Annotated in this window: 53 protein-coding genes, 2 tRNA genes and 1 pseudogene; 34 read left to right on the top strand and 22 right to left on the bottom strand. The window is 73.1% G+C overall.

Features of this window, described 5'->3' with window-relative positions; translation table 11 throughout:
• The 3 genes from D7044_RS30960 to D7044_RS30950 all read right to left on the bottom strand — a co-directional run bounded on the left by D7044_RS30960 (position 1) and on the right by D7044_RS30950 (position 2,077).
• Complete coding sequence (locus D7044_RS30960; RefSeq protein WP_120691000.1) at positions 1-576, bottom strand: flagellar biosynthesis protein FlgA; 576 nt, start codon at positions 574-576, stop codon at positions 1-3.
• Between the two features lie 360 nt (positions 577-936).
• Positions 937-1,380 (bottom strand): FmdB family zinc ribbon protein, encoded by a 444-nt coding sequence (locus D7044_RS30955; protein ID WP_233562868.1) that lies wholly within the window; start codon positions 1,378-1,380, stop codon positions 937-939.
• Positions 1,381-1,387: 7 nt separating this feature from the next.
• On the bottom strand, positions 1,388-2,077 hold the full coding sequence (locus D7044_RS30950; RefSeq protein WP_120690999.1) for a 5-formyltetrahydrofolate cyclo-ligase: 690 nt from the start codon (positions 2,075-2,077) through the stop codon (positions 1,388-1,390).
• A gap of 85 nt (positions 2,078-2,162) precedes the next feature.
• Here D7044_RS30950 and D7044_RS30945 point away from each other — a divergent pair, with 85 nt between their 5' ends.
• The 7 genes from D7044_RS30945 to D7044_RS30915 all read left to right on the top strand — a co-directional run bounded on the left by D7044_RS30945 (position 2,163) and on the right by D7044_RS30915 (position 9,888).
• The gene (locus tag D7044_RS30945; protein ID WP_199716839.1) at positions 2,163-4,586 is read left to right on the top strand and encodes a diguanylate cyclase; all 2,424 of its coding nucleotides are present in this window, start codon (positions 2,163-2,165) and stop codon (positions 4,584-4,586) included.
• Positions 4,587-4,595: 9 nt separating this feature from the next.
• Positions 4,596-5,549, top strand: a complete 954-nt coding sequence (locus D7044_RS30940) for a UTP--glucose-1-phosphate uridylyltransferase (RefSeq protein WP_120673459.1) — start codon at positions 4,596-4,598, stop codon at positions 5,547-5,549.
• Complete coding sequence (locus tag D7044_RS30935) at positions 5,546-6,829, top strand: molybdopterin molybdotransferase MoeA (RefSeq protein ID WP_120673458.1); 1,284 nt, start codon at positions 5,546-5,548, stop codon at positions 6,827-6,829. The genes D7044_RS30940 and D7044_RS30935 overlap by 4 nt, the downstream gene beginning before the upstream one ends.
• Before the next feature lie 211 nt (positions 6,830-7,040).
• Positions 7,041-7,691 (top strand): GNAT family N-acetyltransferase, encoded by a 651-nt coding sequence (locus tag D7044_RS30930; protein ID WP_120673457.1) that lies wholly within the window; start codon positions 7,041-7,043, stop codon positions 7,689-7,691.
• A gap of 175 nt (positions 7,692-7,866) precedes the next feature.
• Positions 7,867-8,655 carry a divisome protein SepX/GlpR gene (sepX, locus tag D7044_RS30925; RefSeq protein ID WP_199716838.1) on the top strand — a complete coding sequence of 263 codons (789 nt, stop codon included), beginning with the start codon at positions 7,867-7,869 and terminating at the stop codon, positions 8,653-8,655.
• 432 nt (positions 8,656-9,087) lie between these two features.
• A tRNA-Ala gene (locus D7044_RS30920) sits at positions 9,088-9,161 on the top strand.
• A 151-nt stretch (positions 9,162-9,312) separates the two neighbouring features.
• A complete protein-coding gene (locus tag D7044_RS30915; protein WP_158610048.1) occupies positions 9,313-9,888 on the top strand; it encodes a DUF4304 domain-containing protein in 576 nt (191 codons plus the stop codon).
• 51 nt (positions 9,889-9,939) lie between these two features.
• Here D7044_RS30915 and D7044_RS30910 read toward each other — a convergent pair whose 3' ends face one another.
• From D7044_RS30910 to D7044_RS30900, 3 genes are all read right to left on the bottom strand, one after another.
• On the bottom strand, positions 9,940-10,131 hold the full coding sequence (locus D7044_RS30910; protein ID WP_120673454.1) for a general stress protein CsbD: 192 nt from the start codon (positions 10,129-10,131) through the stop codon (positions 9,940-9,942).
• A gap of 180 nt (positions 10,132-10,311) precedes the next feature.
• On the bottom strand, positions 10,312-11,718 hold the full coding sequence (locus D7044_RS30905; RefSeq protein WP_120690996.1) for an FAD-dependent oxidoreductase: 1,407 nt from the start codon (positions 11,716-11,718) through the stop codon (positions 10,312-10,314).
• Between the two features lie 49 nt (positions 11,719-11,767).
• Positions 11,768-14,065, bottom strand: coding sequence for a serine/threonine protein kinase (locus D7044_RS30900; RefSeq protein ID WP_120690995.1), 2,298 nt, complete (start codon positions 14,063-14,065; stop codon positions 11,768-11,770).
• A 258-nt stretch (positions 14,066-14,323) separates the two neighbouring features.
• Between D7044_RS30900 and D7044_RS30895 the strand changes: the two genes are divergently transcribed.
• On the top strand, positions 14,324-14,866 hold the full coding sequence (locus D7044_RS30895) for an NUDIX domain-containing protein (RefSeq protein ID WP_120691019.1): 543 nt from the start codon (positions 14,324-14,326) through the stop codon (positions 14,864-14,866).
• Positions 14,863-15,327 (top strand): VOC family protein, encoded by a 465-nt coding sequence (locus D7044_RS30890; protein ID WP_199716837.1) that lies wholly within the window; start codon positions 14,863-14,865, stop codon positions 15,325-15,327. Before D7044_RS30895 ends, D7044_RS30890 begins: the two co-directional genes overlap by 4 nt.
• 41 nt (positions 15,328-15,368) lie before the next feature.
• On the opposite strand, the gene D7044_RS33350 is transcribed toward D7044_RS30890, so the two are convergent.
• Complete coding sequence (locus tag D7044_RS33350; protein WP_267901619.1) at positions 15,369-16,739, bottom strand: DUF4352 domain-containing protein; 1,371 nt, start codon at positions 16,737-16,739, stop codon at positions 15,369-15,371.
• Between the two features lie 96 nt (positions 16,740-16,835).
• A complete protein-coding gene (locus D7044_RS30880) occupies positions 16,836-17,489 on the bottom strand; it encodes a 4'-phosphopantetheinyl transferase family protein (RefSeq protein WP_120673452.1) in 654 nt (217 codons plus the stop codon).
• A 262-nt stretch (positions 17,490-17,751) separates the two neighbouring features.
• On the opposite strand from D7044_RS30880, the gene D7044_RS30875 reads away from it, so the two are divergent.
• Positions 17,752-17,988, top strand: a complete 237-nt coding sequence (locus D7044_RS30875) for a hypothetical protein (protein ID WP_233562864.1) — start codon at positions 17,752-17,754, stop codon at positions 17,986-17,988.
• 74 nt (positions 17,989-18,062) lie between these two features.
• On the opposite strand, the gene D7044_RS30870 is transcribed toward D7044_RS30875, so the two are convergent.
• The 3 genes from D7044_RS30870 to D7044_RS30860 all read right to left on the bottom strand — a co-directional run bounded on the left by D7044_RS30870 (position 18,063) and on the right by D7044_RS30860 (position 22,301).
• Complete coding sequence (locus D7044_RS30870; RefSeq protein ID WP_120691016.1) at positions 18,063-18,857, bottom strand: peptidase; 795 nt, start codon at positions 18,855-18,857, stop codon at positions 18,063-18,065.
• Between the two features lie 2 nt (positions 18,858-18,859).
• A complete protein-coding gene (locus D7044_RS30865) occupies positions 18,860-20,164 on the bottom strand; it encodes a VWA domain-containing protein (protein WP_148481505.1) in 1,305 nt (434 codons plus the stop codon).
• A 454-nt stretch (positions 20,165-20,618) separates the two neighbouring features.
• The gene (locus D7044_RS30860; RefSeq protein ID WP_120690994.1) at positions 20,619-22,301 is read right to left on the bottom strand and encodes a dolichyl-phosphate-mannose--protein mannosyltransferase; all 1,683 of its coding nucleotides are present in this window, start codon (positions 22,299-22,301) and stop codon (positions 20,619-20,621) included.
• Positions 22,302-22,388: 87 nt separating this feature from the next.
• On the opposite strand from D7044_RS30860, the gene rsmI reads away from it, so the two are divergent.
• Positions 22,389-23,237, top strand: a complete 849-nt coding sequence (rsmI, locus tag D7044_RS30855) for a 16S rRNA (cytidine(1402)-2'-O)-methyltransferase (RefSeq protein WP_120673449.1) — start codon at positions 22,389-22,391, stop codon at positions 23,235-23,237.
• Between the two features lie 66 nt (positions 23,238-23,303).
• On the opposite strand, the gene D7044_RS33160 is transcribed toward rsmI, so the two are convergent.
• The gene (locus tag D7044_RS33160; RefSeq protein ID WP_233565184.1) at positions 23,304-24,545 is read right to left on the bottom strand and encodes a hypothetical protein; all 1,242 of its coding nucleotides are present in this window, start codon (positions 24,543-24,545) and stop codon (positions 23,304-23,306) included.
• A 170-nt stretch (positions 24,546-24,715) separates the two neighbouring features.
• Between D7044_RS33160 and metG the strand changes: the two genes are divergently transcribed.
• Positions 24,716-26,518 (top strand): methionine--tRNA ligase, encoded by a 1,803-nt coding sequence (gene metG / locus D7044_RS30845; RefSeq protein ID WP_120673448.1) that lies wholly within the window; start codon positions 24,716-24,718, stop codon positions 26,516-26,518.
• A gap of 147 nt (positions 26,519-26,665) precedes the next feature.
• Here the strand turns inward: metG and D7044_RS30840 are convergent, their stop codons facing one another.
• Positions 26,666-27,517, bottom strand: coding sequence for an alpha/beta fold hydrolase (locus D7044_RS30840; protein ID WP_120673447.1), 852 nt, complete (start codon positions 27,515-27,517; stop codon positions 26,666-26,668).
• Positions 27,518-27,643: 126 nt separating this feature from the next.
• The gene (locus D7044_RS30835; RefSeq protein WP_120690993.1) at positions 27,644-28,891 is read right to left on the bottom strand and encodes a hypothetical protein; all 1,248 of its coding nucleotides are present in this window, start codon (positions 28,889-28,891) and stop codon (positions 27,644-27,646) included.
• Between the two features lie 194 nt (positions 28,892-29,085).
• On the opposite strand from D7044_RS30835, the gene D7044_RS30830 reads away from it, so the two are divergent.
• The 7 genes from D7044_RS30830 to D7044_RS30800 all read left to right on the top strand — a co-directional run bounded on the left by D7044_RS30830 (position 29,086) and on the right by D7044_RS30800 (position 35,327).
• Positions 29,086-29,997 carry a TatD family hydrolase gene (locus D7044_RS30830; protein WP_120673445.1) on the top strand — a complete coding sequence of 304 codons (912 nt, stop codon included), beginning with the start codon at positions 29,086-29,088 and terminating at the stop codon, positions 29,995-29,997.
• A 73-nt stretch (positions 29,998-30,070) separates the two neighbouring features.
• Entirely contained in the window at positions 30,071-30,940 is an 870-nt protein-coding gene (rsmA, locus tag D7044_RS30825; protein WP_120673444.1) for a 16S rRNA (adenine(1518)-N(6)/adenine(1519)-N(6))-dimethyltransferase RsmA, read from the top strand.
• A 10-nt stretch (positions 30,941-30,950) separates the two neighbouring features.
• Entirely contained in the window at positions 30,951-31,118 is a 168-nt protein-coding gene (locus tag D7044_RS30820) for a Uma2 family endonuclease (protein ID WP_233562862.1), read from the top strand.
• Positions 31,115-32,065: a 4-(cytidine 5'-diphospho)-2-C-methyl-D-erythritol kinase gene (locus tag D7044_RS30815; RefSeq protein WP_120673442.1), complete on the top strand. Its 951-nt coding sequence runs from the start codon at positions 31,115-31,117 to the stop codon at positions 32,063-32,065. Before D7044_RS30820 ends, D7044_RS30815 begins: the two co-directional genes overlap by 4 nt.
• 128 nt (positions 32,066-32,193) lie before the next feature.
• Complete coding sequence (locus tag D7044_RS30810) at positions 32,194-33,999, top strand: ABC-F family ATP-binding cassette domain-containing protein (RefSeq protein ID WP_120690992.1); 1,806 nt, start codon at positions 32,194-32,196, stop codon at positions 33,997-33,999.
• Between the two features lie 137 nt (positions 34,000-34,136).
• The gene (locus tag D7044_RS30805; RefSeq protein WP_120673440.1) at positions 34,137-34,592 is read left to right on the top strand and encodes a DUF4383 domain-containing protein; all 456 of its coding nucleotides are present in this window, start codon (positions 34,137-34,139) and stop codon (positions 34,590-34,592) included.
• 258 nt (positions 34,593-34,850) lie between these two features.
• A complete protein-coding gene (locus D7044_RS30800; protein WP_120673439.1) occupies positions 34,851-35,327 on the top strand; it encodes a DUF4383 domain-containing protein in 477 nt (158 codons plus the stop codon).
• Positions 35,328-35,360: 33 nt separating this feature from the next.
• On the opposite strand, the gene D7044_RS30795 is transcribed toward D7044_RS30800, so the two are convergent.
• Together D7044_RS30795 and D7044_RS30790 are read right to left on the bottom strand one after the other, a co-directional pair.
• A complete protein-coding gene (locus D7044_RS30795; RefSeq protein WP_120673935.1) occupies positions 35,361-36,050 on the bottom strand; it encodes a TetR/AcrR family transcriptional regulator in 690 nt (229 codons plus the stop codon).
• Positions 36,051-36,276: 226 nt separating this feature from the next.
• Complete coding sequence (locus D7044_RS30790; RefSeq protein ID WP_120690991.1) at positions 36,277-37,233, bottom strand: acyl-CoA desaturase; 957 nt, start codon at positions 37,231-37,233, stop codon at positions 36,277-36,279.
• A 133-nt stretch (positions 37,234-37,366) separates the two neighbouring features.
• Here D7044_RS30790 and D7044_RS30785 point away from each other — a divergent pair, with 133 nt between their 5' ends.
• The 9 genes from D7044_RS30785 to D7044_RS30745 all read left to right on the top strand — a co-directional run bounded on the left by D7044_RS30785 (position 37,367) and on the right by D7044_RS30745 (position 45,780).
• Positions 37,367-38,077 (top strand): helix-turn-helix domain-containing protein, encoded by a 711-nt coding sequence (locus D7044_RS30785; protein ID WP_120690990.1) that lies wholly within the window; start codon positions 37,367-37,369, stop codon positions 38,075-38,077.
• Positions 38,078-38,119: 42 nt separating this feature from the next.
• A tRNA-Gln gene (locus D7044_RS30780) sits at positions 38,120-38,190 on the top strand.
• A gap of 73 nt (positions 38,191-38,263) precedes the next feature.
• Positions 38,264-39,799 (top strand): bifunctional UDP-N-acetylglucosamine diphosphorylase/glucosamine-1-phosphate N-acetyltransferase GlmU, encoded by a 1,536-nt coding sequence (glmU, locus tag D7044_RS30775; RefSeq protein ID WP_120690989.1) that lies wholly within the window; start codon positions 38,264-38,266, stop codon positions 39,797-39,799.
• Between the two features lie 59 nt (positions 39,800-39,858).
• Complete coding sequence (locus tag D7044_RS30770) at positions 39,859-40,839, top strand: ribose-phosphate diphosphokinase (protein WP_120673435.1); 981 nt, start codon at positions 39,859-39,861, stop codon at positions 40,837-40,839.
• A gap of 297 nt (positions 40,840-41,136) precedes the next feature.
• Positions 41,137-41,835, top strand: a complete 699-nt coding sequence (locus tag D7044_RS30765; RefSeq protein ID WP_120673434.1) for a 50S ribosomal protein L25/general stress protein Ctc — start codon at positions 41,137-41,139, stop codon at positions 41,833-41,835.
• A 95-nt stretch (positions 41,836-41,930) separates the two neighbouring features.
• Positions 41,931-42,521 (top strand): aminoacyl-tRNA hydrolase, encoded by a 591-nt coding sequence (pth, locus tag D7044_RS30760; RefSeq protein ID WP_120690988.1) that lies wholly within the window; start codon positions 41,931-41,933, stop codon positions 42,519-42,521.
• 123 nt (positions 42,522-42,644) lie between these two features.
• A complete protein-coding gene (locus D7044_RS30755; protein WP_120690987.1) occupies positions 42,645-43,475 on the top strand; it encodes an inositol monophosphatase family protein in 831 nt (276 codons plus the stop codon).
• 74 nt (positions 43,476-43,549) lie between these two features.
• The gene (gene cysD / locus D7044_RS30750) at positions 43,550-44,458 is read left to right on the top strand and encodes a sulfate adenylyltransferase subunit CysD (protein ID WP_120690986.1); all 909 of its coding nucleotides are present in this window, start codon (positions 43,550-43,552) and stop codon (positions 44,456-44,458) included.
• A complete protein-coding gene (locus D7044_RS30745) occupies positions 44,458-45,780 on the top strand; it encodes a sulfate adenylyltransferase subunit 1 (RefSeq protein WP_120690985.1) in 1,323 nt (440 codons plus the stop codon). The genes cysD and D7044_RS30745 overlap by 1 nt, the downstream gene beginning before the upstream one ends.
• Before the next feature lie 24 nt (positions 45,781-45,804).
• Here the strand turns inward: D7044_RS30745 and D7044_RS30740 are convergent, their stop codons facing one another.
• The 3 genes from D7044_RS30740 to galE all read right to left on the bottom strand — a co-directional run bounded on the left by D7044_RS30740 (position 45,805) and on the right by galE (position 49,228).
• The gene (locus D7044_RS30740; protein ID WP_158610047.1) at positions 45,805-46,938 is read right to left on the bottom strand and encodes a tetratricopeptide repeat protein; all 1,134 of its coding nucleotides are present in this window, start codon (positions 46,936-46,938) and stop codon (positions 45,805-45,807) included.
• 152 nt (positions 46,939-47,090) lie between these two features.
• Entirely contained in the window at positions 47,091-48,248 is a 1,158-nt protein-coding gene (galK, locus tag D7044_RS30735; protein WP_120690983.1) for a galactokinase, read from the bottom strand.
• On the bottom strand, positions 48,245-49,228 hold the full coding sequence (gene galE, locus D7044_RS30730; protein ID WP_120673427.1) for a UDP-glucose 4-epimerase GalE: 984 nt from the start codon (positions 49,226-49,228) through the stop codon (positions 48,245-48,247). Before galE ends, galK begins: the two co-directional genes overlap by 4 nt.
• A 235-nt stretch (positions 49,229-49,463) precedes the next feature.
• Here galE and D7044_RS30725 point away from each other — a divergent pair, with 235 nt between their 5' ends.
• The 6 genes from D7044_RS30725 to D7044_RS30700 all read left to right on the top strand — a co-directional run bounded on the left by D7044_RS30725 (position 49,464) and on the right by D7044_RS30700 (position 54,084).
• Complete coding sequence (locus D7044_RS30725) at positions 49,464-50,489, top strand: hemolysin family protein (protein ID WP_120690982.1); 1,026 nt, start codon at positions 49,464-49,466, stop codon at positions 50,487-50,489.
• Between the two features lie 33 nt (positions 50,490-50,522).
• Complete coding sequence (gene trpS, locus D7044_RS30720) at positions 50,523-51,548, top strand: tryptophan--tRNA ligase (RefSeq protein WP_120690981.1); 1,026 nt, start codon at positions 50,523-50,525, stop codon at positions 51,546-51,548.
• A 37-nt stretch (positions 51,549-51,585) separates the two neighbouring features.
• Positions 51,586-52,161, top strand: a complete 576-nt coding sequence (locus tag D7044_RS30715) for a 2'-5' RNA ligase family protein (RefSeq protein ID WP_120673424.1) — start codon at positions 51,586-51,588, stop codon at positions 52,159-52,161.
• Positions 52,162-52,230: 69 nt separating this feature from the next.
• Positions 52,231-53,154: a YihY/virulence factor BrkB family protein gene (locus tag D7044_RS30710; RefSeq protein ID WP_120673423.1), complete on the top strand. Its 924-nt coding sequence runs from the start codon at positions 52,231-52,233 to the stop codon at positions 53,152-53,154.
• A 16-nt stretch (positions 53,155-53,170) separates the two neighbouring features.
• Positions 53,171-53,539, top strand: a complete 369-nt coding sequence (locus D7044_RS30705; RefSeq protein ID WP_120673422.1) for a GntR family transcriptional regulator — start codon at positions 53,171-53,173, stop codon at positions 53,537-53,539.
• A gap of 101 nt (positions 53,540-53,640) precedes the next feature.
• Entirely contained in the window at positions 53,641-54,084 is a 444-nt protein-coding gene (locus D7044_RS30700) for a hypothetical protein (protein WP_120673421.1), read from the top strand.
• A gap of 10 nt (positions 54,085-54,094) precedes the next feature.
• Here the strand turns inward: D7044_RS30700 and D7044_RS30695 are convergent, their stop codons facing one another.
• From D7044_RS30695 to D7044_RS30685, 3 genes and pseudogenes are all read right to left on the bottom strand, one after another.
• Positions 54,095-54,463, bottom strand: coding sequence for a VOC family protein (locus D7044_RS30695; protein ID WP_120690980.1), 369 nt, complete (start codon positions 54,461-54,463; stop codon positions 54,095-54,097).
• 258 nt (positions 54,464-54,721) lie between these two features.
• Positions 54,722-56,353, bottom strand: a complete 1,632-nt coding sequence (locus D7044_RS30690) for a glycoside hydrolase family 13 protein (protein ID WP_120690979.1) — start codon at positions 56,351-56,353, stop codon at positions 54,722-54,724.
• 148 nt (positions 56,354-56,501) lie between these two features.
• Positions 56,502-57,127 (bottom strand): annotated as a pseudogene (locus D7044_RS30685) (substrate-binding domain-containing protein); the annotation flags it as partial.

The raw sequence follows: 57,127 nt of genomic DNA, 5'->3' as shown, positions 1-57,127 counted from the left end.
TCATCCGCGTACCACGACCGCGAACCGGCTCCCCTCCGGCTGTCCGACGGTCCGCCGTGCCTGGTCCGGGTCGAGGGCGAGGTAGAGCGCGGCCGAGCCGTCCGTCTCGCCGGCGCCCACGACGTCGAGCACGAGCGCGCCGCTCGCGAGCAGGCTGGGCGCGGCGCCTCGGCCATCCGCCGGCGCGGCGAGCAGGTCCACGTGGGCGCCGGGGCGTACCACGGCGAGCGCGGCCGGCTCGGCCAACCGGACCGGCACGCCCACGCTGCCGGCGGGGATGGGCAACCTCCCCTCGGCCCGGTGCGGGTCGCTGGTCGCCGGGATCGTGTCCCGCTCGGTGGGGAGGTCCGGCACCGCCGCCGCCGAGGGGGCGGGGCTGTCACCCGGACCGGGGCGCGGAGTCGACGGGGCCGGGGCGGACGCCGGCGGGGGTGAACAGCCGGGCGGGGTGTGCAGGACGGCCGCCGCCAGGCCGAGCAGCCCGGCGACGAGCGCGGCACGGAGCAGGGTGCCGCGGCGCGGCAGGCGTGGTCGGCGCAGCGGACGCAGTGCCGTCGCCGTGCCCGTCTCCGCCATCACGCCTCCGCCCCTCGCCGGTGGGCGCCGACGTGGCCCCCTCGGCTGCGAGCTTAGGAGTGCTGCGGCGCGCATCGCGGGCCGTTGTCCACAGCCTGTGGACAACGAGGCAGCCTGTGGACAACCGCCGTCGGCGGCGTGGATCTGCTAGCAGCCAGGGCCACGGCGGTGCCGTGCTGGCGAGGAGTAGCCGGGGGCATGGCGGAGAAGTGCGGGTGAGGAGCAGCCGGGGCCACGGCGGTGCGGCGCCGGCGAGGAGCAGCCGGCCTGAGCAGGCGGTGTGCCCCGACGAGAACGCGCCGGTACGCCCCGACGAGGGGCGTACCGGCGCGCAGGGTCAGGGGACGCCGACGAGGGCGGTCAGGAAGAGCTGCTGGTGTTGCTGCTGCTGGCGGCCGGCGTCTTGCTCGACGAGGAACCGTTCGACGACGAGCCGCTCGAACCGGACGAGCCGTTCGAACCGGACGAGCCGCTCGAACCGGACGACTTGGTCGAGCTGGACGCGCTGCTGGACGAGTCGGACTTCGTCGACTTGCCGCCGTCGGACGAGGCGGAGACGGTGTCGGAGCCGGACGAGCGCGAGTCGGTGCGGTAGAAGCCCGAGCCCTTGAACACGATGCCCACCGAGTTGAAGACCTTGCGCAGCCGTCCCGCGCACTCCGGGCACTCGGTCAGCGGGGCGTCGGAGAAGGACTGCACCGCCTCGAGCTGGCGACCGCACGAGGTGCAGGCGTACTGGTACGTGGGCACTTTCTCCTCCGGATCGGGTTCGGCCGGTTGGCACTCGACGTCTTCGAGTGCCAATGTTGCGTCATTCCCCCCGGGTTCGTCCAGCGGACGTGTGGGGCGCGACACCCGGCGGCGTACCCCGACCGGACGGCGGGGCGGCATCAAGCGTACGCAGCCCCTCGGCGGGGGTGACCACGGCGCGGACCGGACGGTCGTGCGGCTCGGCGGGAAGCACGCTGACCAGCTCGCCGTCGTGCAGCGGAACCACGGTCAGGGCCGCCTCGGGGAGCCGGGCCAGCGCCCGGTCGTACGAGCCGCCGCCGCGGCCGAGTCGCACTCCGGCCAGGTCGACGGCGACCGCCGGCAGCACCACCAGCCCGGCGTCCACGATCGCGTCCGGGCCGAGCCGCCGCCCGGTGGGCTCGCGCATCCCCCGCCCGGCCGCGACGAGGGCCTCGGGGCCGTCGTAGGCGGCCCAGTCCAGGTCGAGGTCGGGCAGCAGCACCGGCAGCAGCAGCTCGCCGTCGGCCGGCAGCGCCGCCCGCAGCACCTCCGGCAGCTCCGGGCCGCCGGGCTCCGAGCCGACCGGCACGTAGGCCGTCACCCGGATCGGCCGCAGTCGGCGTACCAACGAGACGAGTTCGGCCTGCACGCGGGCCGCGGCCACCGACCGGGCGTCGGCGGTCAGCTCCCGGCGGCGGGCGAGCAACCTCGCCCGCATGTCCCGTTTCGCCACATGAGTCACTTCAGCTCCATAAGAAAATTCCGGCACGCAACACTCCTGACGCAACGCCACTCCCACGGTTGCTCTGTGTCAGCATCGCAACAAGGGAGGCGGAACTTTCGGGGGGAACCGAGTGACGCTACGCGGACGGTTGACGGCGGCCTTCCTCACGGTGGTCCTCGGCCCGGTCCTGCTCGGCGCTCTCTTCGTGGCCTCGACCCTGAACACCGTCGACCGCGGGCGCTCGGCCGAGCGGCTCGCCGTGGCCGCCGCCGCCGTGCGTACCTCCGTCGACGCCCTCTGCCAGCAGCTACGGGCCGCGGCCGACGCGGTCGCGCTGACCCGTGGCGACCCGGCGAGCGCCGCGGGCCAGGTGGTGAGGCGCGGCCTGGCCGCCGCGGTGATGCTGAGCGACGTCGCGGGACGGGTCACCTACACCACCCCCGGCGCGCCGTCGACCCCCTGGCAGGAGTGCGCCGGCACGGTGGCAAGCGGGCCGGTCACCGCGCTGACCGCCCGGGTCGACCTGCGCGACCAGGCCGGGACGACGCTCGGCACGGTCGCCGCGGCCCAGCCGGTCGACCCGGCGTTCGTGACCCGGCTCGCCGCGGTGACCGGCGTCGCGGTCACCCTGCTCGACGATGGCGCCGCCCCCGCGCGGGTCACCCACACGACCGAGACGCGCGAGGTACGCGACGCCGTGCTCGCGGCCGCCGGCACGCTCGACGACGAGCAGGTCACCGAGACGGCCGACGGGCGGTACGTCCGCCGCATCGGTCCCTCGTCCGGGCAGCCGCTGCCCCTGGTGCTCTCGGTGCCCAGCGAGCAACCTCCCGGGCTGAACACGGCGCTGATCGGGGCGGTGGTGCTGGCCGGGCTGCTCGCCGTGCTCGCCGCCTGGCGCCTGGCCCGGGTCACGACCCGCCCGCTGGTCGAGCTGGCCACCGCCGTCGACCGGGTGGCGGACGGTGACCTGACCGCCCGGGTTCCGGTACGCACCCGCGACGAGCTGGGCCGCCTGGCCGGCGCGTTCAACCGGATGACCCGGGAGACCGGCTCATACGTGGCCGCGCTGACCAGCAGCCGCGATCAGCTGCGTGGGCACCTCGCCGTCCTCGGGGACACCCTGGCGAGCACACACGACCTGCAGCGCATCCTGCGGGTGATCCTGAACAGCGCGATCGCGGCGACCGGTGCGCGGGCCGGCGCCGTACTCCTGGTCGAGTCGGGTGGGGCGCTCGTCGCCCAGTGCACCGACGGTCTGGACGGGCGCTGGCCGGAGGGGGACGCGCCGACGACGCTGCGGGTGCCCGTCGGCAGCGGGGTGGTGGGTGCCGTCGCGGCGACCGGGATGCCACAGCGGGGCCGGATGGACCCGGCCGACGTACCGCCGGGGGAGCCGCGGTGCCGGACGTACATCGCGGTCCCGTTCGCCGCCCCCACCGGCCCGGCGTCCGCCACCGGCCCCGCGCGACCCGGCGGCCCGGCGGTCGCCGAGGCGACCTCGCCGGAGGGGGACCGGGCCCCGGCGGGTGGTTCGTCCGACGACTTCCCGACCGTCGAGCTGCCCGGCGGCGCCGTTACCGGGTCCGGTGGTCGGGCCACGAGTGGCGCCGAGCCGGCGGCGGCGCTCGGGGTGCTCGCCCTCTACGACCGGCTCGGCACGGACGAGTTCGACGACGACGACCTGGTCACCCTGCGTACGTTCGCGAGCCACGCGGCCGTGGCGGTGGAGAACGTACGTGGGCACGAGGAGGCGCAGCGGCTGTCGCTCACCGACCCGCTGACCGGGCTGTGGAACTACCGCTACCTGCGCGAGTCGATCCGGCGGGAGGTCGAGCGGGCCAGCCGCTTCGGCCGGATGCTGAGCGTCCTCGCCCTGGACCTCGACCGGTTCAAGGACGTCAACGACACCTACGGGCACTTGGCCGGTGACACGGTACTGGCCGAGTTCGCCCGCCGGCTGCGCGACGAGATCCGCGAGGTCGACCTGGCGTTCCGGCAGGGTGGCGAGGAGTTCGTCCTGCTGCTGCCGGAGACCGACGCCCGGGGCGCGGCGATCGTCGCGGAGCGGCTCGGCGCGGCGATCCGGGACACGTCGATGCCGGTCGAGGCGCACGCCGGCTCACCTGTCCCGGTACGGGTGACCGTCTCCATCGGCATCGCCGTCTACCCCGACCACGCGGACACCGGGCAGCAGGTGCTGGAGGCGGCCGACGACGCGCTCTACGCCGCGAAGGCGGCCGGCCGGGACACCTACCGGGTCAGCGCCCCGCGGCAGTCGGCCGCACGCGAGCTGCCGGTGCCGGCGGCGGCGGTCACCCCGACCGACGGAATGCCGCGCGCGGGCCGCGCGGCCGTGCCCGTACGCACCGAGCCGGCCGCCGCGACCTGCACCGACGAGACGACCCCGGTTCCCGGAGGCGCCACCGAGCCGACGGCCCCGGCAACCACCGGCCCGGACATCGCCCGAGCCGGGCCCGGCTCCCCGCGCACCGCCGCCGGGGGCGGCGCGTCTTCCGGGCCACACCCGCCGCGGCAGAGCCGTGGCCGATAGTCTCGCGACATGTCGGTGCACTCAGCGAACTCCTCAACGACGGCCGCCACGGGCCGCCCCCGCGCGGTGAAGGCCGTCATCCCGGCCGCCGGTCTCGCCACCCGCTTCCTTCCCGCCACGAAGGCGGTGCCCAAGGAGCTGCTGCCGGTGGTCGACCGGCCGGTGTTGCAGTACATCGTCGAAGAGGCCACCCAGGCCGGCATCAGCGACGTGCTGCTGATCACCGGACGGGGTAAGACCTCGATGGTGGACCACTTCGACCGCCGCCCCGACCTGGAGGCCCGGCTGGAGAAGAAGCCGGAGATCCTGGCCGCGGTGCAGCGCCCCAGCGAACTGGCCGAGATCTACACAGTCCGGCAGCCCGAACAGCTGGGCCTCGGCCACGCCGTCGGGTACGCCGAGTCGCACGTCGGCGACCAGCCCTTCGCCGTGCTGCTGGGCGACGAGTTCGTCAAGATGGACGAGCCGCTGCTGCCGGCGATGCTGGAACTCCAGGCCCGAACCGGTGGGGTGGTCCTCGCGTTCTTCGAGGTCGACCCGGCCGAGACGAAGCGGTACGGCATCGCCTCGGTCGAGCCGGCCGAGTCCGAGCTGACCGACATCGGCGAGGTCGTCCGGGTCACCGGCATGGTCGAGAAGCCCGACCCGGAGGAGGCGCCGAGCAACCTGGCGGTCCTCGGCCGGTACGTGCTGCCGGGAAAGATCTTCGACGCGATCCGGCGTACGAAGCCGGGCAGCGGCGGTGAGATCCAGCTGACCGACGCGATGGAGCTGCTGCGTACGGAGGGGACACCGGTGCACGCGATCGTCTACCGGGGCACCCGCTACGACACCGGCATGCCGCTCGGTTACCTGCAGACGGTGGTGCAGATCGCCGTCGAGCGGGAGGACTTCGGCGCCGAGTTCCGCAAGTGGCTCACCGACTTCGTGAACTCCAACGTGTCGGGTGGTCCCAATACATGACCGCTACGGCCGACGCCGAGGCGGCCGCGAACGAGTTGACGCCGCTCGCCGACTACCTGGGCAGTGTGCTGCGCAGGTTACGCGCGCTGCCTCCGCTCGACCTCGACCTCACCCAGGCGTACGGCAACGTCCTCGCCGAGGACGTCGTCGCGCCGCACGCGTTCCCGGCCTTCGACCAGTCGGCCGTTGACGGGTACGCCGCGCGTTGGGAGGACATCTCCGGCGCGGGCCGGGCCGCCGGTGGGCGGGCGGTCCGGCTCAACGTCGTCGGTGACCTCGGCGCGGCCAGCTGGCGACCGGTCCGGCTCACGCCCGGCTCCTGCTTCTCGGTGGCCGCCGGGGCGCCCCTGCCGGTCGCCGCCGACGTGGTGGTGCCCGTGGAGTGGACCGACCAGGGCATGGCCGCCGTGGAGATCTACCGCACCCCCAAGCGGGGGTACGGGGTACGCCGGGCCGGGGACGAGCTGCCGGCCGGAACGCTGCTCGCCCGGGCCGGCACGTACGTCACGCCTGCCCTGGTCGCGGTCTTCGCCGCCACCGGCATCGGGCATGTGGTGGTCCGGCCCAGCCCGCGGGTGGTCGTCGTGGCCACCGGCGACGAACTGGTCGACGTGGGCCGGGGCAGCCAGCCCGGTCAGGTGGTGGACGCGAACTCGCACGCGTTGACCGCCGCGGCCGCCGAGGCGGGCGCGTTGGCGTACCGGGTCGGGATCTGCGACGACGACCCGGAGGGGCTGCGCGGGCTGTTGGAGGACCAGACCCTGCGGGCCGACCTGATCATCACCACCGGCGGCACCGGCACCGGTCCGGGTGACATGGTCCGCCGGATCCTCTCCCGCCGCGAGGGGGGCCGAGCCGGGCCGGTCACCTTCACCGAGGTGGCGCTCTACCCCGGCACGGCGCTCGGCTTCGGCACGGTCGGCGCCGAGGAGGTGCCGGTGGTCTGCCTGCCGGGCGATCCTGGGGCGGCCCTGATCGGCTTCGAGGTGCTCGCCCGCCCGGCGATCCAGCTGCTCGCCGGGGCCGAGCCGGTCTTCCGGCCCAGCGTCCGGGCGCACCTGCTGGAGACCGTCTCCTCACCGGGCGGGCTGCGCGAGTTCCGCCCCGCGCACGTCGCCGAGCGGCGCGGCGGCGGCTACACGGTCCAGCCGCTCAGCGGTGGGCCGTTCACCCTCTCCGGTCTCGCCGAGGCAAACGGCCTCCTGGTGCTCGGTGAGCGGGTCACCACGGCCGCCGCCGGCTCCACGGTGGACGTCCTCCTGCTGGACCGCCGCCGGTGACGAGCACGCCCGCCGGCCCCACCCGCGTGCGTGGGCCGCGCCCGGCGGGCTGCGCGCCGACTCCCTCCGCGGTGCCCGCGACGACCTCCGGCCGGTGCGTCCTTCCCGTCCGGAGTGGCCTCGCGGCCGGTGCGGCGGGCTCTGGCCGGTGCGGCCGTCCCGTCCGGAGTGGCCTCGCGGCCGGTGCGCCGACGGGCGTAGGGTCCGCCCCGTGAGCCTCTTCGGAGCCGGTCGCGCGCCCGGCTGGCCGGTGGTCCTTGTGGACGGCCCCGTCGTGCTGCGCCCGTACCGGCGATCGGACGCCGCCGCCTGGTCCGAGGTGCGGCGGGCCAACCAGAGTTGGCTGGCGCCCTGGGAGTCGTCGCTGCCCGGCGGGTGGGACGAACTGAACTCGCCGTCCGCCTTCCGCTGGGTCTACCGGGACCAGCAGCGCTCGGCGCGCTCCGGGGACGGCATGCCGTTCGCCGTCTGCCTGCGGGAGGACGGGCGGGAGCGGCTGGTCGGGCACCTGAACGTGGGCAGCATCGTCCGGCGGGCGCTCTGCTCCGGGTACGCGGGCTACTGGGTCGACCACCGGGTCGCCGGTCGAGGAGTGATCCCCACCGCGGTGGCGCTCGCCGTCGACCACGCGTTCGGCCCGGGTGGGCTGCACCGGATCGAGGTCAACATCCGGCCGGAGAACCGGCCGTCCCGCCGGGTGGTGGAGAAGCTCGGCTTCCGCGAGGAGTCGTACCACGTGCGCTACATGCACATCGACGGTGCCTGGCGCGACCACATCGGATACGCGATGACCAGCGAGGAGATCGCCGCCGAGGGCGGGTTGCTGGCCCGCTGGCACCGGGTGCGCGCCGCGACCAGGTGACCGTCCCACCCACGGGATCGGCGCGGCGCGTCGGCATCACGCTCCGTCGCCCGTAACCTCAAGTAATCGCAAGCTGTGGCAAACGCTGCTCGCCGTACGATCGACGCTCTCGGCGCTGATCGATGGAAGATCCTACGGTTCAGTAGCGGTTGCTCCGAATTCGGTGACGGGAGGGGTGAGGGTGCCGACCTCGGTGCTCCTCGCCGTCCTCGCCGCCGCCGGCCTGCTCGCACTCGCTCCGGCGCTGGTCCGCCGGTACGACGCCACCGAGCGGCTGGTGGCGGAGCGGGCGCAGTCGACGGCGCGGGTGCTCCAGCGCCGACGCCGCCGTCGCACTGTGCCGGGACGGCAGCCGTTACGCGCGCCCCGTCACCTCGTCGTGACTCTCAGTGAAGACGCGACTACCGGTGGTCTGCAGCGGCCGGTCTCCGCGCCGCCCGCGGCGGGGCGCCGCTCGGGCCGGCTGAGCGCCGTACCCCCCGCCCCGAAGAAGGCCCGCCGCCGTCCGCCGCGCCGCCACACCCCGGCCGTCTACCGACGGCGTCGGGTCCTCGCCGCGCTGCTGCTGCTCAACGGCGTCGAGCTGATCGGCGTCCTGGTGGTCGGCCCCGGGTTCTGGATCAGCTTCTCGGTCACCGGCGCCCTGCTCGTGGCGTACGTCGCGCACCTGCGGCAGCGGGCCATCGCCGACCAGCGTCGGCGACGGGCCCGGGCCCGGGAGGCGGCGTGGCTCGCCGCCCGCCAGGCGGAGGTGCGGCGCGAGCAGGCCCGCCGCGCGGCCGCCCGCCGCGAGGCGCAACGGCGGCTCGCGGCGCAGCGCGAGGTGGTACGCCGAGCGGCCATGGGCCTGGACCGGCCAGCCGACCTGCCGCCCGCCGCGAGTGGTGGTTCGGTCTCCTACCGGCGCGCCGGTGGCCTCCGTGGCCGCGCCTACGAGGCCGGCCGGGGCTCGCACACCGCCTGACCACCGGCCCGTGCCCGCGCCCGGCCGCCCGTGCCCGGTCCCCGCCCGCGCCCGGCCGCCCGTGCCCGGTCCCCGCCCGCGCCCGGCCGCCCGTGCCCGGTCCCCGCCCGCGCCCGGCCGCCCGTGCCCGGTCCCCGCCCGCGCCCGGCCGCGCCCGACCGCATGATCAACTCGGGGTCATTGATGTCGGGGTGTCCGAGGCGTCGGGACGCCCCGACATCATGGAAGTCGAGTCGATCATGCTGGGGCGCCGACCACGTCGCGTACGGTTGATGCGGGTATGGTGCTTTTGCCGGTGACGGCGGCCGGATGATCGTCCGAGTGGGCGTGACGGGGTGGGGTGGATTCGCCCCCGGGGTGGTGAACCTGTTAGCCTTGGCGCCGGCCCGCCCGGTGTAAGCCGGGTGGGACCGACGCCGGTCAGCCGGCGGAGGGGCTGTGGCGCAGACCGGTAGCGCACCTCGTTCGCATCGAGGGGGTCAGGGGTTCAAATCCCCTCAGCTCCACCCAGTTCAAAGGCCGTTTCCGCTAGTCGGGGACGGCCTTTTCGACTCCGGGGCGGCAGGGGTCAGCAGCCGGTCACGGTTCGTCTGTCTTGCCGTACCCCCCAATACGCTTCCTTGAATGAAGCGTCCAGTGCGGCAGGCGTACCTTGACATGATCGCCAAGCAGGTCGGGCCGGTGCTGCGAGGGCACGGCTTCAGGCGGTCGCACGGCACCTTCCGCCGGATCTCCGATGCCGGCCACGCGGCGGTCATCGAGTTCCAGGGTTCCACGAGCAGTTGGGACAGCACCTCGCTCTTCTACGTCAACCTCGGTGTCGCCACCGCCTCCTGGCTCGACTGGAAACAGGAGCGGTTGGGCGGGAACCGCCGCGACCGGCCCACGGCGTCGGTGGCTCAATGGTGGGCGCGGCTCACCGCAGACGCCCGTCACTCCGACGATTACGACCGGTGGGCGATCCGGTCGGTCGAGGAGGCCGAGGCGTGCGGGGCTGTGGTCGGTCAGGAATTGTCGGATCAGGCGGTGCCGACGTTCGATGCCTTCCTCGCGTACTACCTGCGACTCGACGAAGCCCTCGCCGAGGGACGAGAGGGCGATCTGATTCCGCTCTTCGACGCCCGACCCTCGGGTCCGCTCAGAGGCATTGACCATTTCCGTCGGCTTGGCCACCCGTACGCGGTATGGACGTTGTCCAGGCGGAACGACCCGCAAACCTCAGGCGTCGGCTAACCCGGACGGCGGCGCCCCGGCCTCCGGACCGGGCCGCCGCCGTCCGAGCGGTCAGCGGGTGAAATCGTCCTTCGCGTCTCGCGCGTCCTCTTGGACATGTTCGCCAGGCTGTCTGCCCCGGATTTCGTCCCGCTGCGCCACCTGTTCCGCCCGTGCCCGCTCCTCCTGGGCCATGTCGCCCAGCCGCGCGCGGGCCGGGCCGGCCAGCTTCTCGACGTTCCCGGTCGCCCTCTCGAAGCTCATGTCGCCTCCCTGTGGTCATGGCGAGAGCCAGGTTCCACTTCCTGTCTCGCGTCCCCGCCCGCCAGTGGTGGAAACCCGCCAGTGTCGGCCGGATCCCGACAGCCGGTGCGGAAGGTCAGCGACAGGGCCGTGTGGTGTGCGCAGTCCGTCGACGTGCCGGAGGCGGCGATCGTCGGCCGGTCAGCGACGGTGCCGCAGGCCGATCCGGAGTGCGCGGAGCAGCGTGCCGGGCCGGCTCAGGGCGGCCGGGTGCTCGAGCATGGTGGTGACCCGGCTCAGTCGGGCGCTCAGCACCGGATCGATCTGCGAACCCCGGAAGACCAGGTTGCCGAACCACTTGGCGAGCTTGTACCCGCGCGGGTACGGCCCGTCGACGTGTGGCAGTTCGATGTCGGCCGAGGTCGAGATCTGCCAAGCGGCGTCGACGATCACCCGGACCTGGTCGAAGTAGGCGTGCGCCGGCTCCTCGTGGGGTCTCGGGCCGGAGCGCAGGTACGCCGATAGGCAGGAGGCGTGCAGCATCGCGGAGGTCATGCCCTGGCCGTACACCGGGTTGAACGAGGCGACCGCGTCGCCGACGGCGACCAGGCCCGCGGGCAACCGGTCGAGCTTGTGGAAGTCCCGACGCCGGCTGTCGGCCTGGTGGTACGTGATCACCTCGCCCAGCATCTCCCCACGCTCGGCGATGTCGCCGAACATCTCCGGATAGTGCTTGCGGCAGCGGGCGGTGAAGTCGGCGACGTCGCGGCTGGGACGGTCGTCGTCGTAGCCGGCGACCAGCATCATCCAGCGGTCGTTCTCGACCGAGTTGATCCCGCCGATGCGGGCGGTGCGGCCGTTGCCGGCCATGGTCTGGTAGACCACCACCCAGGTGTCGCTGACCTTCTCGTCCCGCTTGAAGAGCGCGGTCGCGTAGTTCAACTTGATCGGGATCCGCTGCATCGGGGGGCGCGGCCACCCGTCGCCGGCCAGCCAGTCGCTCAGTCTGCTGGACCGTCCCATCGCGTCGACCACCAGATCCGCCGGTTCGACGACCGGCTCGGCGCCGTCCTGCGGCACGTATCGCGCGCCGGTGACCCGCCCGTCGGCGTAAACCAGGCCGTCCGCCCGGCCGTACGCCATCCGGACGTTCTTCACGGCGAGCGTGTGCCGCCGGACCAGCGCCTCCAGGAACGGTCGGGTGGTGATCAGCATCGGCCCGGTGGCCGTCGCCGGTGGCGGTACGCCCAGCACCCCGTTCACGAAGGTCTTCGCGGTGGCGTCCGGGGCCGGTGGCAAGGGCGCGCCGAGCGCGAGCGCCTCCTCGGCGATGCCGGGGAACCAGCGCTCCAACTGCACCTGACCGGCGGGCAGCAGCGCGTGCACCTGGCTGCCCTGCGGTACGCCGGGCCGGGGCCCGTGGTCCGCCTCGGAGGGATCCCGCTCGACGATCAGCACCTCCTCGGCGTGGTCGCTGAGCACCCGGGCGGCCATCAGCCCAGCGATGCTGCCGCCGAGCACGACCGCACGTCGCATGACGACGCTGGTGTCGGTCGGCTGGTCGGCCGTCGCTATCGCCGCGAACGTCCGGGACGGTGAGGGGCGCATGCGATCACTCCTTGGCTGGTCGGAGAGGTCGGCACCGCGGCCGGGTGGGTCAGCCGCGCCGCCACTTCTGGTGCGCTCCGCCGTTGCAGTCCCAGAGCTGCAACCGGGCGCCGTTGTTCGGGTTGGCGTCGATTACGTCGACGCACTTGTCCGCTCGTACGTACACCAGGTCGTGGGCGTTGTTCAGGTTGAACCGTTGCGAACTCGCGCCGGTGCAGTCGGCCAACTGGATCGCGGCGCCGTTCTCCGTCGAGTGTCCGGCAACGTCCAGGCACTTGCCCATAGAGCGGACCGTGCCGTCGCCGGGGAAGGTCCACAACTGTCCGGCCGTACGGCGACAATCCCAGATCCGCAGCCGGGCGCCGGCGGTGGCGTTGCCGCCCGGAATGTCGATGCAGCGGTTACTGGCGAAGCTGACGATCTGGTCACCGGCGGGCGGAGCGGCCGGAGCCGAGGGCGGCGGGGCGGCCGCCGAGGCGGGCGGTCGCACCGGCTCCGTCGAGCCGGTGGTCGGGCTGCCGCCCGTGCTGGGCGAGGCCTGCCCGTGCCCGGGACCGGCCGGCGTGGACCTCGACGGTTCGCCGGTGACCGGCGGAAGGCCCTGGAATCCATCGGTGACCAGCGAGAAGGTGCTCCGGCTGGCCGACCATTCGGCGTCCGCGGTGGTCCAGCCGATGGTGTACGCGTGCCGGTTGTGGCCGACGAAGGCGCGGCTCACGGCGTGCAGCCGCGTGCCGTCTCCGGCGGTGTACGTCCACTCCCACTCGGCGGCCTGCGCCTGGTACTTCACCGGGGCGAGGCGGATCTTCCGGTAGTCGTCGTACCGCTCGCGTTCCGCCCGCTCCCGTGCTCGCAGCTCGGCGACCACGCTGCTGGGGACCGAGTCGAGTTCACCGACGACGAGCAGGCGGGCGCCGTCCGGCTCGCGGAACTCGAGCCGCTCGCCGTCGCGTCGCAGCTGCCAGCCGTCCGGCACCGGGATGAGGAAGCGGGGGTCGTCGCGGTGGTAGTGCCAGCCCACGGGGGGCGGGGAGAGCTCCCGGGAAACCGGCGTGTCGGCGAGTGCGGAGGGGCTGGCGTTCGCCGCCGTGGCCCCGTCGTCGCCCGGCGTGCCGGAGAGCGCGCCGTTCACCAGCGGCACGCCCAGCAGCAGTACGAGCAGCAGCGCCACGGCGAGCGACCCGACCAGCAGACCGCGCCGCCGTCTCTTCGGTGAGCCGGTGGGTGCGGCGACGGGAGCGTCGGCGCCACCGGCGACGCTCGCCGTGGCCGGGCGGGGCCCGTCGGCTCCGACCGCGCCAGCCGCCGCAGCGGACGGCGACGCACCCGAGGGCGCCGTGGCGGACGGCGGTGTGGCTGACGGTGGTGCGGCCGAGGGCGGCGCGGCTACCTCCGCCGGGGAGTCGGGGGCGGCGGCGATGAACTCGGGCACGATCCGCGGGCGGGGCCGGACGTCGGAGTTGACCCGGGTGATCGGCCCGTCCGGCTCCGCCGGAGCGACCCGGCCGGCGTCGGCGGTGGGGTCGTCCGAGGCGACGGCCCGGACCAGCATCCGATCCGCCTCCTCGGCGCTGATCCGCTGCTGCGGATCCCGGCGCAACAGCCCGTCCAGCAGCTCGGTGAGCGTGCCGGCCTGCCGTGGGGGTGGTGGCGCCTCGGTGGCGAGCGCGGCCAGCGTCGCTATCGGCGTGGAGCGGCTGTACGGCGTCCGCCCCTCGACCGCGGAGTAGAGGGTCGCCCCGAGCGACCAGAGGTCGGCGGCCGGACCGACGACACCGTCGGTGACCCGTTCGGGGGCGAGGTACGCGGGCGAGCCGAGAACCATGCCGGTTCGAGTGACGCGCGGGTCCCCGGGCAGGGTCGCCAGCCCGAAGTCCGTCAGTACGACCCGTCCGTCATCGGCGAGCAGCACGTTGGCGGGCTTGACGTCGCGGTGCAGGATCCCGGCCTCGTGTGCGGCGCGCAGCGCGCTCAGCAGCGCCAGCCCGATCCGGGCGGCGCGGGCCGGCGGCATCGGCCCCTCGGCATCGAGCACCTGCTGCAGCGTGCGCGACGGGACCAGCTCCATCACGATCCACGGGTCGCCGTCGGCGAGCAGTACGTCGAAGACGCGTACCACGTTGACATGGCCGAGGCGGGCGACGGCGCGCGCCTCGCGCATGGACCGTTCGCGCATCTCGTGCAGTTCGTCGTCACTCAGCCCGGGTGGCGCCACGAGTTCCTTGAGGGCCACATCCCGTTGGAGCATTTCGTCGAGGGCCTGCCAAACACGACCCATCCCGCCTTGGCCGAGCGGACGGACGAGTCGGTAGCGATCAGCGATCAATCGTCGGGGGGCTTCGGGCACGAGAGGAGACGGTACTTGACGATGTTTACGGACCCCATTGCCGGCGGGGACGGAATAGCGACAGTTGCGCAGGTCTCACCACTCGCCGATCCCTTTCCTGTCGCCCATTCAAGAATGAACTCTACTTTTCGTGCGTCCATTGTCGCCGGAAGCAATGTTACTAACACGTAGAAGGGTGAGCCGGGAGTGTAAGTGAACGGGAATCGCATTCTGGATTGCCGCGCTGACTCGTCGGTAACGACGTGGCAGGCTGTGTTCATGGAAGATCAGTCACCCCTCTCGGCCGACGAGGTGCTGGATGTCGTCGACGAACACGACCGGGTGGTGGGGCAGGCGCGGCGCGACGAGGTGTACGCGAACCGGCTCCGGCACCGCTGCGCGTTCGTGTTGGCCCGCGACGACGACGGTCACGTCTTCGTGCACCGGCGTACCGCGCGCAAGCTCGTCTTCCCGTCGCTCTACGACATGTTCGTCGGCGGGGTGGTCGGTGCGGGGGAGTCGTACGACGAGGCGGCGCTGCGGGAGGCCGAGGAGGAGCTGGGGGTCGCCGGCCTGCCCGCGCCCGTGCCGCTCTTCAAGTTCCTCTACGAGACGCCGCAGCACAGTTGGTGGTCGTACGTCTACGAGGTGCGTTGCCCGTCGACGGTCGCGCCGCAGCCCGAGGAGGTGGCCTGGCACGCGTTCCTGACCGAGGCGGAGTTGGAGCGGCGGCTCACCGAGTGGGACTGGGTGCCGGACGGCTTCGACGCCTACCGGCGGCTGCTCGCCTGGCGCGCGACGAGGCTGGCGGACCAGTCATGACCGGCACGAGCCCGGTACCCGCCGACGCCGCCCGGTGGACCATGACGTTCGACAGCGCGGACCCGCCGACACTGGCCGCCTTCTGGAAGACCGCACTGGGCTACGTCGACGCGGAACCCCCGGCGGGCTTCGCCGACTGGCCGGCGTTCTTCCGCCACCACGACGTGCCCGCCGACGAGTGGGGCGACGTCGCCTACCTGGCGGATCCGACCGGGGCCGGCCCCCGGATCTCGTTCCTCAAGGTTCCCGAACCCAAGGTGGCGAAGAACCGGATACACCTCGACCTTCAGGCCGGCGGGGGGCGCGGCGTGCCGTGGGAGGTCCGGGCGCCGAGGGTCCGCGCAGCGGTCGAGCGGCTGGTCGCGGCGGGCGCGAGGGTGCTGCGGGAGGACGAGGTGGACGGTCGGCTCGATCACGTGGTGCTGGCCGATCCGGAGGGGAACGAGTTCTGCGTGGTGTGACCGGTGGGAGGCCGGCCGGGCGGCCGGCCTCCCGGTCATCGCTACGGACGCCAGGAACCGGCCGTCTGGAAGCGGTGCAGGTACTCCAGCACCCCGTTCTTGTTCGCGACGTTGAAGACCACCGTGCCGGTCCGCTTGCGGCCCGCCGAGACCTCGCCGGGCTCCAGGTTCTCACCGCAGCCGGCGAAGAGCCCGGCGATGGCGTTCGTCTCCGTGCCGTCGGCCGCCACCCACTGGAAGTAGAGCGGGTTCACCGAGACGGTGCCCTTGGTGACCTCGACCGTGACGTCCGCGATCAGGTACATGCCCTTGTCCGGCTCCGGCGCGAACTCGTTGCACCCCTTCGTCCTGGTGCTGAACTTCGACACGGTGATCTCGACGGTGCCGTCGTCATCGGTGATCACCAGGGTGTCGCCGGCCGGCATGTTCGTGGTCTCGCCGTCGGTCGTCGCGTCGGGGCTGCTCGGCAGGGTCGGGGTGAGGACCGGCGGCTCGTCGGCGTCCTCGGTCGCCGGTGCGGTGGGCAGGGTGTCGACCACCTCGTCCGCCTTGTTCGCGCCGTAGATCAGCGCGGCGGCGCCGCCACCGCAGCAGAGCACGGCCAGCACCGCCGCCACGATGACGATGATCAGCACCGTCTTGTTCGACTTCTTCTGCGGCGGCTGCTGCCCGGGCGGCGGGAACCCGGGCGGCGGGTAGCCGGCGGGCGGGTAGCCGCCGGGCGCGGCCGGGTAGGGCTGTCCCGCCGGCGGGTACGGCCCGGGCGGCGTCGGCTGCTGGGCCGATCCGGGCGCGGCCCAGGGGTTACCGGAGACCGGCTGCTGAGGCGCGCCGGACACGGGCGGCTGAGGTGCGCCGGACACCGGCGGCTCGGGTGCGCCCGGGGCGGCCCAGGGACTGCCGGACACCTGTGGCTGGGGCATGCCGGGGGCGGGCGGCTGCGCGGCGCCCGGGACCGGCTGCTGGGGCACGGTCGGCTCGCCCGGCGGTTGCGGGGCCCCGGCGCTCGGCGCCCACGGGTTGTGCGGCATCGGACCCGTCGCCCCGGCCGACGCCGCCGGCATCGGGGTGGTCGCGCCGCCCTGGGTGAACGGGGCCTGCGGCATCGGAGTGGTCGCGCCGCCCGGCGTGAACGGCGCGGTCGGCATCGGGGTGGTGGCGCCGCCCTGGGTGAACGGGGCCGGCGGCATCGCAAGGGTCGGATCGGCCGGAGCGATCGGGGCGGGCGGCATCGCCACGGTCGGATCGGCCGGAGCGGCCGGAGCCGGCGGCAGCGGAGCCGTCGCGTCGCCGGGCGTCGGTCCGCCGTGCGGCACCGGTGACATCGGGGCCGTCGGGAACGCCTGCGTCGGCGGCTCCGGGTGCGGCTGGTCGGGATCGTGCGGCCCGGCGGGCGGCTCGGGGTGGCTCACCGTACTCCTTGGATCGTGGCGGGGGAGGGGAGGAACGCGCCGACGCTACCGCGCCCGGGCGACGGATTGTGCCCCGCCGGGGCCTGCCGCCGCTCGTCAGGGCAGGGGCAACACCGCCGCGGTGCGGACCAGACCGTCGGCCACGGCGAATCGGCCGTGCACCGCCCTCGGCGCGGTCGCGACCGGCGCGGCGTCGACCCGGGCGGGTGCGATCCGGGCGCAGAACGTGCCGGACTCCGGGTCGATCTCGACCAGGGCGTCGGTGAAGTCCAGCCAGGTGCCGACCACCGGATGCCAGACCTTGTAGATGGTCTCCTTGGCGCTGAAGAGCACGGCCGGCCAGGAGGTTCCGGCCGGCAGCCGTGCCAGGTGCTCGTCCTCCTCGGGCAGGCAGATCAGCCGGCGTACCCCCGGATTGAGCTCCTTGTGCTGCTCCGCGTCCATCCCCACGGAGCGGACCTCGGCGCTGCGGGCCGCGGCCGCCGCGCAGTAGCCCCGGGTGTGGGTGATGGTGCCGACCACGCCGGACGGCCAGACCGGGATCCGGTCGGCGGCCGGCACGGGGGCCGGCGGCAGCCCGAGCGTGGCCATCGCCCGCCGCGCGCAGACCCGCCCGGCGGTGAAGTCCCGCCGCCGGCTCTCCACCGCCCGTTCGCTGAGGCAGGCCAGCTCCTCGGCGAGGAGTCGACCGGTCCAGTCGTCGGGCCCGGCCACGGCCACCGCGACCTGCGGCGGCAGCAGGTCACGCATCGCCGGTCGCCGCGGGCTGCGGGTGCCCTGATCGCCGGCCGCGCCGCGGGTACGGACGGCCGTCCGTCAACTTTCTGACTGCCATGAATGGCGAAAGTACCGCAACTATGTAACACCGGATGGTTCCGAGGCGCTGTAGCCCAAGCACGGCACGGGGGGCATCGACCGCCGTTGTGATCGATTCGGGTCGGCGTACGCGTCCGGCCCCTGGCAGGAACCGAGAGGGAGTGCGATGACCGGTGGTGCGGGAGCGTCCGGCCCGGTGAGCGATGACCACGCACCGGAGCCGCCCGGCTGGAGCTGTGGTTCCTGCGGGGAGGACTGGCCGTGCGCGATGAAGCGCAGCCGGCTGCTTCAGGAGTACGGCGATCGCGCCACGCTCAGCGTATACCTGGGCTCCTGCCTCGCCGCCGCCAGCGAGGACCTGCGCAACGTGTCCGTGACGTCCCTGCAGGACCGCTTCATCGGGTGGCTGCCCCGAGGGCCGCGGAACGCCTGAGTCGCCCCGCGTGCCGGTCCCGTCCCGACCTGCGTGGCTCGGGACGGGACCGGCACGTCCGCGCCGGCGGGCGGTCAGGCGCGCCGGGGTCGGCGGGTGAGCGCGAAGCCGACCACGCCGGCCACCGCGGCCAGGACGCCGCCGATGCTCGTCCAGATCCACCGCGAGCCCAGCGCGGGCAGCAGCCCGTCGAACCAGCTCTCCTCGTCCGCGTCGTTCAGGGGTGCGGCGGCCTGCTCGTCGGTCAGCAGCGCGCCGGCCTGGGTGTTCGGCACCAGCGGCACCGCCAGCTCGCCGTCGTCGGCGGGAGCGCCGTCGCCGTCGGCGCCGACCAGCAGCCCGACCTCGATCGGTGCGCCCAGGTCCGGCTCCGGCACGTCGAGGACCGAGAGCCGGATGAAGTACGTGCCGGGCAGCGGGTCGGCCGACCAGGGCTCGGCCCACGGCCGCACCTCGCGCAGCGTGCAGCCGAGCGAGACCGCACTCGCCGTCTTGTCGACGGTCGGCGTCTGCGCACCCGCCGTGCACGCCTGCCGGCGACGCAACCCGTCGAAGACCTCGACGGTCCAGGTGGAGGCGCCGCTGCGGTCGGCGGGAAACGACACGGAGGCGGCGATGTCGTGCACCTGCCCCGCCTCGGCGGTGAACGACCAGTACAGGTAGTCGCCCGTCGAGGCGTCCACCCGTACCGGCTGACCGGCGGTGATCGTGGTCGCGGTCAGGAAGGAGGTGCCGGCACGGGTCACCGTCGTGGCGCCGGGGGACGGCGACGGCCCGTCGGTCGGGGCGGCGAGCGCCGTGGCGGGCAGCAGCACCGGACCGGCGGCGGCGACCAGCGCCGCCAGCGACCGGGTCAGAGTCGTACGCACGCTCACTTCTCCCTCCACGTGGCCACCCACCAGCGGGTCAGCAGGCCGGCGAGTAGACCGGTGATCAGGCCGGCCACGGTCAGCAGGGCCAGCAGCGCCCAACCGCGACCGAGATCCGGGCCTCGCGGCGTGGGCGACGCGGCCACCACGTCGACGGTCAGCTCCACCGGCAGGCCCGGGCTCGCCTCGGTTCCGGCGCGGGGCGCGAACGAGTTGGCGATCACCAGGCAGACCGTGGTCGGGGGGAGGAGCGCCGGGTCGGTCGGCTCGGCGCTGGCCCCGCCGTCGGCGTCGTCCTGCTCGTCGGCGTCTTCCCGGTCGTCCGACCAGCGCAGGCCGGCCGAGACGACGTCCGCCCGGCCGCTGCCCGCGTCCACGCCACGGACCAGCTCCCGGCCGTCGGTCGCGACGGCCCGCAGCAGTACGCCGTAGTCCGGGTTGAGCGGCCGGTCCAGCGCCACGCTCACCGAGGCGCGCAGCTCCTGGCCCGGCCGCACCGGCACCCGGTACCAGCGGTGCTCGGAGAACTTCTCCCGGTCGGTGTAGACGCCGGGGGCGAGCAGCGGGGCGCCCTCGCAGACGGAGCCGCCGCCGACCACCGTCGGCGTCCGGGTGTACGTCTGCTGGGCCCGGTCGACCAGCTGCTTGATCCGGTTGGTCAGCTGGTCGGTGCTCTGCGCCGCGGTGTACGTGCCTCCGGTCGCGCCGGCGATGCAGAGCAGCTGCCGGCGTACCTTCTCGTCGGGGGCGAGGCCGAGCGTGTCGACGACCAGGCGGGTGCCCTGCGCGGCGAGCTCCCGGGCGACGTCGCACGGGTCCGGCGGCGCGCACGTGTCCTCGCCGTCGGTGATCAGCACGATCCGGCGGGTGGTGGCGCCGCTGCCCAGATCCTTGGCGGCTTCGCGCAGCGCGAGCCCGACCGGGGTGAACCCGGTCGGCCGCAGCCCGGAGACCGCGTCCTTCGCCTGGGACCGGTCGACCGGGCCCACCGGGACGATCTGCTGGGTGTCCCGGCAGCCGACCTTCTTGTCCTCACCCTTGTACGTCGCGCCGAGCACCCGGATGCCGAGCTGGGTCGTCTCCGGCAGCGCGTCGACGACGTCGTTGAACGCCTGCTGTGCCACCGAGATCCGGCTCCGGCCCTCGATGTCCCGGGCCCCCATCGAGCCGCTGACGTCGAGGACCAGCTCCACCCGGGGCGGCTCGGCGGGGCCCGGCTCGTCGGCCATGGCCGGCACCGGCCCGAGCAGCGCGGGGATCACCACCAGTCCGGCGAGGACGGTGGTGGAACGTCTTAAGTTGATCACCGGGCGAAGTGTAATGACGTCCACTTAGGATGATCATTGGGGTGCGTCGGCCCGATTCGTACGCCGACGACCCCTCCACCCGCGAGGTTCGGCGGGATCCGGCCGCGTCGACCGCTCCGCGCCGCCGCGGTCCCGAAGCGGCCCGCCCCGGCGGCGCGTGCGTCGGCGGCGATGAGGCCTCGCCCCGGTGACCGTCGGTCAGCTGCCGGTTCTGTCCCGGTGACCTGAGGGGTATCCGTCAGAAATCTGACCGAAGTCGACCCGTTGTGCCGGTGGTGCGCGGTGGTTAAGCTTCTCGTGCGCGCCCCAATCGCCCGCTTCCCCCGTGGCAGGCGATCGGGGCGCGCTTCTCTGTCTCCAGGGCCCCGCACCCCACACGGTCGCCGTCGTACGACCGGACGCGCGGCGAGCCGGGCCGGCCGACGCGAGCGCGACCGACCCGGTGCCGAGAGTGTCAGATCCAGCGACCGCCCAGCCACATGCGGGCCGACCAGTCCGCGTACCGCATCACCTCGCCGACGAAGATCGGGTAGAAGTACGCGAAGCAGAGCGCCACCAGCAGCAGGTAGCCGCCCGCGACGACGCCACCGATCAACCGGCGGTCGTGTCCCGCGTCGCCCGGGCCGACCGCGCGTGCCGCCCCGGCCCGCGCCGTCCCCGGTGAGACGATCGCGCCGAGCACGTACACCACCGCCAGCACCATGAACGGCAGCGCCGGAGCGGTGTAGAACGAGAACATCGTCCGCCCGTCCAGGGCGAACCAGAACCAGGGCAACAGGCCGGCAGCGACCATCAGCAGGACGGCGCCCGCCCGCCAGTCCCGGCGGGCCAGGCCCAGCCAGGCGGTCGCCACCAGGGCCGGAAGGAACGACCACCAGAGCAGCGGGGTGCCGAGCAGCAGGATCTCCGCGGCGCAGTTCTCCGCCCCGCACGGGCCGTTGCCCGACCAGTAGAACGCCACCGGGCGGCCCAGCAAGAGCCACTGCCACGGCCAGGACTGGTACTTGTGCCCGTCGTCCAGATGGGTGTGGAAGCCGTACGCGGCCTTGTGGTACTCGAAGAGGTTGATCAGCGGCCCGATCACCGGGGTGTCGCTGAGCGGGGCGCCCGGATAGTTCGCGGCCACGCGGTAGTAGCCGTCGTCGGTGAAGAGCCAACCGGACCAGGTCGCCAGGTAGGTGACGACGAAGAGCAGGCCGGCCAGCGCCAGCCAGGGCGCCTCGTCGACGAGCGCGCTGCGCCAGGGTCGGCGTACGCCCGCCGACCGCCGGACGCCGGCCTCCCAGACGAGCACCAGCAGCACGAAGGCCGGCAGGAAGTAGAGCGCGCTCCACTTCACCCCGCAGGCACCGGCGAAGAGCACCGCCGCGGCGAGCCGCCACCACGGCCAGCCGCGCCACCCGTTCGCCGGGCGGCCGGCCCGTCCGGGCCGGGTGGGGTCCAGTCCGGCGTCCAGCGCACGCGACCACTGCCGCCGGCGGGCGTCCCGGTCCAGCACCAGCGCGCCGAACGCGGCCAGCACGAAGAAGAGCAGGAAGATGTCGAGCAGCGCCGTGCGGGAGAGCACCAGGTGGAAGCCGTCCAGGGCGAGCAGCAGACCGGCCGCGCAGCCGAGCGCCGTGGACCGGAACAGCCGCCGTCCGATCCGCACCAGCAGCAGCACCGAGAGGGTGCCGACGACCGCCGCCGAGAAGCGCCAGCCGAACTCGGGCGCGGTGGTGACGAGGTGCCCCGGCACCGAGATCCGGCTCTCCGTGTCCTGGTAGCCGAACGCCCACTCGCCGAGCCCGATGAGCCACTTGCCCAGCGGCGGGTGCACCACGTACGACGCGTTTCCGTCCTTGTAGTTCCACTCGACGCCGCGCGAGATCAGCCCGAACGCGTCCTTGGCGTAGTAGGTCTCGTCGAAGATCTTGCCCTTCGGGCCGGAGAGGCCGACGAAGCGCAGGATGCCGGCGATCAGCACGACCACGCCGGTGGCCAGCCAGGACCACCTGTCGAACCGGGCCTCGACCGTGGCCAGCCGGGCCCGGACAATGCCTGGGACCACGCTACCGGCGTGCGGCCCGGCGTCGGCCGTACGCTCCGAATCGACCCGGGTAGCGCTCGCGCTCTGTGCTGTCGACGCACTCGTCACCCGGCGATCGTAGGCTGCGGTGGTGGCCGGTGGCGTCAGTCGTCCCCGATCCCCGCCACCACCGTCGATCGAGGAGCGGCAGAGCCCGTGGGTGAAATGTCGGATGTTGGACGCCTTGTACTGCTGGGCGCGCCGCTCGGCAACCCGGCGGACGCCTCCGCCCGGTTCCGTGAGGTGCTCTCCACCGCCGACGTGGTGGCCGCGGAGGACACCCGCCGCCTCACCCGGCTGGCCCGCGACCTCGACATCACCATCCCGGGCCGAATCGTCTCCTACTTCGAGGGCAACGAGGAGCGGCGCACCCCCGAACTGGTCGAGGTGATCCAGGCCGGCTACCTCGTCGCCCTGGTCACCGACGGCGGCATGCCGAGCGTCTCCGACCCCGGCTACCGCCTGGTCCGCGCGGCGCTGGACGTCGGTGCGCCGGTCACCGCCGCGCCGGGGCCGAGCGCGGTCACCACCGCCCTCGCCCTCTCCGGGCTGCCCTGCGACCGGTTCTGCTTCGAGGGATTCCTGCCCCGCACGCCCGGCGCGCGCCGCTCCCGCCTGCGGGCGCTCGCCGCCGAGGAGCGCACGCTGGTCTTCTTCGAGGCCCCGCACCGGGTGACCAGCTCGCTGGCCGACCTGGCCGAGGCGTTCGGCGCGGACCGGCCCGCCGCGCTCTGCCGCGAGCTGACCAAGACGTACGAGGAGGTGCTGCGCCGCCCCCTCGGCGAGCTGGCCCGCTGGGCGGCCGAGGGGGAGCCGCGCGGCGAGATCACGCTGGTGGTGGCCGGGGCGCCCGAGACGGCCGCCGAGCGCCCCGACGACGACACGCTGCGCGCCGCCGTCGCCGACCGGGAGGCGGCCGGGCTCTCCCGGCGCGACGCGATCAGCGACGTGGCCACCGCGTACGGGCTGCGCCGCCGGGACGTCTACGGCGTCGTGCACCGCTGAGCGGGCAGGGCGCGCCGGCCCCGGCCGGGCGATGATCCGGGCGCGGGCTGTCCAGGGCGGGGCCGGTCACCAGGCCGCCACCAGGAAGCCGACCGTGATCAGCGCCGGACCGGCGAACGCGACGGCTGTCGCCCAGCGCCGGGCCCGCTGCCCCTTCAGCCGGGTGGCGCCGGTCCAGCGGGCGATCCCGGCGGCGCAGGCCGCCACCGCCAGCAGGCCGAGCAGCCAGCGCAGGTGCTGGGCCGCTCCGCCGGTGTCGGCGTACGCCGTCCCACCGTCCGGACCGGTCATCCGGGCCGGCAGTGCCCTACCCGTCTCGGCCCGGTCGGCCGGTACCCCGCTGACCCGCACTCCGTGCGCGACGAACCGCCGGTCCTCGGCGGTGAAGATGCCCCGGCAGCGCTGCGCCAAGCCGCTGCCGGCGCACTCCGTGATCACCGACGTGCCGCGCGTGGCGTGACCCACCGCGACCCAGAGCGGCCCGGCGCTCACCCAGGCGAAGAACGCCGCGACCAGGCTCAGCGCCAACAGTGCGGCGAGCCCCGGTAGCGGGTCGGGCGGATGGTTCCGGCGGGAGCGCCGCCGGCGGCGGGTGGCCTCCCGAGCCGGTCGGTCCCGTTCGCGCTCCGGCTCCGCCCGGATCGGGGTGCCGTCCCAGTGCACCTCCTCGATCGGTGGCCAGAACGTCGGGTCGTCCTCCGCCGGGTCGCCGTCGGTGCCGCGAACCAGGCGGCGCCAGCGCTTCGGCTGACGTACGGGCACCCGGCTGGGCAGGGCGTCCACCGGCGCTCCGGTCGTCGCCTCGACGGCGACGGCGGGCTCGGGCCCGTCAGCCTCCTGCTCCGGCGCGGACTCGCCGCCCTGTCGTGGCGCGGCGGCCCGGCCCGGGCGCTCCCCCGCCGGCTGCGGGGGCGGCCCACCGTCGGTTCCCTCCGGCTCCCTGGCGGTCCTGCTCCGGCTGCGGCGGCTGCGGGCCGGCGCGGGCACCGGACCGGTCCGCGGCGGCCGGTCCCGCTCGCGCCCGGCCGGCGTCGCCGGTCCGGCTCCTGACGACCGGGGCTCGTCCCCGACGGCGACCGCCGGTGTGGCGTCGTCGCCGGGCACCGGCCGGGGCTGCGGGGCCACCCCGGGCCCGCGTACCGGCCGGGGTGGCGGTGGCCCGTCGCCCGGGGCCTCGTCGTCCGGGGAGATCTCCCCCTCGCCGTCCGGCCGGGGCCGGCCGTCACCGGCGGGGACGTCCAGCCCGTCGGCGAGCGCCGCCCGCGAAGGGCGTTCGTCCGGTTCGCGCTGCGCTCGTCGACCAGCCACGACGTTCATTGCACACCCGTCCGGTGCCCCGATCCGGCAGCAAAAGCGCGTGTCGGCGACAAATCGGACCATCGGTCGAGGGGGTCTGGCCGGTCCGCCGACCCGGACGACGTGCCGGGCACCCGTATTGGTTCGCAGCTGCCCGGCACGGGTCATTAGGCTTGCTGGTCATGAGTCACGTTCTCGCGGCGGTTGCCTGGCCGTACGCCAACGGCCCGCGCCACATTGGCCACGTCTCCGGTTTCGGCGTTCCCTCCGACGTCTTCAGCCGGTACATGCGGATGGCCGGTCACGACGTGCTCATGGTCTCCGGCACGGATGAGCACGGCACGCCGATCCAGGTGCAGGCCGACGCCGAGGGGGTCACCCCGCGCGAGCTGGCCGACCGCTACAACCGGGTGATCGTCGAGGACCTGCACGGCCTGGGGCTCTCGTACGACCTGTTCACCCGCACCACCACCCGCAACCACTACGCGGTGGTGCAGGAGCTCTTCGAGGGGATGTACCGCAACGGCTACATCGTCCCGAAGACCACGATGGGAGCCATCTCCCCGTCCACCGGCCGGACGCTGCCCGACCGCTACATCGAGGGCACCTGCCCCATCTGCGGCTACGACAGCGCCCGCGGCGACCAGTGCGACAACTGCGGCAACCAGCTCGACCCGATCGACCTGATCAACCCGAAGTCGAAGATCAACGGGGAGACGCCGGAGTTCGTCGAGACCGAGCACTTCTTCCTGGACCTGCCCGCCCTCGCGGACGTGCTCCGGCAGTGGCTGGACGCCCGCGAGGGGTGGCGCCCCAACGTGCTGCGGTTCTCGAAGAACCTCCTCGACGACCTCCAGCCCCGCGCCATCACCCGGGACCTCGAGTGGGGCGTGCCGATCCCGCTCGACGGCTGGCGTGACCGGTCCGACAAGCGGATCTACGTCTGGTTCGACGCGGTCATCGGTTACCTCTCCGCCTCCATCGAGTGGGCCCGCCGCTCCGGCGACCCCGAGGCGTGGCGCCGCTGGTGGTCCACCGACGGGGAGGGCAAGGACGCCCGGACGTACTACTTCATGGGCAAGGACAACATCGTCTTCCACTCGGTGATCTGGCCCGCGCTCCTCGCCGGCTACTCGGGCGAGGGGGCGCGCGACGGCGAGCCGGGCGAGCTCGGGCGGCTCAACCTCCCCACCGAGGTGGTCTCCAGCGAGTACCTGACGATGGAGGGGCGCAAGTTCTCCTCGTCCCGCCGGGTGGTCATCTACGTCCGCGACTTCCTGGAGCGCTACGACGCCGACGCGCTGCGCTACTTCATCGCGGCCGCCGGCCCGGAGAGCAACGACACCGACTTCACCTGGGCGGAGTTCCTCCGCCGCAACAACGACGAGCTGGTCGCCGGCTGGGGCAACCTGGTCAACCGCTCCATCTCGATGGCGGCGAAGAACTTCGGCGCGGTCCCGCCGGTCGACCCGGCCGGCCTCACCGAGGCCGACGAGGCGCTGCTCGCCACCGCCCGGGCCGGCTTCGCGGTGGTCGGGGACCTTATCGGCCGGCACCGGCAGAAGCAGGCGATCGGCGAGGCGATGAAGGTGGTCGCCGAGGCGAACAAGTACCTCTCCGACCAGGCCCCGTGGAAGCTCAAGGACGAGGCCGACAAGCCGCGGATGGGCACCATCCTGCACGTCGCCCTCCAGGTGGTCAGCGACGCCAACACGCTGCTCACCCCGTTCCTGCCGCACTCGGCACAGAAGGTGCACGAGCTGCTCGGCGGCACCGGCGTGCACGCGCCGATGCCGCAGATCACCGAGGTGGAGGACCTCGACGGCGGGCCGGCGTACCCGGTGCTCACCGGCGACTACACGCAGGGCACGCGCTGGGAGTCCGTAGCGCTGACGGTGGGGCGGCCCCTCGCGGCGCCGAAGCCGGTCTTCCGCAAGCTCGACCCGTCCATCGTCGACGAGGAGCTGGCCCGGCTCGGCGCCTGACGACCGAGCCCACCGCACCGGCGGCGGGCCCGGTCCGGACACGGCGGTGCGGCCCGGGGCATCCCCGGGCCGCACCCCACCCGACCGGCCTGGCGGGCCGATCGTGTCCGGCTCGCGCCCCGCACCGGGCGCGGGCCGCGGAGGACATCAGGCGCGGCTCATCGCCGGCGCGCCGATGAAGTCCATGATCGCCTTGTTGACCTCGTCGGCGTTCGTCCACGGGATGCCGTGCGGCGCGCCCTTCAGGGTGACCAGCTGGCTGCCCGCGAGCATCGGCTGCAACCGCTGGCCGGTGACCGCGTACGGCAGCACGTTGTCCTTGTCGCCCTGCACGATCAACACCGGAACGTCGATCTGCGGCAGGTCGCCCCGGAAGTCGGTCAGCCAGGCGTCCACGGAGTCGTAGGTGCCCTTCGCCGACGCCCGCGCGCCGATCTCCCAGTGCGCCCGGTACGCATCCTCGCTGACCAGCTTCCCCTTGTTCTCGTCCCAGTTGAAGAAGTTGTTGCAGAACTGGGTGAGGAAGGCGAACCGGTCCTGCAGGATCGCCTGCTGGAAGCCGTCGAACTTGCTCTTCTCGACGCCCTGCGGGTCGTCGGGGCTCTGCACCAGGAACGGCGCCAGCGGGGCCAGCATGATCGCCCGGTTCACCCGCTGCGAGCCGTACGCGCCGAGGTAGCGGGTCACCTCGCCGGTGCCCATCGAGTGGCCGACCAGGATCACGTCGCGTAGGTCCAGCTCGGAGAGCAGGACGTCGAGGTCGGCGGCGAAGGTGTCGTAGTCGTACCCCATGGTCGGCTGCGCCGAGCTGCCGAAGCCGCGCCGGTCGTAGGTGATCACCCGGTATCCGGCGTTCAGCAGTGGAAGGGTCTGTTTCTCCCAGGTCGCCCCGTTGAACGGGAAGCCGTGGACCAGCACGATCGGCTGGCCGGAGCCGTGGTCCTCGTAGTACAGATCGATGGGCGCGGAGTTCTCCGTACCCACGGTGATGAACGGCATGCTCTTCTCCTGAAGTCGGGCTCGGGTTCTCTCCTCGCCCGGCGCATTCCCGTCCGTTCCGCCGGTATGCCCCGCCCGCCTCGCCCTGCCCGGCGTCGTGCCCGGCCGTGCGCCCGTTCGTCCCCTTCAGAGGTGGTACGGGAAGTCCACCACCTGGACGTCCGTCACCTCCGGGCCCGGTGCCCAGACCTCGTACACGCCCCGGTCGTGGCACTGTGCCCCGGTGCTGGCCACCGCGTCCGGATCCGGCCGGCGCAGGCGCAGCCGCAGCCAGCCCGCCTCCTCCCGCAGCACGACGCAGGGCACGCCCCGCCACTGACCGATCCGCAGTCGGCGGGCCGCCGCCTCGACCGGGTAGCGGGCCGCCCGGGTCATCGCCAGCACCCGGAACCCGCCGGGCAGGTCGGCGACGGCCTCGTACTCGTTCCCGCCGTACGCCCCGACCAGGTGGGTGGAGCGGGGAGCCTCACCGACGGGCAGGTACTCCTGGTCGGGGGAGATCCCCGGCACCGCGGCGAGCAGGTGCCGCCACTGTGGCCCGACCATCCGCAGCCAGCCGCGCTGCTCCGCCTGGTAGGTGTACAACACCACCTCGACGCCCTCCGTCGGGTAGGCGAGCAGGCTGGCGTTCGCCGGCATCGGCAGGTCGGCGAAGTCCCGGGTGACGAACTCGGGGATCAGCTGGCTGTTGCTGGGCACGAAACCGGTGCCGAGCACCGGAGGACCCAGCCGGTCCCGTGGCGGCAGCGTGGTCAGCCCGCGGTGCGCCTCGCCCACCGGGACGTCGTAGTCGCCCGGGTCGGAGGCCCGCCAGCGCAGCGCGTACGCCACCTCCACCCCGTCCCGGTCCGCGTCGCCGTCGGTGCGCAGCAGTGACGCCGTGGCGGGCGTACGCAGGTGCGCCACGTCGTGTTCCCGGTAGCAGAAGCCGTGCGGCAGCCACCCGCGCACGTACCCGGCGAGCTGCCGGGCGGAGAGCATCTTCACCATCCGGGTGCCCCGCCGGAGGGTCGCCGACCCGCGCACCACGCCGAGCACCGGGTCGCCGGCGGCGTCCGGCCGCTGACTGAGCTGGTGCACGTACGCCCAGCCCCGCTCCCGGTGCGCCGGCATCATGAGCGCCGGCTCCGGCTCCTCCGGCGGCTCGTTCCCGCCGTGCACCGCGGCCACCTCGGTGACGTGTACGAACCGGCGCCAGGGCAGGGCCGTGCCGGGTCGGGGCGCCCACTCGAACCCCGGCACCTCGTCGGCGCTGAACAACTCGTACGCCGCGCCCCGGGCGATCTCCTCCGCGGGGTAGACACCTCCGCCGTACGTGACCCGCAGTCCGGTACGCCCGTCGGCCTCGCCGCTGGTCTGTGGCGCGACGCTCATCGGATCACCGTGCCGTCGTACCCGCGATCTACCCACTCGCGTCGCCGCTGCGCGTCGGCGCGAGCGCCACGCGGCTGTTCCCAGTGGTTCGCTGCGTTCCGCTCGCTCACCGGGCGACCGTAGAATCGCCCTCGGTAATCGAGGTGAACAGCAGGTGGCGGGCGGGTGGACCGGCTCGGTGTGTGATCCTTTGGGTGATGAGCCAGCCAACCGAACAGCCGATCGACGCAAGCGAGTCCCGCAGCGCCCGTGCCGCCCGCCGGGCCGGAGAGTTCCCGCCTGCCCCGCAACCGCTGCCCCGTCCGGTGCTCGACAGCCACACTCATCTGGACATAACGGTCAGTGAGGCGGGTGTTCCCGGCGGCGGCCCCTCGGACGACCCGATCGGAACGGCCATCGAGGTGGCCAACCGGGTCGGGGTGGACCGTCTGGTGCAGGTCGGAGTGGACGTTCCCTCCTCCCGCTGGGGGGTGGAGACCGCGCAGCGGTATCCGGCGGTGGTGGCGACCGTGGCGCTGCACCCCAACGACGCCCCCCGCCTCCCCGACCTGGACGAGGCGCTGCGCGAGATCGAGGCGCTCGCCGCCCACGACCGGGTCCGGGGCGTCGGCGAGACCGGAATGGACTTCTTCCGCACCGGCGACGAGGGGCGCGCCGCCCAGGAAGAGAGCTTCCGGGCGCACATTGCCATCGCCAAGCGGTACGGCAAGGCGCTCGTCATCCACGACCGGGACGCGCACTCCGACGTGCTGCGCATCCTCGACGACGAGGGAGCGCCGGAGACCGTGGTGCTGCACTGCTTCTCCGGCGACGCCGAGTTCGCCGAGGAGTGCGTACGCCGCGGCTACCTCCTCAGCTTCGCCGGGACGGTCACCTTCGCCAGTGCCGCGGCGCTGCGCGAGGCCGCCGCGTCGACCCCACTCGACCAGATCCTCGTGGAGACCGACGCCCCGTACCTCACCCCCACGCCGCACCGCGGCCGCCCGAACGCGTCGTACCTCATCCCGCTGACCGTCCGGGCGCTCGCCGCGTCGACCGGCGCCGACCTGGACGAGCTCTGCGCCGCGATCTCCGCCACCGGCGACCGGGTCTTCGGCCCGTGGTGAGCTCCGTGCCGGAGCAGAGCTGCGACCCGGGGTGCTTCCGGAGCGCCCGGCCGCGCCCCCTACGCTGCTGCCCATGAGCGGTCTCCTCGGCCCGGCGGAGATCCGGGACCTGGCCGCCCGGCTCGGTGTCGCCCCGACGAAGAAGCTCGGGCAGAACTTCGTGCACGATCCGAACACCGTGCGGAAGATCGTCAGCACCGCCGGGCTCGCGCCCGACGACGTGGCGCTGGAGGTCGGCCCCGGGCTCGGCTCGCTCACCCTGGCCCTGCTCCCGGTCGCCGCGCACGTACACGTCGTCGAGATCGACCCGGTGCTGGCCGGCGCGCTACCGGAGACCGCCGCCCGGCACGCCGGAGCGGACGCCGCCCGGCTCACCGTGCACCACGCGGACGCGCTGCGTGTCACCGCCGCCGACCTCGGCGACCCGGCCCCCACCGCGCTGGTGGCGAACCTGCCCTACAACGTCGCCGTGCCCGTGGTGCTGCACCTGCTCGCCGAGCTGCCCGGGCTGCGGCACGGCCTGGTGATGGTGCAGAAGGAGGTCGCCGACCGGTTGGTCGCCGGCCCCGGCTCCAAGGTGTACGGCATCCCGTCGGTCAAACTCGCCTGGTACGCGCGGGCCCGGGCGGCCGGTCGGGTCCCGCCGAACGTCTTCTGGCCCGTGCCGAACGTCGACTCCGGCCTGGTCGGCTTCACCCGGCGCGAACCGCCCCGGGCCGACGTGACCCGCGAACGGGTCTTCGCCGTGGTCGACGCGGCCTTCGCCCAGCGGCGCAAGACCCTGCGCGCCGCCCTCGCGGGCTGGGCCGGCGGCGCCGACCGGGCCGCCGCCGCGCTCACCGCCGCGGGCGTCGATCCCGGGGCGCGGGGCGAGGCGCTCACCGTCGAGCAGTTCGCCGCCATCGCCGCGTCGGCTCCGGCCGCCGCAGGCGCCGGGCAGTAGGCTGGGCGCCGTGCCCGCCGGCCTGCCGCACCACTCGAGGATCGAGCAGGATCCGTTGCACGTCTACGCGTACGACCTGGTCGACGGCCGGTACCAGCCGGTCGCCGACGCTGCCGAGGAGCTGATCGTGGAGAAGCCGTTCGACATCCGTCCGAGCCTGCGGGACATCGCCCCGTGACCGAGGCCTGGCGACCGGACGGCGAGGACGAGCGGCGCGGGGCCATGGGCCCGGTGAAGGTCCGGGTGCCCGCCAAGGTCAACCTGCACCTGGGCGTGGGCCCGTTGCGCCGTGACGGCTACCACGAGCTGAACACCGTCTACCACGCGATCTCCATCTACGACGAGCTGACCGCCCGCCGCGGCGACACCCTCACCCTCACCATGGAGGGCGAGGGCACCGGCGAGCTGGCCCTGGACGACTCCAACCTGGTGATGCGGGCCGCCCACGCGCTCGCCGGGTACGCGGGCGTGCTCCCGCACGCCCGGCTGCACCTGCGCAAGCAGATCCCCCTCGCCGGCGGTCTGGCCGGCGGCAGCGCCGACGCGGCGGCCACCCTCGTGGCCTGCGACGCACTCTGGGGCACCGGGCTCACCCGTGACGAGCTGGCCGGGATCGCCGCCGACCTCGGTTCGGACGTGCCGTTCCTGATCCACGGCGGCACGGCGCTGGGCACCGGGCGCGGCGAGGCGGTCAGCCCGGTGCTGGCCCGCCCGACCTCCTGGTACTGGGTCGTCGCCATCGCGGACGGCGGTCTCTCCACTCCGGCCGCCTACCGGGAACTGGACCGGCTCCGCGAGGCCGGCACCGCCGGCCCGCCGCTCGGCGCCACCGACGCGCTGCTCGCCGCGCTGCGCCAGCGGGACCCGCGGGTGCTCGCCGCGACGCTCGGCAACGACCTGCAGGACGCCGCCCTCGCCATGCGCCCCGCCCTCGCCGAGACGCTCAAGGCGGGCGAGGCGGCCGGTGCGCTCGCCGGCCTCGTCTCCGGATCCGGACCGACCTGCGTCTTCCTCGCCGAGAACGGCGCGCGAGCCGAGCGGATCGCCGCCGAACTCACCGCGGCCGAGGTGTGCCGTGAGGTCCGGGTGGCCCACGGCCCGGTAGCCGGCGCGCGGATCGTCTGACGCCCGCCACCACCCCGAGACCCGTCGGGCCGCCGCGGAGCCTGCCGCGCCCCGAGCGCCGCGTACGCTGGAGGGCCAGGCGTCCCGTGCCCGCCGGCACCGGACGCCTTGATCATGAAAGGTAGGTCGTGGCCAACATCGTCAACCTGGACCGGGTGTCCAAGGGCTACGGGGCCGCCGGGCCGCTGCTCACCGAAGTCTCCCTCGGCCTGGACGACGCCGACCGGATCGGCGTGGTGGGCCTCAACGGCGCCGGCAAGTCCACGCTGCTCCGGCTGCTCACCCGCGGCGAGGAACCGGACGACGGCCGCGTCACCCACCGCCGCGACCTGCGGGTCGCCTGGCTGCCGCAGAACCTCACCCTCGCCCCCGAGGCCACCGTCCGGGACGTGGTGCTCGGCACCGAGTGGCTCGCCGAGAGCATGGGCGCCGAGCACGAGTGGGCCGGCGACGCCGGAGTACGAACCATCCTCGACGGCCTCGGCATGCCCCACCTCGGCCTCGACCAGCCGGTCGGCCCGATGTCCGGCGGCGAGCGCCGCCGGGTGGCCCTCGCCGCGCTGCTGGTCCGGGACTCCGACCTGCTGATCCTCGACGAGCCCACCAACCACCTCGACGTCGGCGGCGTCGACTGGCTGGCCCGGCACCTGCTCGGCCGCAAGGGCGCCCTCGTCGTCGTCACCCACGACCGCTGGTTCCTCGACGCCGTCTGCACCACCACCTGGGAGGTCGCCGACCAGACCGTCCGCTCCTACGACGGCGGCTTCGCCGCCTGGACCCTCGCCCGCGCCGAGCGGGAGCGGGTCGCCGCGGCCACCGAGGCCCGCCGGCAGAACCTGCTCCGCAAGGAGATCGCCTGGCTGCGTCGCGGCCCGCCGGCCCGGACCTCGAAGCCGCGGTTCCGGATCGACGCGGCCAACGCGCTGATCGCCGACGTACCGCCGCCGCGCGACACCATGTCGCTGCAACGGCTCGCCACCGCGCGGCTCGGCAAGCAGGTGTACGACCTGGAGCAGGTCAACCTCAAGGCCGGCCCGAAGGAGATCCTGCGCGACACCACCTGGCAGGTGGGCCCGGGCGACCGGGTGGCCATCCTCGGCGCCAACGGGGCCGGCAAGACCACCCTGCTGCGGATGCTCGCCGGTGTCACCCGCCCCGACGGCGGCCGGTTCGTCACCGGCTCCACCGTCCGACCGGCCTTCCTCTCCCAGGAGCTGGCCGAGCTGCCCGGGCAGCTGCGCGTGCTGGAGGCCGTCGAGGAGGTCGCCCGGCGCGTGCAGCTCGGTGATCGGGAGATCTCCGCCGCCCAGCTCGCCGAGATCTTCGGCTTCGACGACCGGCGGCTCTGGACGCCGGTCAGCGACCTCTCCGGTGGCGAACGCCGTCGACTGCAGATGCTCCGCCTGCTCGCCGGTGAGCCGAACGTGCTCCTCTTCGACGAGCCCACCAACGACCTCGACACCGACACCCTCGCCGGGCTGGAGGACCTGCTCGACTCCTGGCCGGGAACGTTGATCGTGGCCAGCCACGACCGTTACCTCATCGAGCGGGTCACCGACGTCGTCTACGGCATGCTGGGCGACGGACGGTTGGTGCACCTGCCCGGCGGCGTGGACGAGTACCTTGCTCGCTCCGCCGGCGGCCCCGGCTCCGCCCGCGCCGAGGCGGTGCCCGCCACCGCTGCGGAGGCGCCGGTCCGCACCGGGCTCTCCGCCGCCGAGGTGCGCCAGGCGCGCAAGGAGCTGACCCGGCTGGAACGCCAGATCGGGAAGCTCGAGCAGCGCGAGGCGGCGCTGCTCGACCAGCTCGCCGAGCACGCCACCGACTACGCGAAGGTCGCCGAGCTGGACGGCCAGCTCAAGGACCTGCGGGCCGAGCGGGAGCGGACCGAGGAGACCTGGCTGGCGCTCGCCGAGGAACTGCCCGCCGACTGAACCGGCCGCTCCGCCATCGACGGTGGCGGCCCGGCCGGTGGCCGCCACCCCAGGTGGGCCCCCGTGTGCCGCGTCACACTCCGACGTGCGGGACAATCGTCGTCGACCCTCACCCGAACGGCGTTGGAGACTCAGACATGGCCCATACCCCCGTCAACCACCCCGCGCGGCCGATCTACCGGGCGATCGGCGGGCTGACCGGTCTGTACCTGGTGGTCTTCGGTGCGCTCGGCGTGATCACGAGCGCCGGCGACGAGCTCTTCGCCCAGGACGGCACCCAGGTCCTCGGCCAGGGCACGAACCTCGGGTTCTCGCTGGTCAGCATCGTGCTCGGGCTGATCGTGCTGGCCGGTACCGCGCTCGGCCGCAACATCGACGTGGTGATCGACCAGTGGCTGGCGTACCTGATGATGATCGTCAGCCTCGGCGGCCTCGCCTTCATCCGGACCGACGCGAACTTCTTCAACTTCAACATCCCGACCGTCATCGTCTTCATGGCGGCCAGCCTGGTGCTGCTCGTCGCCGGCATGTACGGCAAGGTCGGTACCGACGAGGAGCAGGAGGCGTGGCAGAAGGCCCGCCTGGTGCTCTGATCTTCTGGTCGCGCTGCTGCCTCTCTGCTTGCGCTTCTGGTTTCGCCGGAGCCCGACCCGCTCCGGGCGGTCAGGCTTGATCCCTCCGCGGGTCGGGCTCCGGCGAAACCCGTTCCTGGTCCCGCTACGTCCGGCCGTTCCTGGCGGATGCGCGGGACCTTTCGTGTTTGTGGGCAGACCAGTCTGTTCGCCGGACAGTCGGTCGTCCTGCGGGCGACAATCCTCCGGAACCGGTCAACTCGGGCGGAGGAGAGGCTCATGGCGCATTTTCCGGTGAACCATCCGGCGCGACCGATCTACCGCGTCCTCTCCGGGCTCATCGGGCTCTACATCCTGGTCTTCGGCGCCTGGGGAATCGCGCAGACCGCCGGACAGTTCCTCTTCGCCCGCGAGAGCAACTGGGTGCTCGGCCTCCGCACCAACCTCGCGTTCTCCATCGCGTCGGTGATCTTCGGAGCCTTCCTGCTGATCGGTGCCTCCCGCCGCACCAACCTCGGCCACTACATGAACCTGACCGCCGGCATCGTCTTCCTGGTCACCAGCATCCTCATGATGTCGGTGCTGCAGACCGGAGCGAACTTCCTGAACTTCTCGATGTCGACAGTGATCGTGTCGATGCTCTTCGGCCTGGTGCTGCTCGGCACCGGCCTCTACGACAAGGTCGGCCCACCGGAGCTCGCCGAGGCGGAACAACGCCACCGGGACAAGCAGATCTCCGAGGCGAACACGCCCTGACCCGACGCGACCGCCCCCGCCCGAGGCGCGGGCTCAGCGCTTCCGGGAGGAGATGAGGGTCGGCTTCGACTCCAGGTGCGACAACCCGTTCCAGGCCAGGTTCACCAGGTGCGCGGCGACCGTCTCCTTGCGCGGCTTACGGACCTCCAGCCACCAGCGACCGGTCAACGCCACCATCCCGACGAGCGCCTGCGAATAGAGCTCGGCCAGCTTCGGGTCGTACCCCCGGCTCTTGTACTCGGCACCCAGGATGTGTTCGACCTGATGCGCCACGTCGTTGAGCACGCTGCTGAAGTTGCCCGTCGCCGCCATCAACGGCGACTCGCGGACCAGCACCCGGAAGCCGCTCGTCTCCTCCTCGATGTAGCTGAGCAGCGCCATCGCCGCCTGCTCCAGCAGCTCCCTCGGGTGGCCCGCGGTCAACGCCGTGGTGATCCGGTCCAGCAGAGCCCGGACCTCCCGGTCCACCACCACCGCGTAGAGCCCCTCCTTGCCGCCGAAGTGCTCGTAGACCACCGGCTTCGACACCTTCGCCCGCGCCGCCACCTCCTCCACGGAGGTCGCGTCGAAACCGCGCTCGGCGAAGAGCTGCCGTCCGATCGCGATCAGCTGTTCCCGGCGCTGGGCCGCCGACATGCGGACCCGGGAGGAGGGCTTGCCGCCAGCCGTGCCCGCCGACCTTCGCCGGCTCGTGCCACCTTCGCTGCCCAAGACATCCGCCATCTCGTCACCTCGCCGGCGCTCGGTGACGCCCTGCCGTGGGATGGTGCCTCCGCTGTACCCGCTCACTCCGCCGCCTCACTGGCGTACGGCCGGAAGGCGCACGAGCGCCGTCCGACCGTACCCGCCGCGTGCCCGGCCCCCCTGACGCCGTGCCGCGCGGCATTCCCCCCGCTTGGTTCGGTCACCGGGCCATACTGCCAGGTAACCGTCGAGTCCATTCCCCGGATCATCCCGCCGACGGTGACACCATCTTCGCCGCGAGGCGCTCCGGCTTCGGCCAGCGCACGTCGTACGCCGCTCCGGACTTCTCCAGGAACCAGATGACCCGGGCCGAGATGTCCACCTGACCGCGCAGTACGCCGTGCCGCGCGCACGTCGGGTCGGCGTGGTGCAGGTTGTGCCAGCTCTCGCCGAAGGAGAGGATCGCCAGCGGCCAGAAGTTCGCCGCCCGGTCGCCCTGCCGCATCGCGAAGGGCCGCTCGCCGTAGACGTGGCAGACCGAGTTGATCGCCCAGGTGACGTGGTGCAGCAGCGCGATGCGGACCAGTCCGGCCCAGAAGAGCGCGGTCAGCGCGCCCTGCCACGACCAGGTCAGCAGGCCGCCCATCAGCGCCGGGCCGAGGATCGAGATCGTCACCAGCAGCGGGAAGAGCTGGTCGACCCGCCTGATGTCGCGGTCGGCGATCAGGTCCGGCGCGAACCGTTCCCGGTTGGACAGCTCCCGGCTGAACATCCAGCCGAGGTGCGCGTGGAAGAGGCCACGGGTCAGACCCCAGACGCTCTCGCCGAACCGCCACGGGGAGTGCGGGTCACCCTCCAGATCGGAGAAGGCGTGGTGACGACGGTGGTCGGCCACCCACTGGATGATCTCGCCCTGCACCGAGAGTGAGCCGCTGACCGCCAGCGCGACGCGCAGGCCGCGCCGTGCCTTGAAGGAGCCGTGAGTGAAGTAGCGGTGGTAGCCGACCGTCACGCCGAGCCCGGAGATCACGTACCAGAACGCCGCGATGCCCACGTCGGTCCAGCTCAGCCAGCCACCCCAGGCGACCGGCACGGCGGCGACGAGGGCCCCGAACGGGATCACCACGAAGAGCCAGAGCGCGACGAGAATGCCAGGTGACTGCACGCCCTGGGTGAGTGGCTTCGGTCCGGATGCTTTCGGTTCGAGCAGGGTGGTCGACATGGCACCTCGCAGCAGTGGGGAGTAGGGGAACAACGCAAGCTACGCCTACGTCACCGTAACTTACGCAACCGTAGATCGCACGGGGAAGTTCGCGAGAGGCTTTGTCGTACCGCCCCCCCCCTAGCGTCGACCCATGACCGATCCCTATCCCGAGGACGACCTGTACGCGCAAGCCGTCCGTCTGCGGTCGCAGGGCTGCTCGGTGCCATCGATCGCGCAGCGGCTGGGGGTGGCCAAGTCGACCGCCTACCGCTGGGTGGGACACATGCCTCTGCCGGACGACGAGGAGGCCCGGGCCCGGCGGCGAGCGCACTCGAAGGTCATGACCGACGCGCAGTGGGCCGGTCATCGGGCCGCGCGGGACGCGGCTCGGGCGGAGACCGTGGCCGCGACCGCGGGGTGGGTCAAGCATCTGCGCTACCGGGAACTGGTTCTCATCGGCGCGGCGATCTACTGGGCCGAGGGCACGAAGGCGAAGCCATGGCGTCTCAACGACTGTCGGGTCAGGTTCGTCAACAGCGACCCCACACTCGTCACGCTGTTCCTGCGCTTCGTGGCGGCGATGGGCGTGCCGCGGGCCGACCTGCGGTTTCGGGTCAGCATCCACGAGACGGCCGACGCGCCGGAGGCTGTGCGCTGGTGGTCGACCCTTGTCGGAGCATCTCCGGAGGAGTTCCAGCCCACCGTCCTCAAGCGGCACCGGCCAGCCACGAATCGGCAGAACACCGGCGACGGCTACCGGGGGTGCCTCGCGGTCGAGGTGGCGAAGTCGAGCCGCCTGTACTGGAAGATAGAAGGGATCATGAAAGGAATGGGCGATGGCGTGCCGCCGCCGGGACGCTAAGGTGTAGAGGGCGACGGCTGTTGGCTTTGCCTGTTTTGACCGTCCCGGGTCGTCTAATGGCAGGACGTCAGGTTTTGGTCCTGATTGTAGGGGTTCGAGTCCTCTCCCGGGAGCTTCTGCTCGTCGGCCTTCGGGGTCTGGTTAGCATGACCGCGGAAGTGTCGCCGTCCCGACGGGAGACCGGTCGTGTCCCAGCCCCACCATCGCACCGTCGTCGTGCTCGCCGCCGGTGAGGGCAAACGGATGAAATCGGCGCTGCCCAAGGTGCTGCACCCGTTGCTCGGACGTACGCTGCTCGGCCACGTGTTGAGCGCGGCGGCGCCGTTGGGCGCGGACCGGACCGTGGTGGTGGTCGGGCACGGCGCCGACCAGGTCGGCGGGCACCTCGCCGAGATCGCGCCGGACGTCGTTCCGGTGCTCCAGGCCGAGCAGCTCGGCACCGGTCACGCGGTACGGATCGCGCTGGAGGCCGTACCGGACGCCACCGGCACGGTCGTCGTGATCAACGGTGACGTGCCGCTGCTGCGCCCGGAGACGGTGAGCGCGCTGGTGCACGCGCACGAGCAGGCCGGCGCCGCCGCGACGGTGCTCGCCGCCGAGGTGCCCGACCCGACCGGCCTGGGCCGGATCGTGCGGTCCGCCGACGGTCGGCTGGAGCAGATCGTCGAGGAGCGGGACGCCACCCCGGCGCAGCGCGCCGTCCGGGAGATCAACGCCGGCAGCTACGCGTTCGACGTGGTGCGGCTGCGGGACGCGCTGGGCAAGCTCTCCACCGACAACGAGCAGGGCGAGGAGTACCTGACCGACGTCTTCGGCCTGCTGAACTCGGCGGGGGAGCCGGTGGCCGTGCACGTCGCGCCGGACCACGTGGAGACGCTGGGCTGCAACGACCGGGTCGAGTTGGCGGCGCTGCGCCGGCTGCTGCGCGACCGGATCAACGAGGGCTGGATGCGCACCGGGGTGAGTCTGCTCGACCCGGAGACCACCTGGATCGACGTGACGGTCGCGCTGGACCGGGACGCGGTGGTCGACCAGAACACCCAGCTGCGCGGCGCCACCGTGGTCGGCTCCGGCGCCGTGGTCGGCCCGGACGTGACGTTGATCGACACGGTGGTGGGCGAGGGCGCGACGGTGCTGCGCAGCCACGCGGTGGGCGCGGAGGTCGGTCCGGGCGCGAGCGTCGGCCCGTACGCGTACCTGCGTCCGGATGCGCGCCTGGCGGAGAAGTCGAAGGTCGGGACCTTCGTCGAGGTGAAGAACTCCGAGGTGGGGCCGGGCGCGAAGGTGCCGCACCTGTCGTACGTGGGGGACGCGACGATCGGCGCGAAGGCGAACATCGGCGCCGCGACGATCTTCGTGAACTACGACGGGGTCAACAAGAACCGGACGATCGTCGGCGAGGGGGCGTTCATCGGCTGCGACACGAGCCTGATCGCGCCGGTCGAGGTGGGTGCCGGTGCGTACATCGCGGCGGGCAGCGCGATCAGCAAGGACGTGTCGCCGGGGGCGTTGGGGGTCACCCGGGCGCCGCAGCGCGAGATCGAGGGCTGGGTGACGCGCAAGCGCCCCGGCACGGTGTCGGCGGCGGCGGCCGAGCGGGCGCTGCGTGCCGCCGAGGGTGCGTCGGCGGGGACCGTGGCGGCAAGCGAAGGTGAGGCAATCCACGGGGATGGCCGGGCGCTGGGCGGGGAATCACCCGAGGGAGATACTGCAACCGACTAGGCCCCGGCCCACCACCACCGCGCGCCGGGCATCACCGACCAACGGGAGCAGACGGGCCCATGGGCAGCATCGTCGCTGAAAACCGCAAGAGCCTGATGCTCTTCACCGGACGTGGCTTTCCGGAGCTGGCCAAGGAGATCGGGGAGGTGCTCGGCGTCGCCCCGACGCCCACCGACGCGTACGACTTCGCCAACGGCGAGATCTTCGTCCGGTATCGCGACTCGGTGCGTGGTTCGGACGCCTTCGTGGTGCAGTCCGTCACGCACGGCGTGAACACCTGGGTCATGGAGACCCTGATCATGATCGACGCGCTGAAGCGCGGCTCGGCCAAGCGGATCACCGTGGTCCTGCCGTTCTACCCGTACGCGCGGCAGGACAAGAAGCACCGGGGCCGGGAGCCGATCTCGGCCCGGTTGATCGCCGACCTGCTGAAGACCGCGGGGGCGAACCGGATCCTCACCGTGGATCTGCACACCGCGCAGATCCAGGGTTTCTTCGACGGTCCGGTCGATCACCTCTTCGCGATGGACGTGCTGGCCGAGTACGTCGAGCGGCAGTACGCCGGCCGGCCGATGACGGTGGTCGCGCCGGACTCGGGCCGGGTGCGGGTCGCCGAGCGCTGGACGGACCGGCTGGGCGGTTGTCCGCTGGCCTTCATCCACAAGACCCGGGACCCGCTGAAGCCGAACCAGGTGGTGGCGAACCGGGTGGTCGGTGACGTCGAGGGTCGGGTCTGCCTGATCGTGGACGACATGATCGACACGGGCGGCACGATCTGCAAGGCGGCGGACATCCTCAAGGAGTCCGGCGCCGCCGACGTGATCGTCGCGTCGACGCACGCGCTGCTGAGCGATCCGGCGACGGAGCGGTTGAAGAACAGCCCGATCAGCGAGGTCGTGGTGACCAACACGCTGCCGCTGCCGCCGGAGAAGCAGCTCGACAAGATCACCGTGCTGTCGATCGCGCCGCTGCTCGCCCGGGCGATCCGCGAGGTCTTCGACGACGGTTCGGTGACCACGCTCTTCGGCGGTCTCAGCTGAGTTCTGTCGCGTCTCCGGCGGTCGTCGTGGCCGGCCGCCGGAGCCGGCGGAGCTGACCTGCGAGGCGTAGCCGGCGGTGATATGGGGACTGGCGGAGAGCCGGGATTTCGCTCGGGTAGACTAGTGCGGTTGCCACGGCGAGGGTGCCCGGCGGGCCGCTGAGGAAGCGCCGCACGGAGGCACCGTCATCGACGCGGTGCTCCGGGCAGTCGTTCATGACGCATGAGCCCCAGCGAGCCCCTCGCCCCAGCACCGCCAGTCGACAAACCGCCGCAGCGAAGCATCAGGAGTTTCCCCGTGTCCGAGGTAAAGATCAGCGCCGAGCCCCGTACCGAGTTCGGCAAGGGTGGTGCCCGTCGTACCCGCCGGGCCGGCAAGGTGCCCGCCGTGCTGTACGGCCACGGCGAGAAGCCGAAGCACATCGCGCTGCCGTCCCGCGAGTTCGCTGCCGCGATCCGCAAGGGCGGCGCGAACCAGCTCTTCGCGATCGAGGTGAGCGACGGCACCCAGGTGCTGGCGCTGCCGAAGGCGATTCAGCGTGACCCGATCAAGGACACCTTCGAGCACGTCGACCTGCTGCTCGTCCGCCGCGGCGAGAAGGTCACCGTCGAGGTCCCGGTCGAGCTGACCGGCGAGGCCGCGAAGGACACGCTGATCGTGCACGACCACGACACCCTCTCGGTGACCGCCGACGCCACCAAGGTGCCGGACCACCTGGAGGCGTCGATCGAGGGCGCCGAGCCGGGTGCGCAGGTCACCGCGGGCGACGTGACCCTCCCGGCGGGCGTCGAGCTGGCCGCCGACCCGGAGCTGCCGGTCGCCACGGTGACCGCCGCCCCGACCGCGGAGCAGCTCGAGGCGACGCTGCCCGAGGTCGAGGAGGCCACCGAGGAGGCCGAGGCCGAGGTCGGCGAGGTCACCGAGGCTTCGGAGGGCGCCGAGGCCGCTCCGGCTGCCGAGGGCGAGGAGAACGCCGAGGCGCGTACCGGGGCCTGATCCGGTCGGTTTTCACGTGCGACAGGCGTCCCCGCGTTCGGGGGCGCCTGTCGGCGTATCGGGGTCGGGTCGGTGGGACGTGGAAAGGTTGGGTCGTGACGGACGAGGCGGGGCCGTGGCTGGTGGTCGGCCTGGGCAACCCGGGTCGGGAGTACGCCGGTAACCGGCACAACGTCGGTTTCATGGTGGCGGAGCTGCTCGCGCAGCGGGTGGGCGCGAAGTTCGGTCGACACCGGCGGGCCGTGGCGGAGGTCGCGGAGGGTCGGCTCGGTTTCGGTGGTCCCCGGTTGGTGCTGGTGAAGCCGTTGACCTACATGAACCTCTCCGGTGGGCCGGTGGCGGCCTTGGCCCAGTTCTACAAGGTGGTGCCGGGGCAGGTCGTCGCGGTCCACGACGAGCTGGACATCGGGTACGGGCAGCTGCGGGTGAAGTGCGGCGGCGGCGAGGGCGGGCACAACGGGTTGCGTTCGATGACCAAGTCGCTCGGTACGAAGGAGTACGTCCGGGTCCGGTTCGGCATCGGCCGGCCACCGGGACGGCAGGATCCGGCCGACTTCGTACTGTCGGATTTCAGCGCGGTCGAGCGTAAGGAACTCGAGTTCCTGGTCGATCGGGCCGCTGACGTGGTGGAGTCGGTCGTCACCCGAGGCGTGGAGCCGACGCAGAACCTGTACCACGGCGCCTGACGCGGGCGGGGCGTACCCGTTCGGCGGCTGCGGGCCGGTAGTCTGCGCCTTTCGATGTGTGGCGACCGGCGGCGCGGGTCGCGGGGGACGAACCGGGCCGTGGCGAGGCGACGGGAGCGGACCATGGACAGTCCTCCGACGATCGACGGCGCGTTCGCCCGGTGGCTCGCGGCCCGGGCGGGTCAGGCGCTGCTGGCGTTGCGCGCGGAGCTGGGTTTCGCCGATCCGGGCGCGTTGAAGTCGGCGGGGGACAAGGTCTCGCACGAGCTGATCCGCACCGAGCTGGCGAAGTGGCGTCCCGGCGACGCGGTGCTCTCGGAGGAGGACGAGGGGTCGCGGTTGGCCTGGGCGGCGGAGCTGACCCCCGAGGGGGTGTCCCGGCTGGCCGCGGAGCGGGTGTGGATCGTCGATCCGCTGGACGGCACCCGGGAGTACGCCGAGGACGGGCGGTCGGACTGGGCGGTGCACGTGGCGCTCTGGTCGCGTAGCGCGGCGAGCCCGCACGGGCTGGTGGCCGGCGCGGTGGGGTTGCCCGCGCAGCAGCGGGTGCTGGCCACGGACTACCCGCCGGCGTACCCGCCGATGACGGTGGAGGCGGCGGCGGCCGGTAGCCGGATGATCCGGTTGGCGGCGAGCCGGAGCCGGCCGCCGGTGTTCCTCACCGATCTGGCCGACGACGTGGGGGCGCACCTGGTGCCGATGGGTTCGGCGGGCGCGAAGATCGCCGCGGTGGTGACCGGTGAGGTGGACGCGTACATCCACGCGGGTGGCCAGTACGAGTGGGATTCGGCCGCGCCGGTCGCTGTGGCGACGGCCACCGGACTGCACGCTTCCCGGATCGACGGTTCTGCGCTGAAATACAACGAAGCGGATCCACGCCTGCCCGACCTGCTGGTGTGTCGTCGGGATCTCGCCCCCCGGTTGCTTGCGGCGCTGCAGAGGCATTCCGGGTAGCCTGTGCCCAGTTCTTGACTTCCCCGACCGGAAAGGTCTGGAAATCGGATGAGCGAGCGAATCGAGCCCGGGTCATGACCGCGCCCGCCTACCAGGTCTCCCACCTGGACGCGTTGGAGGCGGAGAGCATCTTCGTGATGCGTGAGGTGGTCGCCGAGATGGAGCGGCCGGTGCTGCTCTTCTCGGGCGGCAAGGATTCGATCGTGATGCTGCGCCTGGCGCAGAAGGCGTTCGCCCCGGCGAACGTGCCCTTCCCGGTGATGCATGTGGACACCGGGCACAACTTCCCGGAGGTCCTGGAGTACCGCGACCAGCGGGTGGCGGAGCTCGGGCTGCAGCTGGTGGTGGCGAGCGTGCCGGAGGCGCTGGCGCGCGGCGTGGTCCGCGAGTCGCCGGACGGGACGCGGAACCGGATCCAGACCCCGGTGCTGCTGGCGGCGGTGGAGCAGCACCGCTTCGACGCCCTCTTCGGCGGCGCGCGGCGCGACGAGGAGAAGGCCCGCGCGAAGGAGCGGGTGTTCAGCTTCCGTGACGAGTTCGGCCAGTGGGATCCGAAGAACCAGCGTCCGGAGTTGTGGGCGCTCTACAACGGCCGGCACCATCCGGGTGAGTCGATCCGGGTCTTCCCGCTCTCCAACTGGACGGAGCTGGACGTCTGGCACTACATCGCGCGGGAGCGGATCCCGTTGCCGGCGATCTACTACGCGCACGAGCGCGAGATGATCGAGCGCGACGGGATGCTCTACGCGGTCAACGAGTTCCTCCGGCCGCGGGCCGGCGAGGAGTTGTTCAAGGAGCGGGTGCGGTACCGCACGGTGGGCGACGCGTCCTGCACGGCAGCGGTGCGCTCCGACGCGGACACGGTGGAGAAGGTCATCGAGGAGGTGGCGGCGACCCGGATCACCGAGCGGGGCGCGACCCGTGGTGACGACCGGGTCAGCGAGGCCGCCATGGAGGACCGCAAGCGGGAGGGCTACTTCTGATGACCGTCGAGACCACCGCGTCGCCCGGCGCGGACGCCGCCACCGGTGGCGAACCCGCCCCCCGACGCATGGACCTGCTGCGCTTCGCCACCGCGGGCAGCGTGGACGACGGCAAGTCGACGCTGATCGGCCGGCTGCTCTATGACACGAAGTCGCTCTTCACCGACCAGTTGGCCGCGGTGGAGGCGGTCAGCGCCGCACGGGGCGACGAGTACACGAACCTGGCGCTGCTCACCGACGGCCTGCGGGCGGAGCGGGAGCAGGGCATCACCATCGACGTGGCGTACCGGTACTTCGCCACGCCGCGGCGGAAGTTCATCATCGCCGACACCCCGGGGCACATCCAGTACACCCGGAACATGGTCACCGGGGCGTCCACGGCGGACCTGGCGCTGATCCTGGTCGACGCCCGCAAGGGCCTGGTGGAGCAGTCCCGCCGGCACGCCTTCCTCTGCTCCCTGCTGCGCGTGCCGCACCTGGTGCTCTGTGTCAACAAGATGGACCTGGTCGACTTCTCCCAGGACGTCTTCGAGCGGATCGCGGACGAGTTCACCGCGTTCGCCGCGAAGCTCGACGTGCCGGATCTGACGGTGGTACCGGTCTCCGCGCTCAACGGCGACAACATCGTCAGCCGGTCGCCGAACATGCCGTGGTACGAGGGCCCGGCGCTGCTGCACCACCTGGAGCGGGTGCACATCGCGAGTGACCGCAACCTGGTCGACGTGCGGTTCCCGGTGCAGTACGTGATCCGTCCGCAGTCCACCACCGTCACCGACTACCGGGGCTACGCGGGTCAGGTCGCCTCGGGGGTGCTCAAGGCGGGTGACGAGGTGATGGTGCTGCCGTCGGGCTTCACCAGCCGGATCGCGTCGGTGGAGACCGCCGACGGGCCGGTCGCGGAGGCGTTCCCGCCGATGTCGGTCACGGTACGGCTGACCGACGAGATCGACATCTCCCGGGGCGACCTGATCTGCCGGCCGAACAACGCGCCGGCGGTGGCGCAGGACATCGAGGCGATGGTCTGCTGGATGGACGAGACCCGCCCGTTGCAGGTCGGCGGCAAGTACGCGATCAAGCACACCACCCGCTCGGCGCGCGCGATCGTGCGCGGCCTGCACTACCGGCTCGACATCAACTCGCTGCACCGCGACGAGTCGGCGGGTGAGCTGCGGCTCAACGAGATCGGCCGGGTCCGGCTGCGGACCACGGTGCCGCTGCTCGCCGACGAGTACCGCCGGAACCGCACCACTGGCGGTTTCGTCATCATCGACGAGACGACCAACCGGACGGTCGGCGCCGGCATGATCGTCGAGGCGGGTTGAGGCAGCGGTCCGGGGCGCCGACGGTCAGCGCCTCGGGTCGGCGGCGACGGTGAGGGTGGTGCGGGCGGCGAGCCTCGTCCAGACCTGGTAACCGAGCCAGCGGAGCGCTGGGCCGGCCCGGCGGCCCAGCTGCCGCACCAGGCGGACGACGAGGACCAGGCCGGCCGGGCCCAGGAGCAGGCCGGCCACTGCGCCGGCCGGGCTCTCCGTCGCGGTGGCGAGACCGTTGACCAGCAGCCCCGCCGCGGCGAGCACTGTCAGCGCCAGGCAGACCACGACCGTGCGGCAGCCGAGCTGCCGGCGCAGCTGCCACCGCAGCGCCGCCGGTTGCCGTCGCCGGTTCAGTAGCGCCGCCGCGGCCAGCACCGGCAGGACGAGCAGCGCGGTGCCGAGCCGCACGGGGCGGCCCACGTCGGTGAGCAGCGCGAAGAGCGCCCAGTGCGCCACGGCGGCGAGCGTCACCGCGTCGAAGAGCCGCCACCACAGCGCGGCGGCGGTCACCGCGTGCCGTACGGCCGCCGGCCCGTCCTGCGGATCGGCGGCGAGCGTCGCGGTGAAGCCGCGGGCGGCCCGGCCGGTGCGGTCCTGCCCGGCGTCGAGCAGGGCGAGCTGGTGCAGGGCCGGCTCGAACGACGGGTCCAGCGCCAACGCCCGACCACAGGCCGCGCGGGCGGCGCGCAGCCGACCCATGCGGATGTGCAGCAGGGCGTCGAGCAGGTGCGCGGTGGGGACCTGCGGGGCGAGCTCCAGCGCGGTGTCGGCGTGCCGACGGGCGACCACGACGCGGGTGGGGTTGCCGAGGGCGAGGAGCGCCTCGGCCAGCAGGGCGTGCGCCTCCCAGGAGCCCGGTGACCGTTCCAGCGCGGCGTGCGCGGCCGAGGCCGCATAGGCGGGCTGGTCGGCCGCGAGCAGGATCCGGGCCTTCTCGACGAGCAGGTGCTCCTGGGTGACGGAGAAGCCGAGCGCCTGGTCGATCAGGCGCATGGCCTCGGCGTACCGGCCCAGGACGCGGTGACAGCGGGCCAGCATGAACAGCACCCCGGCGTGCTGGGGCTGCCCGGCCAGCACACCGCGCAGCACCGTCACCGCCTCGTCGTGCCGCCCGAGGTCCATCAGCGCCCCCGCGCGCTGCTGTGCGGCGAATCCGACGTCGGTCACGTCGCCTCCTCTGCTCCGGGGCGACACCATATCGACAGTCGCTGCTGGACGGTCCAGCGGCCGGACCGCCGAACAGCTTGCGGGCTCCTTCACGGAAAGAGTGGCTGTCCAGCGTCGGAGAGCCACTCTTTCCGTGAAGGAGGGGGACGGGGTCAGGTCAGGCGGACGGCGCCGGGGGCGGGGAGCACGGTGAGGTGGTCGGGGGCGCGGAAGCCCTGCTCGGCGTAGGCGGCGGTGACCGCGTCGGCGACCGGGTCGGCGGCGTCGGCCTCGACGAGGGCGAGGACGCAGCCGCCGAAGCCGCCGCCGGTCATCCGGGCACCGAGCGCGCCCGCGGCGAGCGCCGCCTCGACCGCCGTGTCGATCTCGGGCACGGTGATCTCGAAGTCGTCGCGCATCGAGACGTGCGAGGCGGTGAGCAGCGGGCCGATCTCGCGGACCCGGCCGGCGCGCAGCAGCGCCACGGTGTCGAGCACCCGCTGGTCCTCGGTGACCACGTGCCGGACCCGGCGGCGGGTCTCCGGGTCGTCGAGGCGGGCGAGCGCGGTGTCGAGCTGGTCGACGGTGACGTCGCGCAGCGCGGGCACGCCGAGCCGCTCGGCGCCGGCCTCGCAGGACTTGCGGCGGGCAGCGTACTCGCCGTCGGCGTGCCGGTGCGGGGCGTGGCTGTCGACGACCAGCATGGCGAGCCCGGCGCCCCGCAGGTCGAAGGGGATGTGTTCGACGCCCTCGCTGCGGCAGTCGAGGAAGAGCGCGTGCCCGTCGCGGCAGCGGATGGAGGCCGACTGGTCCATGATCCCGGTCGGCGCGCCGACGTAGTGGTTCTCGGCGCGCTGGGCGAGCCGGGGCTGCCGCTCGGCGGGCAGGTCGAGGCCGCCCAGGTCGACCAGGGCGGTCAGCACCGCCGCCTCCAGCGCCGCCGACGAGGAGAGCCCGGCGCCGAGCGGCACGTCGGAGGTGATGGCGAGGCGCGCGCCGGGCACGTCGTGCCCCGCTTCGCGCAGCGCCCAGACGACCCCGGCGACGTACGCGCCCCAGCCGGCGACCCGACCGGGTTCGTCGACCTCGTCGGCGCCGAAGTCGATCGTCTCGCCGGAGAGCTCCGACCAGACCGTCCAGCGCGCGCCCTCCTGCCGGTCGGCGGCCGCCACCGTACGCAGGGGCAGCGCGAAGGGGAGCACGAAGCCGTCGTTGTAGTCGGTGTGCTCGCCGATCAGGTTGACCCGTCCGGGGGCCGCCCACTGGCCGGCCGGCGGCGCGCCGAACTCCCGGCGGAAGCCGGTGGTGGCGCGGTCGGCGACGTCGGTCATGCCTGCTCCAGGAGGTGCGTGCGGTAGAAGGTCCAGGCGTCGCCGACCATGTCGTGCAGGGTCGGCTTCTGCGGCACCCAGCCCAGCTCCTCGCGGGCCAGCCGGGACGAGGCCACCAGCTCGGCGGGGTCGCCCTCGCGGCGCGGCGCCATCTCGACCGGCAGCGGGTGCCCGGTCACCTCGCGGACCACGTCGACCACCTGCCGGTTGGTGAACCCGTTGCCGTTACCGAGGTTGTAGACCCGGTGCTGACCGGCGGTGGCGGCGTCCAGGGCGAGCAGGTGGGCCCGGGCCAGGTCGGCGACGTGGATGTAGTCGCGGACGCAGGTGCCGTCGGCGGTGGGGTAGTCGTCGCCGAAGAGCTGCAGCTTCTCCCGCCGGCCGGCGGCGACCTCCAGCGCGATCGGGATCAGGTGGGTCTCGGGGTCGTGCCGCTCGCCGAGCGCGACGTCGCCGGTGAGGTGGGCGCCCGCCACGTTGAAGTAGCGCAGCGAGACGGCGGCCAGGCCGTGCCCGATCGCCTCGGAGGTGAGCGCCATGTCGACGGCGAGCTTGGTCGCCCCGTACGTGTTGGTCGGCGCCTTCACCGCGGTCTCCGGGATCGGCAGCTCGGTCGGGTTGCCGTAGACGGCGGCCGTGGAGGAGAAGACCATCCGTGGAATCCCGGCGGCCCGGACCGCGTCGATCAGCGCGAGCGACCCGACGGTGTTGTTGTGCCAGTAGAGCTCGGGCTTGACCATCGACTCGCCGGCGGCGATGAGCGCGGCGAAGTGCAGCACGCCGTCGAAGCCGGCTTCCCGGGTGAGCACCTGCGCCGCCTCGTGGATGGGCAGGTCGACGTGGGTGGCGTCGGGGGCGAGCGCGACGCGGTAGCCGGTGCGCAGGTCGTCGAGGACGACCACCTCGTGACCGGCGTCGAGCAGCATCCTGGTCACGACACTGCCGATGTAGCCGGCGCCACCGGTGACGAGCAGTTTCACGTCGACTCCTCCTGCCTGGCCGGCTCACGCAGCGGCCGGTGTCGGTGCTCACCCTACGGGCGGGTGGTCGACCCGGCGCTTCCCACCGGGCAACCCGATTCCATCATAAACTCTCACGATCCAACAGAGTTGAACACGTGTGGGGGTTCGACGGCGGCGGGCGGACGGCGGCGGGCCGCGCCACGGCCGGTGGGAAACCCGGTGCCGGAACGTCCCGCTGTCTACCATCTCTGACATGCGGGAAGCGGGCGGCCCCGAGCGCCGGCGACGCGCCCGGCGACGGCCGGGCCGGGACCCGGGGCCGTTCGCCCGGGCCGTGGCCCGGATGGTGGTACGGGCCGCCGACGCCGCCACGCGCCGCGTCACCGACCTGCTCGGCGCGAGCCCGGCGGCCGGCCGGGAGCGGATCAGCGAGGCCGACCTGCGTGACCTGGTGGCCGCGAACACCCTGCTCGACGCCGACGAGCGCCGGATCATCGACGAGGTGCTCGTCGCCGGGGCGCGGCTGATCCGCGAGGTGATGATGCCCCGCACCGAAGTGGTCTTCCTGCCCGCCGGGCTGACCATCGCGGAGGCGGCCCGGCTGGTACGGGCCGAGCCGCACACCCGCTACCCGGTCACCGACGGCACCCACGACGACGTGGTCGGCCTCGTCCACCTGCGGGACGTGCTGCTGCGGCCGGAGGCCGACCCGTGCGTCGGCGTGGGCGAGCTGGCCCGCGAGGTGAAACGGCTGCCCGGCAGCAAGCGGGTGCTCGCCGCGCTGACCGAGATGCGCCGGGAGGGGCACCACCTCGCGGTGGTGGTCGACGAGTACGGCGGCACGGCCGGCATCGTGACGCTCGAAGACCTCATCGAGGAGCTGGTCGGCGAGATCCACGACGAGTACGACGGCACGTTCGACCCGGTGCGCGCCGGGCTGCCCACCGTGCTGGACGGGCGGCTCAACCTCGCCGACTTCGCCGAGCGCACCGGGATCACGCTGCCGCCGGGGCCGTACGAGACGGTCGGCGGATACGTGATGGCCGCGCTGGGCCGGCTGCCCGTCGCCGGTGACGAGGTGCCGGTGGCGCCCGGCCCGGCCGACGCCGGCGCCGGCGAGCCGGGTGACCCGCCCGGCGGGTGGCTGCTGCGGGTGCTCGCCCTGGAGGGGCGACGGGCGGCCCGGATCGCGGTCTCCGTCGCCCGGCTGCCGGAGCAGCGACGCGAGGTGACGACGCCCACGGTGACCGGCAGGGCGCGACCCGCCGGGCCGTCATGACGCCCGCCCGGGCGGGCTGACAGAATTGGCGTCATGCCCGACGTTCCCGCCCGCCCCCGCGTCTTCTCCGGCATCCAGCCGACCGCCGACTCGTTCCACCTCGGCAACTACCTGGGCGCGCTGCGGCACTGGGTGGCGTTGCAGGAGACCCACGAGGCGTTCTACTGCGTGGTCGACCTGCACGCGATCACCGCCGGGCACGACCCGAAGGTGCTCCGGCAGCGGTCCCGGGTCGCCGCCGCGCAGCTCTTCGCGCTCGGCCTCGACCCGGAGCGCAGCACCCTCTTCGTCCAGTCGCAGGTGCCCGAGCACCCGCAGCTGGCCTGGGTGCTCGGCTGCATCACCGGTTTCGGCGAGGCGAGCCGGATGACCCAGTTCAAGGACAAGTCGCAGAAGCAGGGCAGCGACCGCTCCAGCGTCGGCCTCTTCACCTACCCGATCCTGCAGGCCGCCGACATCCTGCTCTACCAGGCCGACGCGGTGCCGGTCGGCGAGGACCAGCGCCAGCACCTGGAGCTCTCCCGGGACCTCGCGCAGCGGTTCAACTCGCTCTTCGGCAAGACCTTCACCGTGCCCGCGCCGCACATCGTGAAGGACACTGCCAAGATCACCGATCTGCAGGAGCCGACCGCGAAGATGTCGAAGTCGTCGTCCTCGCCGGCCGGCATCATCGACCTGCTGGAGGAGCCGGCCCGTACGGCCAAGAAGATCCGCTCGGCGGTCACCGACACCGGTCGGGAGATCGTCTTCGACGCCGAGGGCAAGCCGGGCATCGCCAACCTGCTGACCATCTACTCGGCACTCTCCGGTCGGGACATCGACGACCTGGTCGCCGCGTACGCCGGCAAGGGCTACGGCGACCTCAAGAAGGACCTCGCCGAGGTGGTCACCGAGTTCGTCCGCCCGATCCAGGAACGCACGAACGGCTACCTGGACGACCCGGCCCAGCTGGACAAGCTGCTCGCCGCCGGTGCGGAGAAGGCGCGAACGGTGGCCGGCCCGACGCTGCGGGCCGCGTACGAACGGATCGGTTTCTTCCCGCCGGTGCGCGGCGAGTAGCGCCGCGACGCGGCGCGGGACGGGTGGAGACGGGCCGGTGGCCGGAGAGGTGGCGCGCAGCGTGGATCGCAGGGGCGGGGCGCCCGCAGCGGGCGACCTCATCCAGATCGGGGTCGCGGTCGACATCCCGCAGCCGTGGGGCGCTCAGCTCACCCGGCGACGCGCGGAGGCCGGCGACCCCCAGGCGGCGGACATCCCCGCCCACGTGACGCTGCTCGGCCCGACCGAGATACCGGCCGCCGCCCTACCCGCCGTGGAACGGCACCTGGCCGAGGTCGCCGCCGCCCACCTGCCGTTCACCCTGCACCTGCGCGGCACCGGCACGTTCCGCCCGGTGACGCAGGTGGTCTTCGTGGCGGTGGCGGCCGGGATCAGCGAGTGCGAGCTGCTCGCCGCCGCGATCAGCGCCGCCCCGGAGCTGCACCGCGAAGCGCGCTTCCCCTACCACCCGCACGTCACCGTGGCGCAGGACGTCGCGCCCGAGGCATTGGACAAGGTGTACGAGGACCTCGCCGACTTCTCCGCGATGTTCGACGTGGCGTCGTTCACCCTGTTCCTGCACAGCGGGCAGGCCCGCTGGCAGCCACGACGGGACTTCCGGCTGGGCGGCTGACCGGTCGGCCGGCGGGCGCGCCCGCGAGGGTTACCCCCACGGCGCGGCGACATCGGCGAGGATGACGGCGTGAACGTGATCGGCCGGATCGAGGCGGGCATCGACCGCTGGGTCAGTGCCGGCCGGCGCCGGTCGGCGGTCTTCGACCACGTGTGGCGCGCCGGTGCGCGCTACGCGGAGGTGCTCGGCGGTCGGCTGGCGGCCGCGATCGCCTACTACGGCTTCTTCGCGGTCTTCGCGCTCGCCCTCGTCGTGTACGCCATCTTCGGCGCGACCCTGGACGACAACAGCGAGTTCAGCGTGGCCGCGAGCAACTTCCTCCGGGACAACCTGCCGTTCCTCGACCCGGCGCAGATCGCCGACAGCAGCGGCACGGTCGGTGTGGTCGGTCTGATCATCCTGACCTTCACGGGGATCGGTTGGATCGAGGCGATCCGCTCCTCCCAGCGGCTGATCTACGGGTTCAACCAGCAGCCCGGCAACCTGGTGATCCGCCGGCTGGTCGACATCGGCGTGATGGTCCTCGTCTTCGTGCTGCTCGGCCTCTCGGTGGCGGCGGTCGACACGCTCGAGTCGGTGCTGCGTTTCCTGCTGCGCAGCACCGGGTCGTTCGGGCTGACCACGTTGAGCGCGGTGCTCAGCGTGGTGGTCAACGCGGTCCTCGCCGCGCTGCTGCTCGTCGCGGTGCCCCGGCTGCGGATGAGCCGGTCGCGGCTGCGCCCGGTGGTGCTGCTCGTCGCGATCGGCATCACGCTGCTCAACACGGTCGGCCGCTACTACGTCGTCCGCACCGAGCGGAGCCCGGCGTACACGGTGGTGGCCGGCGCGGTCGGGCTGCTGCTCTACCTCTACCTGCTCAACCAGCTACTGCTCTTCGGCGCGGCGCTCGCCGCCACCAGCTCCCGGGGCCGGGTGGTCGACCTGGCGGAGGGCCCGGCGCCGGCGGACCTCGACGAGCAGGTCGATCCCGGCACCCCCGGAGGTGCCAGTTGAGGACAGGGAGCCCGACATGCTGATCTCCGTCGATCTGGATTCGTCGGTGCCGCCGTACGAGCAGGTGCGCGCTCAGCTCGCCGAGATGATCGGGGACGGGCGGCTCCCGGTGGGCACCCGGCTGCCCACCGTGCGGCAACTCGCCGCGGATCTCACGCTGGCCCCGAACACGGTGGCCCGGGCGTACCGGGAGTTGGAGGGGAGTGGGCTGCTCGAGACGCGGGGCCGTAACGGCACGTTCGTGGCGCCGGGGCGGGACGACGCGATCGACCGGCTCCAGCGCTCGGCCGCCGAGTACGCTCTCACGGCCCGCCGGCTCGGTGTGCCACCCGGTGCGGCGCTCGCGTTGGTCCGCGCCGCCCTGGACGCGTCCCGCCCCGGCTGAGCCGCCAGGTCGACGGAGCGGAGCGCGGCACGAGGCGGGGCGAGAGGGAGGATCGGGCGAATGCCGCACGGCGGCCCACGATGACGGACGATGATGGGCCGGTGGGGGCACTCGTGACGTTGGACCTGCCGAGCGACTCGCCGATGCTCGGTCTCCCGTGGATCATCACGTTCGGCCCGCTCGGCGATGTCGACGAGTGGGAGCCGGTGGTCTGCGGCCCGTACGAACGGCCGCACGCCCTCGCCCTGGCCGAGGCGGTGGTGGCCGAGGAGCAGCTGATGGCGGTGGTCGAGCCGCTGCTGCCGGCGCTCTCGGCCGAGGAGATCCGCAGTGAGATCGCTGCCGCGCAGATCGCCGCGGTCGACGAGGCCACCCAGGTCGACCAGGCCGATCTCTACGGAGACTTCGAGGACATCATCGACGAGGAGTTGGACGCGGCGGCGGACGAGGCCGGCCGGGGCGAGCCGACGGTGCCACCGACCGAGGCCGAGCTGCGGGCCGGGTTCCGGCGGATCGCCGAGATCCTAACCGCCAAGGGCTCCTGACCTGGGGCGATCAGGGTCGGCTCGGTGCCTGGTCCAGCACGCAGAATTCGTTGCCCTCGGGGTCGGCGAGCACCACGAACTGCTCGTCGCCGGTCTGCCCGACGTCTGCCCGCCGCGCACCGAGCGAGACGAGCCGCCGTACCTCCGTGTCCGCGTCACCGTCGCTGACCAGGTCGAGGTGGAGGCGGTTCTTGCCACGCTTGGCGGTGCCCGAGCCCTGCAGCCACACGGTCGGTCCATCGCCGGCCGCCTGCGGGTAGAGCTTCGCGCTGCCGTCCCCGCCCTGCTCGACGCGGTAGCCGAGCGCGGCGGACCAGAACGCCGCCATGACGTCGACCTCCTCGACGTCGACGGTGTACTGCGCCACCCGTACCACCATCTCGACACCTCCCACCCTCGCCGCGGCGACGGTCTCCGCGATCTTGGAATTTCGCGGCCCCGCCGAGGGCGTAACCGTTCCAAGATCTTCAGTAGCTGGCCCACCGCCCACTGTGCTCGGCGGTAAGGTCACCGGCGCCCCGCGGAGCGGACTCCGCGAGACGCCGGCATCACCTCACCCCACCACAAGGGGTCGGTGCCCCAGCCGCCCGCCGGCGCGGAGCACGACGGACGACCAGGTCGCTTACGGGTTACCCGCTCAGCGCCGTTCGAACCACGCAGCCGAGTCGACAGGTAGCAGATGGCCCCCGCTCGCCGCGGCGAGCGGTTCGCTCGCGACGGCCGGTTCGCCGTACCCGCTGACCGGGATCGGCGCGCCGCTGATGTTGACCACACAGGTCAGCTCGGTGTCGCCGGCGGAGCGGGAGAAGGCGAGCACGCCTGGTTCGGTGTCGAGCCAGGTGATGCCGCCTTCGGCGGCCAGCGCCGGATGGGCACGCCGGATCCGCAGCGCGTCGCGGTAGAGCTCCAGCGTCGAATCGGGTACGCCGAGCTGGGCGGCGACCGAGAGCGCGGCCCAGGTGGCGGGGGCCGGCAGCCAGCTCGACTCGCACCCCGCTGGCCCGAAGCCGTACGGGGGCAGGTCACCACTCCACGGGATCGGCACCCGGCAGCCGTCCCGGCTCTCGCCGGTGCGCCGGAACGCCGGGTCCTGGCGCAGCTCGTCGGGGAGGTCGAGCACCTCGGGCAGGCCCAGCTCCTCGCCCTGGTAGAGGTATGCGCAGCCGGGCAGCGCGAGCATCAGCAGCGCGGCGGCGCGGGCGCGGCGCAGCCCGTCGGGACCGTCGCCGTAGCGGGTGACGTGCCGCTGCTTGTCGTGGTTGGAGAGCACCCAGGTGGTCGGCGCGCCGACGATGGTCGCCTCGGCGAGCGCCGTGTCGATCACCTTGCGGAACGACTCGGCCGACCAGGTGGCGTCGAGGAAGTCGAAGCTGAAGGCCTGGTGCAGCTCGTCCGGGCCGATGTAGCGGGCCAGCCGCTGCGGCGTCTCGGCCCACGCCTCGGCGACCGCCATCCGGCCGCCCGGGTAGCTGTCCAGGATGGGTCGCCAGGCGCGGTAGATCTCGTGGACCTCGTCCTGGTCGAAGTAGGGGAGCCGGCCCTTGCCGAGCAGCTCGACCTGACGCCGGCCGGTGGTCATCGTGCTGAACCCGACGTCGGGCAGCCCCGCCGCCTTGATCATTCCGTGGGCCACGTCGATGCGGAAGCCGTCCACGCCGCGGTCCAGCCAGAACCGCAGGATCTCCTCGAACTCGGCGCGGACCTCGGGGTGTCGCCAGTCGAGGTCGGGTTGGGCCGGGTCGAAGAGGTGCAGGTACCACTGGCCGTCCGCGACGCGCGTCCAGGCCGGCCCGCCGAAGATGCTCTCCCAGTCGTTCGGTGGCTCCTCGCCGTGCTCGCCCCGGCCCTCGGCGAAGAGGTACCGGGCGCGCTCCGGCGAGCCGGGTCCGGCGGCGAGCGCGGCGACGAACCAGGGGTGCGCGCTCGACGTGTGGTTGGGCACGAGGTCGACGATGATCCGCAGCCCGAGGGCGTGGGCGTCGCCGACCATCGCCTCGAAGTCGGCGAGCGTGCCGAAGCTCGGGTCGACGTCGCGGTAGTCGGCCACGTCGTAACCGCCGTCGACCATCGGCGAGGTGTAGAAGGGCGTCAGCCAGAGCGCGTCGACTCCGAGGTCCCGCAGGTACGGCAGTCGCTGCCGGATCCCGGGGAGGTCGCCGACGCCGTCGCCGTTGGCGTCGGCGAAGCTGCGCACGTAGACCTGGTAGACGACCGCCGACCGCCACCAGTCGGGGTCGGCGGTCGGCGGGGTGGGGTGGCTGGCGGTCATCGGTGCGATCCCCGTTCTCAGGCGCGGTAGGGCGGCACCCGGCACACCGGTGGGCGCGGGCGGGAGCAGAATGCCGGTCGGGTGTTGCAAGAGTCAAGCAGGCCTTGCGTAAGGCTTGCGGCTGCTCCCGGCCGAGAACGGGCCGCCGTCAGGCTGTGGCGGCGAGCGTGGCCGGGGCCGGCCGGGCGGCCGCGTGCGGCCGGGTCGGTGCGACCGCGGTGGAGCCCCGGACCACCAGCTCGGGGCGGAAGAGGTACTCGGAGTGCGGGGCGCCGTGCCCGTTGATCTCGTCGACCAGTGCCCGGACGGCGGCCACCGACATCGCGGTGACCGGCTGCCGCATGGTGGTCAGCGGCGGGTCGGTGAAGGCCATCAGCGGTGAGTCGTCGTAGCCGACCACGGAGAGGTCGGTCGGTACGGAGAGGCCGCGCTGCCGGGCCGCCCGGACCGCGCCCAGCGCCATCAGGTCCGAGCCGCAGACGACGCCGGTGACGCCCCGGTCGAGCAGCCGTCCGGCGGCCGCCTCGCCACCCTCGACGCCGAAGAGGCTCAGCTCGGCGAGCTCGTCCAGTTCGGACCCGGCGAGGCCGGCGAGCCGGGTCATCGCGGCGCGCCAGCCGGCGACCTTGCGGCGTACCGGCACGAAGCGGTCCGGTGATCAGGCCGATCCGGCGGTGCCCGAGCGCCACCAGGTGCGCGACGGCCAGCTCGGCGGCCTCGCCGTCGTCGCAGGAGACGAAGGGTGCGGGCACGTCCGGCACGTAGCCGTTGATC

Origin of the sequence: Micromonospora musae, assembly GCF_003626635.1 — a bacterium.
In the GTDB taxonomy this organism is placed as follows: Bacteria; Actinomycetota; Actinomycetes; order Mycobacteriales; family Micromonosporaceae; genus Micromonospora; species Micromonospora musae.
The sequence above is the reverse complement of the archived record's forward strand: the minus strand, read 5'-3'. Positions and strand labels throughout refer to the sequence as shown.

Coding starts and splice junctions, on each gene's coding strand:
- D7044_RS30895 (WP_120691019.1), top strand. CDS start 14,324: ATGGAAGATCAGTCACCCCTCTCGGCCGACGAGGTGCTGGATGTCGTC.
- D7044_RS30805 (WP_120673440.1), top strand. CDS start 34,137: ATGGCCCATACCCCCGTCAACCACCCCGCGCGGCCGATCTACCGGGCG.
- D7044_RS30785 (WP_120690990.1), top strand. CDS start 37,367: ATGACCGATCCCTATCCCGAGGACGACCTGTACGCGCAAGCCGTCCGT.
- trpS (WP_120690981.1), top strand. CDS start 50,523: ATGCCCGACGTTCCCGCCCGCCCCCGCGTCTTCTCCGGCATCCAGCCG.
- metG (WP_120673448.1), top strand. CDS start 24,716: ATGAGTCACGTTCTCGCGGCGGTTGCCTGGCCGTACGCCAACGGCCCG.
- D7044_RS30960 (WP_120691000.1), bottom strand. CDS start 576: ATGGCGGAGACGGGCACGGCGACGGCACTGCGTCCGCTGCGCCGACCA.
- D7044_RS30910 (WP_120673454.1), bottom strand. CDS start 10,131: ATGAGCTTCGAGAGGGCGACCGGGAACGTCGAGAAGCTGGCCGGCCCG.
- D7044_RS30790 (WP_120690991.1), bottom strand. CDS start 37,233: ATGTCGACCACCCTGCTCGAACCGAAAGCATCCGGACCGAAGCCACTC.
- D7044_RS30755 (WP_120690987.1), top strand. CDS start 42,645: ATGGACAGTCCTCCGACGATCGACGGCGCGTTCGCCCGGTGGCTCGCG.
- D7044_RS30800 (WP_120673439.1), top strand. CDS start 34,851: ATGGCGCATTTTCCGGTGAACCATCCGGCGCGACCGATCTACCGCGTC.
- D7044_RS30935 (WP_120673458.1), top strand. CDS start 5,546: ATGACCGCTACGGCCGACGCCGAGGCGGCCGCGAACGAGTTGACGCCG.
- D7044_RS30690 (WP_120690979.1), bottom strand. CDS start 56,353: ATGACCGCCAGCCACCCCACCCCGCCGACCGCCGACCCCGACTGGTGG.
- D7044_RS30905 (WP_120690996.1), bottom strand. CDS start 11,718: ATGCGCCCCTCACCGTCCCGGACGTTCGCGGCGATAGCGACGGCCGAC.
- D7044_RS30880 (WP_120673452.1), bottom strand. CDS start 17,489: ATGCGTGACCTGCTGCCGCCGCAGGTCGCGGTGGCCGTGGCCGGGCCC.
- D7044_RS30835 (WP_120690993.1), bottom strand. CDS start 28,891: ATGAGCGTCGCGCCACAGACCAGCGGCGAGGCCGACGGGCGTACCGGA.
- D7044_RS30840 (WP_120673447.1), bottom strand. CDS start 27,517: ATGCCGTTCATCACCGTGGGTACGGAGAACTCCGCGCCCATCGATCTG.
- D7044_RS30770 (WP_120673435.1), top strand. CDS start 39,859: ATGGGCAGCATCGTCGCTGAAAACCGCAAGAGCCTGATGCTCTTCACC.
- D7044_RS30725 (WP_120690982.1), top strand. CDS start 49,464: ATGCGGGAAGCGGGCGGCCCCGAGCGCCGGCGACGCGCCCGGCGACGG.
- D7044_RS30795 (WP_120673935.1), bottom strand. CDS start 36,050: ATGGCGGATGTCTTGGGCAGCGAAGGTGGCACGAGCCGGCGAAGGTCG.
- D7044_RS30940 (WP_120673459.1), top strand. CDS start 4,596: ATGTCGGTGCACTCAGCGAACTCCTCAACGACGGCCGCCACGGGCCGC.
- D7044_RS30745 (WP_120690985.1), top strand. CDS start 44,458: ATGACCGTCGAGACCACCGCGTCGCCCGGCGCGGACGCCGCCACCGGT.
- D7044_RS30890 (WP_199716837.1), top strand. CDS start 14,863: ATGACCGGCACGAGCCCGGTACCCGCCGACGCCGCCCGGTGGACCATG.
- D7044_RS30695 (WP_120690980.1), bottom strand. CDS start 54,463: ATGGTGGTACGGGTGGCGCAGTACACCGTCGACGTCGAGGAGGTCGAC.
- rsmA (WP_120673444.1), top strand. CDS start 30,071: ATGAGCGGTCTCCTCGGCCCGGCGGAGATCCGGGACCTGGCCGCCCGG.
- galK (WP_120690983.1), bottom strand. CDS start 48,248: ATGACCGACGTCGCCGACCGCGCCACCACCGGCTTCCGCCGGGAGTTC.
- D7044_RS30915 (WP_158610048.1), top strand. CDS start 9,313: ATGATCGCCAAGCAGGTCGGGCCGGTGCTGCGAGGGCACGGCTTCAGG.
- cysD (WP_120690986.1), top strand. CDS start 43,550: ATGACCGCGCCCGCCTACCAGGTCTCCCACCTGGACGCGTTGGAGGCG.
- D7044_RS30705 (WP_120673422.1), top strand. CDS start 53,171: ATGCTGATCTCCGTCGATCTGGATTCGTCGGTGCCGCCGTACGAGCAG.